The following is a 57,479-nucleotide window of genomic DNA, read 5'->3' on the forward strand; positions in this document are numbered from 1 at the left end:
TAATAAATGTTACGGGTTGTGGAACCATCCTGCATCCGGAGCGTAAGGGGCAGACTGATGGTCGCATAGATCCGGCAATAGCAATTATGGATGGTGTTGGATTATTATTATTTGTGATTCCAGGGATTATTGCCTTTGCAGTTGATTTTCATAACGGAACAATCTACTTACCAGGCACTCAGGGCAGTTTACAAAATGATGATGGGACTCGGGTTGTAAAGTTTGACGGTGAGCTGGATATTGAAGAGCTAGCGTCGATTCTAGAAAGAGAGACCGGCCGTGACTTTGATCTGCAAAAAGATTTAACCATAGTGATGGAGCCTGAAACTGTTGAAGAAGCGCAAATGCGAGTGGTGCTTATTAATAAGTCGATGCACTTGAATCTGGCTCAGCAGTAATTTAAAGCAGTAAGAGTAAGAAAGAAAAGGCTACCTTGGTAGCCTTTTTTGTTGTCTATAACTGGTTATCAATTTTTACTGATTAATTTCTAGGGTGACGTGGCTTTCCACCGCCTCTGCGCTGTGTCGGATGACGACGTTTTTGCTGAATGGGCAGTGAAGGCTTTAAGGTGGCCAGATATTCGGGCTTAATTTCCAGTTTGGGTAAAGGATGGCCGACATATTCTTCGATAGCTGTCAGGTTCATGGCAAAATCTTCACCAGCAAAGCTAATCGCATCACCTTCAGCACCGGCACGAGCGGTTCGACCTATGCGGTGAACATAGTCTTCGGCATCATCGGGCAAGTGGTAATTAAAGACATGGGTAATGCCATCAATATGTAAGCCACGCGCAGCAACGTCAGTGCAGACCAGCACGCTAACATTTTCATTCTTTAACTCGTCCAATAGTCGGAGACGTTTCTTCTGATGAACATCACCCGTCAATAATTCTGCCTTAATATCGTTACCGGCCAGACAGGCCCAGACATGCTCGGCTGCTCGCTTAGTATTGGTAAAAACAATGGCTTTTTCAGGCTGCAGGCGGCTCATCAGGCCCACTAACAAGGGCAAAGCTTCTTCGCGGCTAGGGTAGAACAGGGCTTCGCGAATCTTTTTAGCCGTGACCTGTTGCGCCTGGATTTGCACATGCTGAGGATTGTTCATATGCTCATATGCCAATTCCTGAACACGGTGTGATAAGGTCGCGGAAAATAGCATGTTGAGACGATCAGTGGCCGGAGGCATGCGATTAAATAAGTAGCGAATATCCTTGATAAAGCCAAGATCAAACATACGATCGGCTTCATCCAGAACAACACTATCAATAGCTTCCAGGCCAAATGCCTTGGTTTTATAGTAATCAATCAGACGACCAGTGGTGCCAATCAGGATATCAACTCCATCGATCAGTTGCTGGCGTTGTTTTTCATGATCCTCGCCCCCATATACTACTCGAATCTTGAGATCGGTATATTTACCAAGCTGGACAGCATCTTTGGCAATCTGCACCGCCAATTCGCGAGTAGGTGCCATAATCAGTGAGCGCGGCTCGTTTTTTCGGCGGCCTTCGATCTCGGGCAAAGTTAAAATATCGTTCATGATGCCTAATAAGAAGGCAATGGTTTTACCGGTACCAGTTTGTGCCTGACCGGCAACATTTTGACCTTTGAGCAACAAAGGAAGAGTTTTTGCCTGAATCGGCGTGCAATATTCAAAGCCAAGGTCAGCAACGGCCTTGAGCAATTTGGGATCTAATCCTAGATCGGAAAATCTAATGGTCGATAGATGCGATGTATCCATAAGGTAATTTTTACCATTAGCGCTTGCATTAACAGGCGCGATTGTTTGAAATAGTGCCATTGTGCGTATGTACAGAGCCAAGCGCAAGTAAATAGCAGGAGAAATTTGATGAGTGACAAAATTGTATATCTGACTGATGCAACCTTTGAAGCAGAAGTTTTGAATTCTGATCAGCCAGTATTGGTCGATTACTGGGCAGAATGGTGTGGTCCATGCAAAATGATTGCGCCTATCCTTGATGAAGTTGCTGAGATGTATGAAGGCAAAGTTAAAGTTGCCAAGCTAAACATCGACGAAAACAGCGAAACCCCACCAAAATACGGTATCCGGGGTATCCCAACCCTGATGTTATTCAAGGGTGGCAATATCGAAGCAACCAAAGTGGGTGCTTTATCAAAATCTCAGTTAATGGCATTTATCGACAGCAACGTTTAATGCCAGATTGATACTTAAAGAGGCTCCGGCCTCTTTTTTGTGATTAATAAGGCGGTGGCCTAAAACACTAGACACCCCGCAGAACTAATGCTACATTGAGCAAGCTAATAAAAAAGCGTCTCTAAGCCCCTGGGGCAAACTCCGTATCTTTTCCAAATAAATTATTTCACAGGAACTCGTTTCAAGACGTTTCTATGTTTCAATCAACAACTCGACACTATGAATCTAACTGAATTAAAGCAAAAGTCAGCTCAAGAGCTGTCTGAAATGGCGAAAGCCGTTGGTCTCGACCACATGGCGCGTATGCGCAAACAGGACATCATCTTCGGTCTATTAAAGAATCACGCGAAAAGCGGAGAAGATATTTTTGGTGGTGGAGTACTCGAAATCCTTCCCGACGGTTTTGGTTTCCTTCGCTCAGCAGAAGGCTCATACCTCGCTGGTCCAGATGATATCTATGTTTCCCCAAGTCAGATAAGACGCTTTAACCTGCGAACGGGCGATACTATTTTCGGCAAAATCCGCCCACCGAAAGACGGTGAACGCTATTTTGCCCTCCTGAAAGTCGCAGAAATCAACTACGACAGCCCTGAAAACTCTCGCAACAAACTTCTCTTTGAAAACCTTACCCCACTTCACCCAGACGAACGTATGCGTATGGAGCGTGGTAATGGTTCGACCGAAGACATCACCGCTCGAGTGATTGATTTGGCGGCTCCAATCGGTAAAGGTCAGCGTGCTCTTATCGTGTCGCCACCTAAAGCCGGTAAAACCATGATGTTGCAGAATATCGCGCAGTCGATTACCAGCAACCACCCAGAATGCATGCTGATCGTTCTACTGATCGATGAACGACCAGAAGAAGTAACCGAAATGCAGCGTTCGGTAAAAGGTGAAGTCGTTGCTTCAACCTTTGATGAGCCAGCAGCCCGTCACGTCCAGGTAGCCGAAATGGTTATCGAAAAAGCCAAACGTCTGGTCGAGCATAAAAAAGACGTCATTATTCTGCTGGATTCGATTACCCGTTTAGCGCGTGCCTACAACACCGTAGTGCCATCATCCGGTAAAGTATTAACCGGTGGTGTTGACGCCAACGCATTACAGCGTCCAAAAAGATTCTTCGGTGCTGCACGAAATATCGAAGAAGGCGGCAGCTTAACCATTATCGCTACTGCACTAGTCGATACCGGCTCCAAAATGGACGAAGTGATCTACGAAGAGTTCAAAGGTACCGGTAACATGGAATTGCACCTGTCGCGCAAAATTGCCGAGAAGCGTGTCTTCCCAGCCATCGACTTCAACCGCTCAGGTTCGCGTAAAGAAGATCTGCTGACCAGCCCAGAAGAGCTGCAAAAAATGTGGATCCTACGTAAGATTCTCCATCCAATGGATGAGATAGATGCGATTGAATTTTTGATCGATAAGATGGCGATGACGAAGACAAATGACGAATTCTTCGACGCCATGAAAAGATAAGCCATAAAAGGTCTTTTTAGGTTTTTGCTTTGTTAGTCTCTTGCTCGCTCGGTTACGTCCCTCGCTGTGCGTGACTTTAGGAATGCCCTTGGGTAAGAGACTGCCTCGCAAAACTCCTAAAAATCAGCTTTTCTGACTCAATCTTTAGCGAAGGTGAAAAGGAGGACAAACTTATGAAAATAATAATCGTCATCTGTGTTTCCCTATTGCTGGCAGGTTGTCAAATCACGCCCGATAAAATTCATACTGGCACTTTCCAAATAGTCATAAAGTCAGTCGATGAGCCAGATTCAGAGGAGTATTTCTTGTACTTTCAAGCTCCTTATATCGACGGACATTCAATACCACAAAAACTTAAGAATGATTTAAATACTTCGTTGCGTTGGAAATGGCTAAATTCAGACTCCCCACCTAATACCTGTTTCGTAGCCAAAACGTATAATTCAAATACTAGCTCGTATGATTATGATATTGGTTTAGCGATGTTAGAGCTAACCAAAACTCAAATCAGTGGTTCGCTGTATAGTTTTCCTGATGCAGGAATGAACATAAACTTAGTAATTGATGAAAACAATCTAGTCACAGGTACCACAGAATGGTGGGGTGGTGTTTGGATAGTAGTGGAAGTCGATGAAAACGGAAACAGAATCGACGGACAAGAAGACATTCCAGACGAAAGTTCTGGAGTCAGGCATCGAGGAAAAAAACAAGGTATTACCTCAATTAATCAATGTTTTGAGCATATGATGCAAGTACTTCCAGAATTGAATAAATAACAAAATCAAACTCTCCTTAGGTATTTTTACCCAGTCTGCTAAAATACCCCCACTACTTATCAACTCAAAATCCTCATGCAATACAAAGATCTGCGTGATTTTATCGCTAAGCTGGAGTCGATGGGCGAGCTTAAGCGTGTTTCTGTGGAAGTTGATCCTTATCTTGAAATGACGGAAATCTGTGACCGTACCTTGCGGGCGGGTGGTCCGGCGATCTTGTTTGAGAATGTGAAAGGTCATTCGATTCCGGTGCTGGGTAATTTGTTTGGTACCACACGCCGCGTTGCTTTGGCGATGGGCAAGGAAGACTTGACCGGTTTGCGTGAGTTGGGTGAGTTGCTGGCTTTTTTAAAGGAGCCTAAACCACCGGAAGGATTCAAAGATGCGTGGCAGCAGTTGCCTGTCTTTAAGCAGGTTTTGAACATGGCGCCTAAGGTGGTCAAGAAAGCACCATGTCAGAAAGTGGTGCTTGAAGGGGATGAGGTCGATTTAAGCAAGATTCCAGTACAGACCTGTTGGCCAGAAGATGCCGCACCTTTGATGACCTGGGGTTTGACCATTACTAAAGGCCCGCATAAGAAACGTCAGAATTTGGGGATTTATCGTCAGCAGGTTATCGCTAAGAATAAACTCATCATGCGTTGGTTGGCGCATCGAGGCGGAGCCCTGGATTTCCGTGAGTGGTGTCAGCAGAATCCTGGTCAGCCTTTCCCTGTGTCGGTAGCCTTTGGTGCCGATCCCGCTACTATTCTCGGAGCTGTGACGCCGGTTCCGGATACCTTAAGCGAATACGGATTTGCAGGCCTATTGCGAGGCGAGAAAACCGAAGTCGTCAAATCGATAGGTAATGATTTGCAGGTTCCGGCCAGCGCGGAATTTGTGCTGGAAGGTTATATCGATCCAGAAGAAATGGCTGATGAAGGCCCTTACGGCGATCACACCGGCTATTACAATGAGGTGGACAGTTTCCCGGTGTTTACGGTTGAGCGTATCACCATGCGCGAAGAACCCATCTATCATTCGACCTATACTGGCCGCCCACCGGATGAGCCTGCTATTTTAGGCGAAGCTTTAAACGAAGTCTTTGTACCGATCCTACAGAAACAGTTTCCGGAGATTGTCGATTTTTATTTGCCGCCGGAAGGCTGTTCCTATCGTTTGGCTATCGTGTCGATGAAGAAGCAGTATCCAGGGCATGCTAAACGAATCATGATGGGCGTCTGGTCTTTCCTGAGACAATTCATGTACACCAAGTTTGTGATTGTGGTGGACGACGATGTAAATACACGTGATTGGAAAGACGTGATCTGGGCGATAACCACGCGGGTTGATCCGACTCGTGATTGCACCATGATCGATAACACGCCGATTGATTATCTTGATTTTGCTTCGCCGGTATCGGGTCTTGGCTCAAAAATGGGTATTGATGCCACTAACAAGATGCCCGGTGAAACTGAGCGTGAGTGGGGTAAGCCGATTGTCATGGATCAGGCGGTTAAGGATAGAGTAGATACCCTGTGGGATGAATTGGGTCTAGACATCGACGACAAAGACAACCCATAACTGGAAAGAATATGTCAGAAAAGAATACCGAAAATTTAGAAGCCATTTTTGTTGATTGTGAAGTTACCCTGGTGCGCCGAATTGGCCGCGATGTGTACTGGGTGCAATTGACTCCAACGAAAGGCAGCTTACCCTCTTTCACTGCGGGTCAATATTTGATGCTGGAGCTGGATGATGGATCTTTGTGCCCATTTTCGATCGCCAGTTCACCCTTGCAGGATATACTGGAACTGCACATCCGTCGCCTGCCTGGTCATGACGCTGCCGATAAAATCGTTAGCCAATTGAAACATCGAAACCTGGTCAGAGTGCAGATGCCATACGGAGAGTGCGTGCTGACTGACTCAGATAGACCAGCGGTATTCATTGCCGGCGGAACAGGTTTTGCCCCGTTTCATTCCATTATCAAGACAGCATTGAAAAACGGTGATCAGCGTGAATTGACTTTGTATTGGGGCGCGCAAACTTCTGCGGATCTCTACCTATTAGAAGAGCCTCAAGCCTGGGCTAATGAGTTTGATCGCTTCAGTTTTATTCCTGTTCTATCGGGACTTGATGAGCAATGGCAGGGCCGTAAGGGTTTTGTCCATCATGCCTTCATGCTCGATCATGATGATATAACCAACATGGATATTTACGTGGGCGGTTCTGAACCTATGGTGATGTCTGTCTATCAGGATTTGTTGGATAGGAATGTAGCTAAAGAATCTATTCATTCCGACATTCTGAATATTAAGCGCGAGATGGGTCTACTGGACTAGACCCCATTCTACTGGACCATTTACACTCTTTTGAATATAAGCGACGTGTTGATGCCTCCAAAGGCAAAGTTATTACTCATAATAAATTCGTTATCCATACTCCTGTCCAGCTCAGTAATGTAATCAAGCTCGGCGCATTCAGGGTCAATTTCAGAGAGATTAACCGTTGGTGCGTACCAGTTATTGCGCATCATCTCGATGGATAACCAGGCTTCAATGGCACCGCAAGCTCCAAGGGTGTGGCCAAAATAGCTTTTCAATGAACTGATAGGAACTGAGCGATTGAAAACGGCGCGTGTCGCGTGAGACTCTGCTACATCTCCTCTGTCGGTTGCTGTGCCATGCGCACTGACATAACCAATGGCATCGGCAGTTAAACCTGCGTCCTGTAAAGCAAGTTGCATCGCCTGAGACATGGTTTCTTGCTGAGGTTGGGTGACATGAGCGCCATCGGAGTTACAGCCAAAACCAACCACCTCTGCGAGAATTTCAGCGCCTCGGGATATCGCATGATCATAGTCTTCAAGGATCAAGGTTCCAGCACCCTCTCCTATTACAAGACCATCCCTATTTTTATCAAAGGGTCGTGGTGTTAGCTCGGGATGTTGATTATTAATGGACGTAGCGAATAGAGAATCAAAAACGGCACCTTGAGTAATGCATAGCTCTTCAGCACCTCCAGCAATCATAATTTTCTGTCGGCCAAACTTAATGGCCTCATAGGCATAACCAATACCCTGGCTGCCTGAAGTACAGGCGCTGCTGGTTGGAATGATGCGACCTTTGCAACCAAAAAATACACCCATATTGACGGGAGCGGTGTGACTCATCATTTCAACGTAAGAAGTTGAGGTAAAGCCGGTCATTGGCCCACCTTTGATCAAATCGCCAAACACCGGGATGGTGCGAGTACTTCCAGAAGAAGAGCCGTAAGCGATTCCGGTAGCGCCATTAGTCAAGAAGTCGCTTTCTAGCAGGCCAGCTTCGGCCAGAGCCTGTTGGGTTGCGCAAGTCGCCAACAGAGAAACGCGCCCCATGCTGCGGATCCGTTTGCGTGGTAATTTTGGAAAGGTGTAATCGACCGGTGCCGCCAGGCTGGTGCGTAGACCCTCACAGGCCTCCCATTGAGGCATCACTTGAACCGCATTTTTTCCTTGAGCCAGCTTACCTTGTATGGCCTGCCACTGCTCGCCAAAAGCAGTGATGCCGGACATGCCGGTAATAACAACGCGTGACATCAGGCCATTCCTCCATTAACGGAAATCACCTGACGAGTAAGATAGCCCGCAGTATCAGAAAAGAGGTAGGACACCAGTCCCGCTATTTCTTCAGGTTTGCCCATTCGCCTGGCAGGAATCATTTTCATTGCTTCGCCTGCAAGTTCATCATCGACCATATCGGTTTCGATAAGTCCGGGCGCGACACAGTTTACGGTAATTTTTCGTCTTGCCAATTCTACGGCAAGAGCTTTGGTAGCACCGATCAGCCCCGCTTTAGAGGCACTGTAGTTAACCTGGCCACGGTTACCGAGAACACCTGAGACGGATGACATCACAACAATTCTACCGCCCTGCTTTTCACGAACCATCGGCATCACAAGCGGTTTCACAACATTGTAGAAGCCATCCAGGTTGGTATGAATGACATCGTCCCAATCGGAATCAGAAAGAGCAGGAAAGGCATTGTCACGAGTGATCCCAGCATTACAGACTACGCCATAATAGGCACCATTTTGCTCAATATCTGACGTTAAGGCTTGCTGTGTTTGTTCGCGATCGGCAATATCAAACTGAAGCAATTGCGCCTGACCGCCTGCCTGCTGAATCTCTTCGATGGTTTCATTTGCCTGCTGTATACCAGAACGACAATGCACAGTTACTGAAAACCCACTTTTAGCCAGTTGCAGGGCAATACTTTTGCCAATTCCTCGACTAGAACCTGTGACTAATACTCTTCTACTCATAGCAAAGATCTCTTAATTTAGCAGTTGTGTCTGATCGCTGGTTTCAAATACATTCAGTTTAGCGGCGCAAACACACTGGTTGTTCTGCACAATAGAGCAATCAAATGAACCTAAGCCGGAATCATCCATATACAACTCTTTGATTTGAACAGTGTATGTTTGGTTGTTATTAAATTGTTGCTGAAAAAGCTCGAGTTTTCGGGTTCCTAATAAAAAGCCAAGATTTACCGGCTGATTGACCAGAAATGCCCTGATACCCGCCAAAGCTGCTATTGCCTGAGCCATATACTCAACACCTACCCAGCTTTCTATGCCTGGAATGTCCGTTTGAAAAAAACGACTTTCAGCTGAAACTGAAAATTCAGCTACCAGCGAGGATTCATCGAAATCGACAATCTTATCAATCAAAACCATGGGTGCCGAATGAGGGACAAACTCAGACACAGGTTTCGATAAAATAATGGGTTTTTGTGCTTCTATCGATTGCATATTACTTCCTCATGAGCGGCCGATTATAACACTGACGTTGTTGCCGCCAAAGGCGAAAGAGTTACTCATCGCAATGGATAAGTCGCTGCAATGATGTTCAGAGCTTGCCAGTGTTAAGGGCGGAATTTGCTGATCATAGTGGCCATCATATGCATGTTTAGGTAAGGAATACTTTGGTCCCTGCTGATTCAGAGCCAGCCAGCAGAAGGCAAGTTCTGTGGCACCAGCTGCGCCCAGTGTATGACCGGTGAGCGGTTTGGTTGAACTGACCATGGTGGTGGTGGGAAGCACCTGATGTACGGCTTTTCCCTCCATCAAATCGTTAAGTTCAGTGCCTGTGCCATGAAGATTGAGATAATCAACGTCATCTGAACTAATGCCTGCGTCAGATAGTGCCATCTGCATGGAGGATACAGCACCAGCACCTTCAGGATGGGGTGCTGAAATGTGGTGAGCATCAGAGGACTCGCCAACGCCAAGCAATGCAACTTCAGACTTCTCTCGAGACATAATAAAAAGTGCAGCCCCTTCTCCGATATTGATTCCCTTTCGATTAGCACTAAAAGGCAGGCATAAATCGGAAGATATGGCTTCCAGTGAGTCAAAGCCATTCAGAGTCATATCGCACAAAGAATCTGAACCGCCGACAATCACTGCATCGCAAAGATCATTTTCGATTAAGCTGCGTGCCGAAGCAAAAACTTTCCCGCTGGATGAACAGGCAGTAGAGATGCAATAAGCCGGCCCCTGCAGTTGAAGGTAGTCCTTGATAAAGTCTGCTGGAGAAGACATCTCAATCTGGGAATAGTCAAAATCGTCAGGAAAATGGCCAGATAGGGAGTATTTTTGCAAGGCTTGCTCCCCTTCGGCAATACCAGAGGTGCTGGTTCCGATAATCACCCCAATGCGATGGTTAGGGTATTGCTCAAGCATTTCTTTGAGCTGAGTGGATAGTTGTTGCAGGCAATGATGAACCAGTCGGTTATTGCGGGTGTTATGCTTTAAATAAGGTTCCGGTATGGTTGGTAACTCAAGCGCAACCTGCCCGACCAGGAAAGTGCGGCCAGTAGCCGGTGATAGATATGACTGCATGCCCGATGTGTCCGCTTGGATCAATTTAGAAAAGACTGACTGATGATCAGCTCCCAGGGCATTGATACAGGCCATATGATTAAGATAAACCATCTGCTTATTCTGGGTCATGCTGCGTCTCTTCAATGGATATGGGGTCAATCAGTAAACTATAGCCACGCTCTAAATGCTGAAAATGAATCTGGCCTTGGTAGAACTCTGGGTCAGTATATTCAATCCGGATGACTTCCTTCTGATCACGCATAATCAACCGTTGTGTGGCATCAGGCTGCACCAGTTCTGCCCCTGAAAGAGCTTGGTTAATGGATGAGGCAGGCCACAGACTTAGCTGCATATCGGCCAGCAAATACTCCGGTTTTAATCCATCATCAGTGGGTAATCCGGAAGCGGTAATCTGGCCTGCGGTCAATTGTATGGAAAAAAGACGGGTTCCAGTGGCGCTTAATCCGACCATAACCAATTGCTGGGCGCTGACTTCGGTTTGAAACAGAAGGTCATGTAACTCATTGTTATAATTGACCTGAGCACTTTGTAACAACTGAAAGTCATTAGTAAAAGGGTGGCTGGTGATTAATTGAAAATCAACGCCCTGAGCAATCGTTACAGTTTGACGATCGCTAACATAGGTGGAGCTACAGCCCCAAAACAAGAGGCTTAGAAAAAGGATTAGGAGGCTGCGCATAGTTGTCCTAAGGTATTAAGTCGACGCTCAGTCTGTTGAACGAATGGGTTTGTGGTGTCCCAGGCATAGCCGGCCAGAACGGAGCACACCATTGCTCTGATATTCTCCGGTGCAGACTCATAATGGATAATGTTCTGTAACTGTCCGTCATACCAGGATTGAACAAAAGCCTTAAAAGTATCTACCCCTTGCTGTAATGGTGTCGCAAATTCAGATTCCCAGCAAACATCTTGACCTCTGAATTGCTTAAACAGGGCATCAGCCGCTAATTTCGCTGATTTGAAGGCTATGGTTACGCCTGAAGAAAATATAGGATCAAGAAACTCACCGGCATTACCAAGCAAAGCAAAGCGCTCACCATACAATTGCTTAACGTTGGAGGAATAAGCGGTAATGTGCTGAACGGGAGAAGCCTTTTTGGCACCCTTCAACAAGTCCTGAAAACGAACAGTCTGTTGAATGGCAGTATCCAGTGTCTGCTCATGATTGGATTGATCGTGGCCAAGAGCCTCGAAAAACTCGGGTCTGGCAACACAGCCTAATGAGGAGGTGCCGTCTGCGAAAGGAATCAGCCAATACCAGACGTCCTGATGCTGAGGATGGGTTTCTATCAGTATTTTATTACGATCATAGTTATGACAGCTGATGTTGTCTTTTATATGGCAGAACACAGAACTTCTTACAGGGAAATCACTTGGCTGGATTAAGTTTAACAGTCTAGGCAGAACTTTAGCGAAACCACTGGCATCCAGAACAAACTCTGCAGATATCTGTTCAACTTCTCCTTGTTCGTTTTCAACGCTTAACTCGCATTTGTCATCAAATATGGCTTCAGTTACGGAGTGGCCAAAGCGGAACTCCGCCCCCTGCTCTTGCACCAGCTGAACAAGCAGATGATCGAACTGCGCACGCTTAACCTGAAAAGTATCACAGGGTCCTTCGCTAAATTTCTGTTCAAAATCAAAATAGCAGTAGTGCTGATCGGCGAAAAAAGCCGCACCATTCTTAAATTGAAATCCAAGCTCGGGAGCGGCCTGCTTAATCGCATCAAGAAGATTAGCCTGTTGCAGATAAACCATGGATTGCGGTAACAGGCTTTCACCGATTGAAAACCGGGGAAAGTGTTGCTTTTCAACGACCAGAACATTGAGCTGGCCCTGGGTAAGCAAAGAAGCAGCCAGAGCACCGGCAGGTCCGGCCCCAATAATGACAACATCATAGTGCGACTGCGGTTTATCCATTATCTAGTCCTTTAATACGATAGAGGCGATTGCCCACAATGGGGGAAAGAAGAAATACGGTCAAGATACCGGTTAACATGGTGAGACCAAAGGCATGGATTGCCGGAGTCTCACTGAGTGACAGTAGACCGAATGAAAGGAAGGTTGTAGTCGCTGATAAGGTCACTGCAAGGTGAATATAAATAGAGCGTGATTGTGCTTCAGCATAGAACAGGCCGTAATCAATACCTATGCCAACGACTAGAAATAACGCCAGTGTACTGAACAGATTAAAACTGCCAGCAATTAGGGTGGTCACGATAATCGCGACTGAGGCAGCAATAATGGGCGCGAAAATAACGTGGTAAGCAATTTTAATTGTGTACTTGGCCAGCAGCAGAGCAAATATTGCCAGGCAGGCCAGTAGTAGCATTAGAGTGGCAAGTTCTCGGTAATTGGAGAACAGCTCTGAAACTTTATCGACCTTATTGATAAAGTAAAGATCATCGTGAGTTTGTGCTAATTGTTCCAGGGCAGCCAAATCTTGAATGTTAGAGATGCTGATAATGGCTGCAGAATCGCCTTCAATCTTGCCTAACCACAGATACGATAGCCTTTGTCCTATAGGAGAATCTAGCCAGTCTGATAGGGAAAGATAGTCACTTTCTGAAGCCTTATAAGTATCAAACAATGTCTGATAACTGGATGGGTCTAACAGACCGGTATCAAATAGCGATGACAGTTTAGATTGAGAAAGTTGCTGGCCAATCAGCTGATAATCGCTTTGCTGTTGAGCGCGGCTGGGTACCCATTGAGCCAGGTGGCTATATTGATCGATTACCTTTCGTGATACTAGCTCATCTAGATCATCATTGTATTGGCTTAAGGTTTGTAACAGCTGTTCATCAGATTCAGCACGAACCAGAAAAAACTGGTTGGTTGCCGGTGCTGAGATAATTCGGGTTAGTTCCGCTTCCTGATCGGTAAGCTGCTGAGGGGCTGCCTGTAGCTGCCTGATATTGTCATTAGCCCGGTCGGTATCGAGTAACAGGTAACCCGCAAAAACAGGTAATCCCAATAAAATGATAAAAAGTGCAGGATGAGCGAGTTTGCGACTGAAAGACTGATGACCTGTTAAAAGAGCGATAAATGGGCCTGGCGTGGAAACCTTGTATTGGAAAACATCGAACAATAAGGACACCGTTAAAAAAGCGCCAATCAACCCTGCAATACAGAAAATAGCCATTTGCTGCAGACCAGGGAATGGAGCCATAAACAGCGCAATATAGCCAATGATGCTTGAAACAAGCCCCATCAGAATAGCTATAAAAATATGTGACAAGGGACGCCGGTGGTGAACGGCGCTTGAAAAATAGTGAAACGCATAATCAACTGCTACCCCTACCAGACTCGCGCCAAAAACCATCGTCAGGATATGAATTGAGCCAAAAACAATATGAACAGTTGTAAAGCCGATAAAGATTCCAGTGGCTAATGAGGTCATTGTCATTAGAAGCGGAGCTGTGCTTCTAAACGCAACAATCAATAGAGCGATAACACCAAGTAAGGAACCTAAGCCGATTGTTGATATTTCTGATTTGGCAGAGGCTGCAGCATATTGGGCATAAAAAAGTGCACCGGTAGTTAAAAGCTCAACCTGGGGATTTTGTTCAGAGAATTGATCAAGTAAGCCGGCAATCTCTTCTTGTGTCCTGGTATCAAAGGGTGACTCTTTGAGACGCGCAGACAGAATCAGAACCTGCTGCCCCGAGTCGATAACTTTTAAAAAATCGCCAACGACCTGTGTGTTGCTATGTCTAGAAGAACTATTGGCAACAGCCTGCTGTAAGTAACGGTAGGATAATAGCAAAGGATCCTGTGCAATCAGTGGTAATAATTGACCCGATAGCGGCGAGTAGATCATTTGTAGACTATGTTCAACAAAGGGCTCAGCACCCTCTGTTAACATCAGGCCTCTGTCTTTGCTGTTTAATAAATGAAAACGATGCTTGAAGATGAGTTCAGCAATGATCTCCTGCTCAGCCTCTGAGATTTGTGTGTTAAATCGTTCTATCAGTTGCGTCTGCTGCAACTGATTAACCAGAGAAGCGGCCACCGGCTCGAGCTCATTGGACGAATTGCTTTTTAGTCCAATTATGATCTGCTTGAAATTGTTATCGGAAAACTGAGCAAAGGCTTTTTCTGCAAAAGGATCAACTTCAGTTTCTGGTAACAGTTTCAGGATATTGGTTTCGACCTGTATGCCATCATGAAGCTGTTTATAAAACAGACCTGCTGAAAGAAGGATAATTAATGCCCAAATGAGGGCTTTAACTTTAGTGGATGACATATGAACGGAGCTGATTGATCAGATCAGGATCGGTTGATGGTGAAAGCACCAGTTGAGTTGAATCGCCACTAGCCTCGGTAAATGAGAGCGTTTCTATGTGATTCTGACCGCTGATATTTATATTGGTAATGATGGGTTTCATGTCATTGGAACTGGCTTCGAGCTCAATGCTCCAGCGTGTTTCTGTGCAGTCTAAAGCTACAGAAAAGTGGTTATCTAATTTTTCAAAATCACCAGCGAGAATAGCCAGAAAAGTCGAACTGATCAGCTGACTCATTTTTTGATTATTGTTGGCAGGCGACATGACCGGTTGATCATTTTTATTGAATTGTCTGAGAGTCTGCTGACCGATTAACAAGGTGCTTTTTATTGGCTGCTGAGTCTGCCAGATGACCTGGTTATCGTCGCTAATTAATAGATAGCCTTTAGAGATCAGAGGTTTTTTTAGGATGGTAACTTGCTTAGTTTGAACAAATTCATTCAGCATGGCTTGTTCACCAAGTTCGGAGGCAATGGATTCAAGTGAGCACTTGAAAGGTTGCTCCGCTTTTACCGGAGAGCTGGTCACAAACAAAAGGCCATACAATATGCTGGCTAAAAGAAAGTTAAAGAGAGGCATAAAAGAGCTCAATTTTTTGGCTAAGAATTTTTGGTGATACCAGCTGCATTTCAAAGTCATCCACGGTTACTGCTACCTGGATTGAGTAACCTTTTGACAGGCGCTTACCTGTTTCGTGGTCTTCAATACGATAATCAATGGCCAGTCTGTTCTCGCACTCTTTAAGCGTTGCGATACACCGAAGTTTTTGACCATATTTGGCAGGATGAATGTATTTAAGACGAATATCGATGATGGGCCAGTAATATCCAGAGGCTTTCATCTGCGGATAGTCATAATCAATGGTACGGAGCAGCTGGCAACGGGCTTCTTCAAAGTACTTAACATAGTTGCCATGCCAGACGATGTGCATGGGGTCGAGGTCAAAAAAAGGTACCTCAACCACATACTCTGCACTGATCGGATGCTGTTTAAGCTGTTTGTTATCCATCTCAGTAGGTGCTCCAATGCTGGTTCTGAATTAAAGCCACAAACTGGCGTAACTCTTGTTCAAGTGGACGGTCTTCACTAACCAGTTCGAAACGATCAAACACTTCTTTCAGGGTCTTCGAAACACTTTCGGAAAGAGAGGACTCCTGCAGCTGATTCTGTCGAATACGCAACTGTACTGCCTGACTTGCTGCCATTAGAGATGCTGCAGCAACCTGCTCGGTTAACTCCAGAATTCGTAAACAATCTCTGGCTGCGATGGTGCCCATACTGACTTTATCCTGATTATGGCACTCGGTTGAGCGAGAAAAAACACTGGCTGGCATGGTGAGTTTAAGCGCTTCAGCAGTCCAGGCACTGATGCCGATTTGTACTGCCTTAAAGCCATGATTCAGTGGCTTTCTGTCTTCAGTGGCAGCCGATAAATTATTCGGTAGTCCATGATTGAACTTGTTATCCATTAACAGAGCCATTTGTCGATCCATTAGATCAGCAAGGTTGGCCACTCCTGTTTTCATAGTATCCATGACCATCGCGATATGACCACCATAGAAATGACCGCCATGTAAAACATGCTGACCTTCGCCATCAATAATAGGATTGTCATTAGCGCTATTTAATTCAGTTTCAATAACCTGCTTAAACCATGGCATGGCATCGTTCAATGCACCAATAATGTGGGGGGCGCAACGGATGGAGTAACGATCCTGTAGACGCTCGGAATTCCGCGGGTGTTTGTGGTGGTTCAGATCGTCACGAATCCAGGCTGCCACCTGATTTTGCCCGGGGTGAGGCTTTACCGAAAATAAAATATCGTCAAAGTGCGCGCTGTTTCCCTGTAATGCAATGGAGCACAAAGAAGTAATGCGCGAGCATAACTGAATTAAGTATTCGGCACGGCTGTAGGCCAAACAGGCCAAAGCTGTCATCACCGCGGTGCCATTCATGACTGCCAGCCCCTCTTTGGGCTGTAAACGGATGGGTTCTATGCCAAGAGCCTGAAAGACTTCCTGTGTAGGCTTAATTGCACCATCCAACATAACCTCGCGCTCACCAATCAGGGCTGCAGCCACATAAGATAGCGGCGTTAGGTCGCCACTGGCCCCTACGGATCCCTCTTCTGGGATGCGCGGTAGAATATCGTGTTCTAACAGTCGATTTAATTGCTCTAACAGTTGCCAGCTGACACCTGAATATCCCTGGCACAGAGAGGCCAGGCGGGTGGCCAGGATGGCGCGGGTTTGTTGAGCATTAAAGATATTGCCAAGTCCACAGCCATGAAACCTGGTCAGGTGCAAAGGGAGTTCCGGAACATTGGCTAACGGCACCTGTGTAGTAACTGAGTCACCATATCCTGTCGTAACACCATAAATAACACCATCTTCCCGCAACAGGGTCTTAATAAAGTCAGCACCCTGCTCTATACGCGCCTTAAACTGAGGATCGCTGTTTAGCGAGGCTGTTGCATTGCGTTGAGCAAGCTGATTAATATCCTCGATTGTGAGTGGTTGCTGACCAAAAGTAATGTTCTGTTTATTGGTTGTCACGGTTATTCTTCTCTTGAGTGTTTATGGCATTACGCTGAATAGAGTTCACATCATCTTTTTGCCAGAAATTATAAAAATTAAACCATTGATAAGGGGCTTTGAGGCAATAATGCTCCAGCCTTTGTGCGTAATCTGTAATGATGGATTGTAACTGCTCGTTTTTATTAGTTCTAGCAAGTTTCAGGCTGTCCGCGAAAGGTTCCAGGTATAGGTGATACTGGCCGGATTGTTTAAGACAGAATAAAAGATAGGTTGGGCATTCGAGTAAACTGGCGAGGATAAAGGGTCCCTGAGAAAAGGGGGCTGGTTGACCAAGAAACGGAGCATAATTCACTCGCCCATATTGTGTTACCGAGGTTCTGTCGCCAACGATAATGACAATTTCACCAGCCTCTACTTTTTGTTTAAGCTCAATGGCCGTGTCTGCCCCCATAGTATCAACCTGAATCAGGTTTACCGAGGCTTTAGGGTTAAATTTTTCCAGAGCTTTCTGGAACTTCAGAGCATGCTTGGTAAACACTAACGCATTAATCTTCAGGGAAGAGTCGGATTCACCGATGGCTCGACACAGCTCAAGATTACCAAGGTGGGAACCTATGAATACAGCACCTTGTTGTTTCTTGCTGTTACGCAGATTGGCAAAAACATCGGCATGATGAAACACAATATCAGACAAGTGCACATCACCTAGCCAGCCTCTAATTTTATCGACCGCCGCCAGGCCAAATTGATAAAAGTGTTTATAGACATGATACCAGCGAACTTTCTTTTTCGATCCCGTGTACTGATTGATTTGCCGAAGATACTGATAGGAAGCCTTGCGAGCCTTATTGCCGGTTAAGACAAAGTAGGCAATAACCGGGATCAATGCGATGCGAAATAACCACTGGCCAAAAATTCGATACAGCCAGACCAGTATCTGTATCCCAAGAGTTGAGCCGCGTTCTTCAGTTGCTGACCAGTGACTATCGGGTCTGGATTTTTTTTTGAAGCGACGTGCAATCAGGCGCGGAGCCCGCGGTAGCATGCCAAAAAAGAGCTTGGTATGCATTTTAGTAATTAACCAGTTGTCCTTAAGCATCCTGAAGTGAGAAGAGCCGTCTTCGGGGTAAGTAACTTTGGTTGGAAAGTTGATGATTTCAACTGACTGCCAATACAGCTTGACCAGGATCTCGGTGTCAAAATCCATGCGCTTGCCAATCGAGGTTGATTGGATTAAGGCGACTGTAATCGCCAATGGATACAGGCGGTAGCCACACATCGAATCCTTGATGCTAAAAGACAGGGTTTCAACCCAAACCCAGAAGTGAGTGATATACCGAGGGATTAGACGACCAAGAGGAACGGATTCATCATAATCCGGGATGCCGCAGATGACTGCATTTAAGTTGTTCTGGCTTAGGCTAATAAAATTAGGAATATCCGTCAGGTCATGCTGACCATCAGCGTCAACCTGTATGGCGTGGGTAAAACCTTGCTTATGGGCTTCAATAAACCCAGCCATGACTGCCCCACCCTTTCCGGAATTTTGTTCAAGATTAATGACCTGTAGAAAGGGATAGCTGTGTGGCAGTTGATTAAGGTATTGGCTGGTTGATGCATCGCTCCCATCATTCACCATAATCACAGGCAGAGATAATTCTGCGATAGATTGCAGTACCCGGTCGATATGCTGAGTGTGATTATAGTTTGGGATAACGATGCAGTAAGAAGATTTCATCAGGAATTTGTCTAAGCTGAATTTTGGCAATCATCAAGATGTATTTTTCCTGATGAAAATTGATGATCATGATTAAAAAAGCGGAAAGAAAGTTGCTGCTTATTCAGATCATGAGTCAATTCAAGCGAAACAGGCGTATTTGGCGTAATCACGTGCTGAAATTTCAGCGCTGAAATCTTATCGATAACTGCCCTTTTTTCTGGATTATCGTTAGTTGCCAGCAGCTTATTAAAAAAATGAAGAGACCATCCAATCTGTACTACGCCGGGCACAATCGGAAACTGATCAAAATGACCTTCAAAGGCATCAAGTTCAGGTTTGATATCTAATTCTAGCAATACACTGTGGTCACCAGCATTCTGGGACAAAATTTCAGGGTAATCCATATTAAAAAAGCCCCATCAGTTGATCCAGGGTTAGCTTACCTTGTGAGTTATAGGGTAGCTGTTCAAGGTAACGCCATTTTCTTGGTATGGCAACGGCTTCATACCGTTCAGCAAGCTCCGATCTAAGGCATTGATTAATGTGATGTTTGCCACGACTATTAAGAAGCTGGCAACCAGTTTCACTTAAAACAATAACCGCTCCCAAATAGGTTCTATGATGCTGTAGGACAACGACTTTTGCTGCATTGACTAGAGAGGACTCTATGAGCGTTGTTTCTATCGCATCGAGGGAGACACGTTTTTCTTCTATTTTAACGACCCGATCCAATCTGCCGAGTATTCGAAATTGGCCACCAGGTAGCAGCTGGATATCGTCATCCAGTCGATAGGGAGTGCTTAAGTATGGAGATGAAAGCGTGGTTATTCCTTCTGCATCCTGCTGCATGGACATACTAGGAAATAAAGTCCAGCAGGCCTGGTTTTTACTCTGAGTGCGGTAACCTATGCCTCCGGTTTCTGTGCTACCAAAGACTTCAACCGGAAAGATACCCAGTTGTTCATAAGATGCCTGAGCTGCTGCTTCACTCAATAAACTACCGGAACTAAAGCATTGCTTTAACTCAATAGCATCAAGCTCATGATCCTGTCTTGATAAAAATGCAGGACTTGAAATCAGGCAGATCTGAGAAAGAGGTTGAGATAGGGATCTCAGCTGCTCCTGGTACAGCACAATTTCGGCATAAAATGGATATCGGTACAAAAGTGGCCAGAGTAACCTGAAAATGAGTCCATAAATATGGTGGTGAGAAACGGTTGATAAGAAAGTGCAATTGGAAACACTAGAGCCAAATATTGAATTGATGCAGCTGACTTCAGTTAATAATTGTTGAATTGATTTACTGATAGCCTTCGGTTGACTGGTAGAGCCGGAAGTAAAAAAAGTCAGGTTGTTGTCCAGTTGTAACGGTATGGTTACTGCTAGCTCAATGTCAGCTGGCTCTAATTCAGATGTGAGAAAGTGAGCCCCTGCCAATAAAGGCTCTAATGTTGCATCACCAATAACTGCATCAAATTGGTCGCTGATTTGGCTTAACCAGTCAGCTTTAGAGTTAGCGGTGAGAACCACATCTTTCTGTAAAAGAAATAAAGCAATCAGATTAACCGCAAAGTTATAGCTATGGTCGATAAAAAGAAGATAGCGTTGATGAGGATGCTGTTGAATATTATGGACGGCTCTGGCCAAATCCTCCCGGAAGCGGGTGGCTGGATATTGCTGTTGCTTATCATACGCAACACAATGATCGTCATTGGTCTGTATTAGCTGATTGAGTTTGTCCAAAGCTTCCATGGATTCACCTCAGGCCTGCTTAAGCACGAGGCGACGATAGCCCCACTCTCCAATAAACAATAACCCCATGAGCAGGTAGGAAATTAGCCCGTTATAAAGAGCCCATATTTCAACCGATGTGAAAAAAACCGTATACAGAGAAACTAAGATATTTATTATAAAAAATAAACACCATATCTTAGTGACCTTAGTGGTATAAGGAATCGCTTCGGGAGGGAGTTCACTGGTTTGCAGGCGAGCAAATCGCTCGATGATTGTTGGTGGAGCGTACAGGCTATAACCGAAAACAGCCAAGAAACTGCCTGTAATGATTACAGGATACAATTTTAAACCTAGAGCCGAGTTCAATATAAAGCTTAAACCGGCCACTAAAAGCCCTACCACTAATACAATAAGCCAAAGCCCCTTCATGGTTTCAATCAGTTTGCTACGAGCTATAAAGCCCCGTAGCAAAACCAGTGCGGCCAGGATAATTGCAATTGTTTTAGGTTGTAGATGCTGTAAACCAAAATAAACCGCAATGGGATACAGCAATACCACAAAGGCAATAAGAAACTTAAAGAGGTGTTGGAGCATCAGTTATGGACTAGATCATAAACTGCATCAACAACATGTTGCATGGTACGAACTGCCTTGAAAGTATCAGGATTAACGGATTTACCAGTCATTTCCTGAAGTTTAATTACCAGATCAACAGTATCAATACTATCTAAGTCAAGGTCAGTATATAAGTTTGCATCAAGGGTAATATCATCACCATCAACTTCAAAATCGTCTACTAAAATGGTAACCAGTTCTTGATAGATGTGATCCTTGGTATCAAATTTAGCCATCAGTTAGCACCTCTTTGTTGTTCAATAAACGAAGCAAGAGTACCTACTGAATAAAAATGCTTTTTCGACTCTTCAGAGTCAGAATCCAGTTTAATATTGAATTGCTTTTTTATTGCGAGCCCCAATTCAAGCGCATCGATAGAGTCAAGACCTAACCCATCGCCAAACAATGGCTCATCAGTTTCTATGTCATCAATGCTAATATCTTCAAGATCAAGAGAGTCAATAATGATCTCTTTAATCTCGGTTTCTAAGGATTTCATTTTGTGCCACTTCCTCTTTAAAAACGGTCTTAATATGCTCCGTTAATCGTCGTGCTGCGATTGATTCATTTTTTTCTTGGTTAATGAACGGAGTAATGTCAATTTCCTCTACAACCCTCATCGTAAAGTATGCTTTACGGTCAGGGATTTGATACCACTTTTCTTGTTTAGTTAGTGTGGTAGGGTCACAGTCAATAATTACCGGTAACAGATTAGTCTGACAACGTATTGCAATATTGGCTGCGCCACGCTGTAGTTTAATAGGTTTATTCGGAACAGTCCGGGTACCCTCAGGAAATATCACGAGATTATAACCTTCCTGTAGGCTTTTTTTACAGTTTTGAATGAGTTTATTTACATCTTGGTCATTGTTGATGAAATCAGCGACACGCACTACCCGTTTAAGGAAAAAGTTATTCCAGAGCCCCTGCTTTACTACGCAATCAGCATTTGGAATTAAGGAAATCAGTGCGACAACGTCAATTAGGGTCGGGTGATTGGCAATAACAATTTTACCCTCGATACCTTCCAGCTGTGCTTTGGCGGCAGTTAAGTCGAACTTGAAGATTCCGAGCGCCTGCATAAAGCGAATAAAAATATACCAGGAGCGATGAATGAGATAGCGGGCCTTACGTTTTCGAACTAAGGGGTCCCGGTTGAAAAGTGCGATGACTGGAAACACAAACAAGGATAATAATAGTCCGCCAATACCAAAGGTAGTGAAAGATAGGCCGGTGGCAAAAACCCGCCAAATGTAATTGATTTTATTAAACATTCTTAATGAATTTCCAGCGTGTATCATCCGTAGTTATGGCTACTGTAGAGGCCTTATTATATAAAAAGTCATAAAATGCCAGAGCCATTGGTAACTCAGGTACCTGCAAATTTGATTGTGGCTCAAACGACAGGCTAATACCAGATGGAGCGGTATTGGGGCTGGTTAGCAATAACGAAAGACTGTAACTGGGGTAAAGTTTATTCTGAAGTTCGGATAAAGGGTGGCTAACCTCAAGATCAAAGCATGTTAACAAGACCTGCTTCTCCGGAAATCTTTGCAATAAATTATAGCTTTCAAGCAATGCATAACCAAAAGTGTCTGAGCCAGCGGCAATGCTGGTTCCTGCCTGCTTATTTCTTGTGAAGATTGAGAAAAGACCCAATGAGGCATTATGGACCGATAAGCTGAAATCCTTTGGTGACACTTCATGCTCTTGATACATGCTATCAACAATACTGACGGTTCTGTTGAGCTCACCATGTTGGGAAGCAAACACACTCAGGCAATCTGCCGGACTGGAGGCTGCTTGCTCTATACAATTTAGAGAAGTATGCATAGCCAATTTACTCAGTCCGCTTAAGCGGCGGCGCTTGATAGGAGGTATTTGTTTAAGAGTAATCGGGTCGAAATCAGCATGTTCTGTTAACGATGGCAGGTTACATGACTCTTTGTATCCAGGAGCAATCCAACAATATGAAGATAGAACTCCCAGTTTTATAGTTTTATTATGCATATATAGTCTATCTTGTTATTAAAAGTCGTTAACTGGCGAGAGTCTAGCCGATTTAGGGGGCTTCTTCAAACCAAAGCCCCGTGATATATGGCAAGTAGCTAATAAAAAAGCCACCCGTGGGTGGCTTAAAAGCAGCGTTAAAAATTACTGATACTTAGCTACGATCGGATTGACTTCATTTCCGGTAACTAAAGTTTTAATAGTGTCTTGTAAGGCTTGAGATTTTTCGGGCGACAAGCTTTTTTTACTGAACATGAAAGAGACATTATCACTTGGAATTTTGATATTGGACTCTTTGACCTGTGACTCGAGGCCTTTGCGTTTAATGATATAACGACCTTCTACCGGGTCCGTTAGAACACCGTCAATGGTACTGTAGATCACATTATAGAAACTTTGCTCTCCAGAGTTGCCGTCAATAAACAAAGGGCCATACTGAGGATGATTCATTAGGTTATAAACATCTTCACCGTAGTAGTAATCGTTAGTGATACCCACTTTATTGCCGCCACTCAGGAATCCTGCAAGCTCACCGCCCTGATAATCATTGGTTGAGCGGACAAACAAAGAGAAGGATTCACTACGGTATGGCACTGAGAAATCAGCGTATACTTTACGCTCTGGGGTTTCAGTCGCACCGCCAAGAACATCAATCTCGCCGTTCTCAAGGGCAGTCAACAATTCTGTCCAGCTTTTCTGTACATACTGAATATTGCATTGAGTTGCATCGGCAGCTTTTTTGAAAATTTCGATATCAATGCCCTGCATCTCGCCATTATGCAAAAATTGGTAAGGTGGGCGTGGCTCCCAGCCATATTTGATCACACAATCATAGTTTTTTGCGGTGCTCGTTTCTGAAGATGCAGGGTTGGTATCCCCTCCTCCACAAGCCACAAGTAAAAATGTACTGACAAACAAAAAGGTGCTTAGACGATTCATAAAGCCTCCCCAAGCTTTTTAATTATAATCACGACTTCATCTTGCTACTAAATGTGAACTGGATCAAGTATTTGTTGTATAAAAAGCCGACAAACAGGGTGAAAAGTGAGCTATAGTTGCTTGAAAAGCCGACAATTGGTGCAAAAAACAAACCAAAAGTGACTTAAAGGTGTAAATTTTTCAGAATGGGTGCTTACAACGTCCTGATATAAAAAAAGCGACCAATTTGGTCGCTTTTGAACATAAATGTAAATCTATGAAATTATCGGAAATTAACTAATAGCATTCTTGATTTTATTCATGGCATTTTTCTCCAGCTGACGAATACGCTCTGCTGAAACACCATATTTATCTGCCAAATCATGCAAAGTGGCTTTTTGGTCATTTAGCCAACGCTGTTGCAGGATATCCTGGCTTCTTTCATCCAGAGTTTTCAGAGCAGATAGTAGTCGAGTTTCACGTTGGTCTTGCCAATCTTCCTGCTCAATCGCTACCGCCGGATCAGAGTTTGGTGACTCCAGGTAATGAACCGGAGCATATACTGCATCGTCATCGTCGCTGGCATGTGGTGCATCAAAGGAAGCGTCATGGGCATTCAAGCGCCCTTCCATTCGTCTGACTTCCTCTTCGCTTACCCCTAAATCCTGTGCTACGGCATTGATTTCATCATTATTAAGCCAGTTTAGGGTTTTCTTTTTAGAGCGAAGATTGAAGAACAATTTACGTTGTGCTTTGGTTGTCGCAACTTTGACAATACGCCAGTTACGCAATACATATTCGTGAATTTCGGCTTTAATCCAGTGGACTGCAAAGGATACCAGACGCACCCCGACGCTAGGGTCAAAGCGCTTAACGGCTTTCATCAGGCCAATATTACCTTCTTGGATTAAATCGGCCTGTGGCAAACCATAACCACTGTAACTTCTAGCAATATGAACGACGAAACGTAAGTGAGCCATTACTAACTGGCGAGCAGCTTCAAGGTCATTATGATCATGAAACTGATGGGCTAATTTTTGTTCTTCTTCAACGGAAAGGACAGGAATAGCACTGACGGTACTGATATAACCATCAATACTGCCTGTTGGAACGGCTAACGCCATGTTCATTGGAATATTGCTCATGCATTCCCTCCGAGTGATAAAGATTGACCAATATTAGCACTGTTTAACTGAGAGTGCTAATATTTTGGCACTCTGAACCTAAGAGTGCTAATTCAATAAAAAGTTCAATACAAAATTAATGGGCTAGGCGAGGATTTATAAGGCCTGGCGGGTCATTTGTATCCTTGAAAGAAGTAACCTACACCTATCGTATTCATAAATAAAGTGAAACTTCTTAAAGTCTTGGACTAGCTTTGTAACAGGACATTAACAGACTGAAAGAGGGGTTCCTGCCAGACCAGAAAACAGTGAGTTAGCAGGAACCAGGGCTAAAAAGGGATGAGTTTATTTAGCAGAAGCTTCAACTTCGATGATGATATGAACATCGTCACCTACCGCCGGTACTCCATAAATCATACCGAATTCCGAGCGTTTGATAGAACCTGTCGCTGAAAAACCAACATGGGGCTCTTCACTCATTGGGTGAATCCCAGCTTGGTTAAGAGTTAAATCAAGAGTGATTGGTTTGGTAGTACCCAAAATCGTTAAGTCACCATGTAACTTACCCGAATTCTCACCGGTTTTTTCGAGTTTGGTGCTCTTAAAAGTCATGGCTGGAAATTGCTCAACATCGAAAAAGTCGGCGCTGCGCATATGGTCATTCCACTTTTTATTCTCCAAATCAATGCTTTTGGTATTGATGGATACTTCAGTCTGAGCGGTTGACCAATCTTCAGGATCAAAGCTTAGAGTACCTTCAAAAGCACGAAACTTACCGTACGAGTTAGAGTAGCCTAAGTGGTTGACTTTAAATATAATTTGGCTATGAACCGTGTCAAATTCATAGTCGGCTGGCTTGGCATCGGCTGTAGCGGTTAACGCCAATGCGCTTACCACAAACGCTAAAAATGTCTTCATAATGAGTTTCCTTTTCCAGTTAATAGTAAACGGTGTCTATTCAAACAAGCTTGGAGACTATTATCAAATAGCATAAAAGTATTTTGAGTATTACTTCAGGGTATAGTTACTGCATGTAACGATGATAGCTAGTGTAAGACAAATCTGTGATAAAAAAGTGAAAGCCGCAAGTAGGCAAACGTTATATTAAGAGACAGTTCAAACTTAAGTGGGCTGAATATCCTTGAGGTGCTTGCTAACAGAGAACCAGGCACCGAAAAGGCCAAGCGCAGAGCCAATAGCTAACAATGACAGAGTTTGTGTTGGAGCCAATCCAATCAACGAAAAGCCGCTGTTATAGAGTTCAGCGAGAGTAGAGGAGGGTTGTAACAGTAGGAACAATACAATATTGACCATCAAAGCAGCGAGCAGGGCAGCAATCAAACCGTACCAGAAGCCACTATAAAGAAAAGGGCGTCTGATAAAGGCATCAGTCGCACCAACCAGTTTGATTACCTGGATTTCCTCACGACGGTTAAGAATAGCTAATCTAATGGTGTTGCCCACAATCAATAAGACGCCAAAAGCAAGCAAAATGCTTACAAAAGTGCCTATTTTCTGTGAAATTTCAAGAATGGCCTGATAGCGCTGAATCCACGCCATGTCCAGCTGAGCAATATCGACCATGGGATTTTGTTCAAGCTCCTGAGCCAGTTGCTCAAGCGAGGCTGCATCGGCATGGGTTTCATAGGGCGTCAGAATGATACTGTCCGGCAACGGATTTTCATTGAGGTAGTCCAGTGCATCGCCAAATCCTGATTGCTGTTTAAACTCTTCAATGGCCTCTTCCTTCGGAACTAGTACCACTTCTTTAAACTCAGGACGGAAACTCAATTCCTGAATCAGGTCGGCTCTTTGTTGCTGATTGACATTATCCTTCAGAAACAGGGCCATTTGCACGCCACCGCTCCAGTTGCTGCTGATTGCCTTGGCATTGGAGCTGAAAACATAGAAGGCACTCGGGAGGGCTAATGCTATTGCTAATACAAGAATAGTAAGAAGACTATTTGCCGGATGCCGAAAAACATCCAGAAGGGTAGTCATCGCATTTTTCTTATGCAGTGTAATGGCCATCCTGAAACGATCGATAAAACTGATCTTATAGGTGGTATTCTGGCGACTACTCTTACTCATCGAAAGCAGCCTCCGCCAGTTCGTTACGAATGGTGCGGCCTTCTTTTAACGTAATGACCGGGTGTCGCATGCGGGCAATCAGGGCCAGATCGTGCGAAGCAATCAGTACTGAAACGCCTACCTGATTAAACTCGGCAAATAGATTCATAATATCGGCCGACAGTTCCGGATCCAGATTACCGGTAGGCTCATCCGCCAGTAACAACGGGGGCTTGTTGACCACTGCACGAGCAATGCCGACACGTTGCTGTTCACCGCCAGACAGTTGAATGGGTAATTGCTTTTCTTTGCTGAGCAGTCCGACCTTATCTAGCGCTGCTCTGACGCGCTTGGGAATATCCCGATCAGAAACTCCTGCGATAATTAAGGGCAAGGCGACATTATCAAAGACGGTTCGGTCAAATAGCAGACGATGATCCTGAAAAATCATGCCAATCTTACGGCGATGATAAGGAATATGACGATCTTTAACCTTACTGATATTCTGGCCATCGAGAATAACCTGACCGCGAGTAGGGCGCTCCATCAGAGCAATTAACTTCAACAGGGTACTTTTCCCCGCGCCACTATGACCGGTCAAAAATGCCATTTCACCAGCAGGCAGTTCAAAGCTGACTCCTTTGAGAGCTTCGTGACCACCTTCATAGCGTTTAAAAACCTGGTGAAATTCAATCATAGATTATGAGAAGTTAGTTATTGTTCTGCGTTGTCGTTAGTAGCGAAAAGAGCCTGAATAAAGTCCTGACCATTGAACTCACGCAAATCATCAATGCTTTCGCCTACCCCAATAAAGCGTATCGGCGTTTTCATTTTATCCGCCAATGCAAAAATGATACCACCTTTTGCCGTTCCATCCAGCTTGGTGATGGTAATTCCGCTAAGTGGTACTGCTTTATTAAAGTGTTCGGCCTGGTTCAATGCATTCTGACCAGTACCGGCATCAACCACCAACATAGTTTCGTGTGGCGCCGTAGGATCGAGCTTTTGCATGACCCGCTTAACTTTCGCCAGTTCATCCATCAGATTGGACTTGGTATGCAGACGTCCTGCGGTATCGGCAATCAGGACATCGATATTACGAGCCTGGGCGGCCTGTAAGGCATCAAAAATAACAGAAGCACTGTCCGCCCCAGTATGCTGGGCGGTAACATGAATATTATTGCGCTCACCCCACACCTGCAATTGCTCCACAGCCGCAGCACGGAAGGTATCACCAGCAGCCAACATCACCGACTTGCCTTCGCTTTGGAACTTTTTGGCCAGCTTGCCGATAGTGGTGGTTTTGCCAACGCCATTGACGCCAACCATCAAGATGACAAAAGGCTTATGGTTCAATTCCAGCGGTTCGCTGCATGGTTCGATTATTTCTGACAGTAACTGTCGAAGACGCTCCATCAATGCCTGCGGGTCTTTAAGTTCTTTACGCTCGGCTTTTTCGGTTAAGTCATCGATAATTTTACGGGTGGCACTGACACCAACGTCAGCCATCAATAATTGAGTTTCAATGTCTTCAAGTAGGTCGTCATCAATTTCTTTGCTGCCCAGTACCAGATTGGCAAGGCTGTCAGCCAGCTGCCCACGAGTACGGCTAAGACCTGCTTTGAGGCGGGCAAAGAAGCCTTTTTTCTCTGTAGGCTCCAAATCAGACTGTAACTCATCATTCTGTTCAGAAATGCTTGGAGTTAGAGTGGGTGCCTGAGACTCAAAAGAGTCTTGTTCAATATGCTGGTCCTGCTCTTTCTCGTGGTAAGCTTCCTCAATGTCTTGTTCGACCTGCTCCTCTATCTGCTCTTCAAGTTGATGTTCAGCTTCTTCGAGAGCCTCTTCTTCAGGAGAGTGCTCGCTATCAGAGTGTGATGATGATTCAGTAGAGTCTTTTTTGCCAAACCAGCCAAATAGGCCGCGTTTTGATTTATCTTTAGATTTTGAGTCGCTCATGGCAGTGACGTTATCAATGACTTGTTAAACTTTATAAAGGCGTTATCCTATCACTTTCAAGGCAGGTGCGTAAGAGATTTGCAGTCCACTGACAGCACAAGCTTAAGCACCAGTGAAGAAGAGGCCACTTATGGCTAATCGAAATAAGATCGTTGAACAAAGCAAAAAGAAATCCTCCTCTCCCCACGCTAAAAAAGTGGGCCAGTTTCGTGTCATTGGTGGTAAGTGGAAGGGCCGGAAACTACGCTTTATTGAAGTCGAAGGGCTCAGACCAAGTCTCGATAGAATTCGCGAAACACTGTTTAACTGGCTACAAAATGACATCCATGGTGCCAACTGTCTTGACCTGTTTGCGGGATCTGGCGCCATTGGCATTGAAGCTCTTTCACGAGGCGCCACTAACGTTCAGTTTGTCGAACTTAATCGCAAAGCTTTCCATCAACTGGAAGAAAATCTCGGGCTGGTTAATGCGGACAATGCCTATGTGATGCATGGCGATGCTTTCGACTTCATTGAAAATAACGTTCAGAAATTCGATATCATTTTCCTGGACCCACCATTTCATAAAGGGATAGCGCAAAAAATCATCGAGCAATTGGCAACGGCTGATTGGCTCAAGCCTGAAACAAAGATTTATATTGAGGTAGAGCAGGGGCTAGAGCTACAACTTCCTGAGAACTGGACAGAAGTAAAAGATAAGAAAGCAGGGCAGCTGCAGTACAAGTTATTTGAGAAGAGGTAAGTTAAGGAGTTCCTTAACTTACCTAGAAAGATAAAGTTTATTTCAAATATAAATCAATCACTTCCTGGCTCCACAAGCGCTCTTTATCATCCGCATTTTGAAGCTCATTGGAAGCTACCATTAAGAAGTTACGTGCTTCATCAGTACCTAAATCTCCAATCGACTTTAAGGCCATAGCTTTATCTTGCCAGATATCTGCTGTGGCATAGATTTCTTTTAGTCTTTCTAAGGAAGACTCGGCTTTTAAAGTACCAAGACCAGAGATCGCAGCTAGTCGAATATATTCTTCATCACTGTTAGTAAGCTCTAGTAGTGCATCCAAAGCAAGAGGATTGTTTGAGAATCCAAGTTGGTAAACATCCTGATATGCAGTATTTTCATCATCGGAGTTCTTAATACGGTTAATCAGGTTCTGAACTTCTTGATCAGTCATCGCCTGATGAAACAGATGATTATTCAGCTTGGCTACAAATTCTTTGACGGCTAGATCTAAAGGTTGATTGAAGGTTGGCTCAATAATTTCATCAAAACTCCAAACGGGTGTTTTACCGCGTTTAATAAACAACGCTATACGTTCAGGGCCAGTTTCACTCATAATATCAGCGCTTAGCATAGTAAACGTGATGAAAGGAGTATAGGCGTTAGTGCGATGATTTCTTACAACAAATTTGTTGATATTAATACTTTGTCCCTGTGTAGCGAGCAATGCATTAATATTACGAGCCTCAAGCTCAGCTTGAGTATGCTGTTCAAGAAACGCTATAGGCTCGACTGGAGTTTTATTGTCTAGTAATTCTGCTTTAAGGACACCGTAACTGAAAGTTTTCTCAAGCTCAGGACGATTATCGATCAGATGAAGCGACTGTTGAGATTCAGCAGGATTAGCATAGCTGATTGTTGATGGCTCAGGTTTGTCAATGTTGTATGCAGAAGGTGCGCAAGCTTGTATCCCCAATAATACCGCTGCAAGCAGTAACGTTTTATTAATATTCATAATATCCTCAATTCATTATTATAAAGTGATGGCTTATTGATAAGCACATATAATTAGTTTTTGCTTTTAAAAAAGCTGAGAAATATTAGTAGAACGGGTTAAGTATTGCAATAATCAACATCAATAGTATTTGAGTGAATAATTAGCCACTTTTATATAACACTTTAATCAGGTGATAACCAAAACGGGTTTTGACTGGGCCAATTAAAGGCTTGTTCTCACTGCCTTTGGCAAATACTGCATTATCAAAGGGCTTAACCATCTGGCCGCGACGAAATTCGCCTAAATCGCCGCCTTGTTTTTTTGACGGACACATGGAATGGCGTTTGGCCAGCTGATAGAAATCAGCGCCCTTTTCAATTTTAGCCTTGAGCGCCAGGGCTTCCTTTTCGGTCTTGACCAATATATGTAAGGCAGATGCTTTAGCCATGAGGATTCCTTAAATTCATACGATTAAGCTTAACTTGGGATAGCTTGTTTAACATAAACATCAAAGCGATTGGCTTTGCTTTCAATGCTCATGGAAGGTTTTTGTTGATTAAGATAGGGCGCATAAGTGGGTCGTTTAACCACCACACGATATTTGGCATGCTCTAGAGCTAATGGCAATAATTCATCGGCATCCAGATCTTCGCCCACCAATAGTTTAACCAATCGCATTTCTTTTTTGACGGCTGCGCTTTTGTTGCGTGGCGGAAACATGGGGTCGAGATAAATGATATCAGGTTGCTGATCAGTAGACAGCTTTGGAATCAGTTCATTAGCCTGGCCCTGGAATAACTGAAAATCACGCGCAAAGAGCTCCTGAGTATCGAGGTGACTGGCGGCTCGTGCAATGGCGTCCTGCAGCAGGGCCGCAACGTAGGGCGAACGCTCAATCAGTCGCAGACGACATCCAAGATTACGCAGCTCGGAGGCATCACGCCCTAGACCACCTGTTGCATCGAGGATTGAGGGCTGCCAATTATGCTTTAGGCCACAAGCTTTGGCGATCTGCTGCTTGCGACCGCCGCCATGGGAACGACGCCAGGCAATTGCTCCCTGGGTAAAGTCCAGAGAAAAGCCGGTTGCATGTCCATCCAGCTTGGCGTAAAAATGTAACACTTGATTGGCATCCTTTGGCTCAAAACAGAAATAGCCATCGAACGGCTCCAACTCACCAGCATCAGTAATCACTGGCAAATCGGCCAGTAATGGTGGTGGCGATAAAGAGTCAGTTTGAAAAAAAGCTAAAGCATGCTTCACAATGAATTATTCACAGATGATGACAGAACCCGCACAGAATACCATTATTGAGCAACATATAAACCTGGAAGATGTTGCTGATCTGAATGATACCAACCCGCTGGAATTATTGGCGCAAGCCAGTGGCTTGTCAAAACAGAAAGTCAAAGAGGCCATGAAAAAAGGAGCTGTCTGGTTATCTCGAGGCAAACAGGCAAGGCCCTTACGGCGCAAGAATGCCCGGCTAACTCTGGGTGATCAGTTGCATCTCTACTATAACGAACAGGTGCTAGGCGAGAAGGTAGCAGAACCTGAGTTGATAGCGGACGAGGGCGATTACTCGGTCTGGAATAAGCCTTATGGGGTTTGGTCGCAAGGTTCGAAGTGGGGCGATCACTGCTCGATTGGTCGCCTGGTGGAAGAACACTTTGACTATAATAGACAAACCTATGTGGTGCATCGGCTTGATAGGGCGGCCAGAGGTTTAATCATTGTCGCACACAATAAAGAAGCGGCTGCAGCTTTGTCTGCTATGTTTGCCAAGCGCGCGGCAGAGAAACATTATCTTGCCTGGGTCAAAGGAAAGTTTTCCCATCAATCGATCACCGTTGAAAAGCCTATCGATAAAAAGCCTGCGAAAAGCATTGTGACTTTAAAAAAGTATGATGCGGAGTCAGAGAGAAGTCTGTTGTCAGTACAAATTCTGACTGGCAGAAAACATCAGATTCGGATACATCTGGCATCATTAGGCTTCTCCATTATTGGCGACCGATTATATGGAGCAGCCGATGACAATAGCCCCGATCTGCAGTTACAGGCTTACCAGCTGATTTTTACCTGCCCTTTAACCGGTGACTTGAAGCAGTATCAGCTCGAATAAACTGAATGAATATGGGAAAAGACCTGCAGCTACTGAAAGAGATTAAAGCCTGCACTATCTGTCAGGATTTGCCGCTGGGTCCCAATCCCATATTACAATTTAGTGCCAAGGCCAAAATATTGGTCGCTGGTCAGGCTCCGGGTCAGATTACCCACCATAAAGATCGCCCGTTTGATGATGCCAGTGGCGATAGGCTGCGGCAATGGTTGGGCGTAAACCGTGACACATTCTATGACCCAGACAAACTGGCGGTAGTGCCGATGGGTTTCTGCTATCCCGGCAAAGGCAAGTCAGGGGATCTGGCACCGAAAGCCATTTGCGCGCAAACCTGGCGCAAAAAAATTCTAAACGTGTTGCCGAACATAGAGCTGACATTGGTTATCGGAAAATATGCTATGGATTGGCATTTGCCGGAGAGAAAGGAAAAGAATCTCACCGAAACGGTAGGTAACTGGCAACACTATATCGAGCAGGATAATCCTGTCCTGCCATTACCTCATCCGAGTCCACGCAATAATATCTGGTTGAAAAAGAATCCGTGGTTTGAGGAAGAGTTGCTGAAAGAGTTACAGTCCAAGATAGCTATGGTATTGGAGAAGTAATATTAATAATTTGAGTAAGAAAAATGAATGAACTAATTAATGAGTTGCAGGGCTATTTTAGGTTGCTAAGACGTTTAAGTAATAACACTTATCACTATACTGCTCGCTATATTGATATCAATGGAGGGGTAGAAGAAAGTTTGTTGAATTTTTATGACTCTATAGGGTTAAAGAAGAGAAATATATCTAGTGAGGCGATTAAAAGTGTTGAAGATTTAGCGAAATGTGTAAAAGAAATGACGGAAAGTTTAGATAGGAAATTTTCTGAATACAAAGATGTTATAGAGTGGGATATCCATGAGTACGTAGACATGCTACTAGAAAGAGAAATTGAGAAAGGTGCTGCAATGGTTTTTCACTTAATGGATAAAAATGAAAAGCGATCCATTAACTTGGTCATAACAATCGATAAAAGATTAGTATTGATTAATGCATCGCCTAGTTAGTTATATACGAAATGATCCTAACCACTACTATTTATTGATTTATTAAGAACTTTTTTAAAAACATCTATGCCCTTTTCTCGAGCTAACTCTACATTCCTTTCGGGGATCGCATCGGGATCATCGACAAACTCCAACGCCTTTTCAATACTGGCTTCACGTAGCAGGTGCAGCATCGGATAAGGTGACCGGTTGGTAAAGTTAGCAGGGTCATGTTTGAGTTGGCCTTCGAAACAGTATTCCGGGTGGAAACTGGCCAGTTGAAACACGCCCTCCAATTCTTGCATATGTAAAAGCTCGTTAGCCATATCGAGTAAATCCAGATAGTCCTCAAAATCAGCAAAACCCTTGGGCAAAATCAGTAAAGTGGTTTCAATCGAAGTATCCTGTTCCAGTTCTGAAACCGCTTTCAGTAAATCTTCCAGCGCCTGCTCAATGGTTTCCGCATCAGACACCCAGTAACGAATAGATTGACGGACAAACTCGCGTTTGGCAAAAGGACAGAAGTTAAAACCAATGACGGTGTGTTCAAGCCAATAACGGGTGGCTTTAATAACGTCGGTGTTTGATAAGTCGGACATAATGGATAGGGTTTTATAGAGTTGGCTAATGATAGCAGAGATGATCGGAATTGTTACATTCGAGTAAATATTTGGAAAAGTCACTGGATACCGCGGTCGAGCCGCGGTATGACAAAATAAAAGCTGGAGATTAAATGTGGAAAAATAAAACATTAATCAAAGTAAACCTTCAAATCTTCCGGAATCGGCATCGGTTTAAAAGGTGAAACATTGGCGCCACCAGTGTTTCCGACAGGGTATTTACCGATCAATGAGCCAGCCGAACCAATCATTCGAATGATCTGACCGAATATCTCTCGAAGGTCGATGCGTTTGATACCGATGCGGAACATCCACCAATGGCTTTTAACATGGCGCCCATAAAATGGCTGGCTCAGAATGTGGGCTCGTTCGAAATGCCAGAAAGCATCATCAAACTTTCCTTTATAAAACAATAACTTGCCTTGATTAAGCTCGTTGGCAAAAGCGATTTTGAGTTTTTGTGACATGGTTACAACTCCTTGCAAGACCATACCAATTGTTGTGTTTGAGGAATTGACAGACTAGTTGGTCTGTAGTTAAATAGCAAGCCTTCCATACACGATCTTTAACAAGACTATGCTAAATGCATGCTCTTGAATCATTCAGTCAGGATCGACTATGCCAGAAAATAATACCGTTAAATTTGGTCGTTTCGTTATCAGCCACCCATGGCTGGTAATCCTTGCTTCAATACTATTAGTTGTAGCAACAACCTATGGCGCACGATTTTTGGAGATTAAGACCGACTATCGCGTCTTTTTCGCCGAAGATAATCCCCAGTTAATTGCCTTTGAAAATATCCAGAATACCTACGATAAGGCCGATAATGCGATGTTTGTGATCACGCCAAAAGAAGGCAGTGTATTTGATCGCGAAACCTTGAAAAGCATTCATTGGCTGACAGAACAGGCCTGGCAGATACCGTACACCACACGTGTAGATTCGATTACCAATTACCAGCACACCTGGGTAACCCCGGAAGACGAAGATTATATGCTGGTCGGTGCCTTGCTCTGTATTCCCGATAAATCCTCCAATTTTGATAGTGAATGTGAGCATGAGTCGGTCTCTGAGCAGATGATTGACGATTTAAGCGATGCTGAAATTAAGCGATTGCAAGATATCGTGCTGCATGAGCCACAACTCGTGAATCGTGTGATTAACCCTGATTCCAGTGTTACAGCTGTCAATGTGACCGTGCAGCTTCCGCAGGATCCGGATTTAGAAGGGCTGGAAGGCAAGGCCTGGAAAGAAAAGAAAACAGAAATTCTGACGGCGGTGACTAAGGTTTCTGAGCACGTCGGAAAACTGCAATCTGAACTGATAGAGCGCAACCCGAATCTTGAAGTGCGTTTAACCGGTGTGGTGATGATGAACAATACCTTCGCCGAGACGGGTAAGAACGACATGATGACCTTAACCCCCATCATGTTGTTTTTGGTTATTCCTCTAGCACTCTACTTTATGATTCGCAGCACCAGCGGTACGGTAGCCAGCGTCATTATCATTATTTTCTCGATTATGGGTGCACTGGGTGGCGCAGGCTGGTTAGGCATTGCCATGACCGCACCGATGTTCTCTGTACCGACGGTGGTGGCAACAATGGCCGTTGCCGACTCGGTACATTTGCTGGTCACCTTCCTGCAAGGCATGCGACACGGCATGAGCAAGCAGGATGCGATGGTAGAAAGTATCCGTATCAATATGATGCCAATCTTCCTGACCAGTATTACCACGGTGATTGGCTTCCTGACCATGAACTTCAGTGAAGTGCCTCCGCTTCGCGATATGGGTAATACGGTAGCGGTGGGCGTGACCTTAGCCTTTATTTTCTCGGTTACCTTTTTGCCAGCGATGATGATGCTTCTGCCGGTTAAGGTCAGCGACAAGAAGAGCAAAGGCCATCATTGGATGGATAGCTTCGCGGACTTTGTAGTCAATAAACGTAAAGTGTTATTGCCCGTTATGGCAGTGATCAGCATTGCCATAATTGCAGCCATACCAAAGAATGAACTGAACGATGAATTCGTTAAGTACTTTGATGAAAGCATCGACTTCCGTGTCGACTCAGACTATACGGCGGAAAATCTGACCGGTCTGTATACAGCCTTTTACAGCATCGATACCAAAACCGGCAGTGGTATTCATGAGCCAGAGTTTATGGCCATGCTGAAGGACTTTGTGGAATATGCAGAGCAGCAACCTGAAGTGTTGCATGTCCAAAGTTACACCGATGTCATGAAGCGGTTGAATAAAAGTATGAATGGTGATCGCGAGGAATGTTATGCCTTACCGAAACCATCGTTAGATAAAGGCTGTAATGCTGTGCTGCTCGAAGATGGTGAAGTCGCGGATCTTGATACATTGATACGAGAACTCACGGCGCAATACACGCTGATTTATGAAACTTCATTACCACGCGGTATGGATATCAACAATCAGGTCAACAGCGACAAGTCGGGAACTCGAATTCAGATTGCTCTGGAAAATCTATCCAGTGTTCAGGTGCTGAATTTGGAAGACCGTTTCAGTCAGTGGTTTGAAAAGAATGCCCCGGCAATGGAAATTTCCGGTTCGAGTCCTGCCATCATGTTTGCCCATATTGGACAAAATAACATTTATTCAATGTTGAAAGGCACGGCCTGGGCCCTAGTCTTAATCTCGTTGTTATTAATATTTGCGTTACGTTCCTTGAAGCTTGGAATGTTAAGTTTAATTCCCAATATTGTGCCGATGGCTGTAGCATTTGGTATCTGGGGTTTGTTCCAGGGACAGATTGGGATGGGACTGTCAGTTGTGACAGGCATGACTTTAGGTATTGTGGTAGATGATACGGTACACTTCCTGAGCAAGTATCTACGCGCTCGCCGCGAAAAAGGTTTAGATAAAGAAGCCGCTGTGAAATATGCCTTCCATACAGTGGGAATGGCACTGACGGTAACTACTATTGTTCTGGTTCTCGGCTTCCTGGTCCTTGGTATGTCACACTATGTGATGAACAGTCATATGGGGATTCTTACGGCAATAACCTTAGCCGTGGCCCTGATAATCGATTTCTTATTACTACCGCCATTATTGATGTTGGGCGGCAAAAAATTGAAAGATAAAGTAGCGAATTAGGAGATACGCATGAAACGAATACTATCAAGTTTACTATTGGCCGTAGCAGCTGTGAGCATGACGACAACTGCTGTTGCCGAAACCCCTGAAGAGAAGGGCTTGGCGATTGCCAAAGAAGCAAAAGCCAGAAATACCGGCTGGGGCGACAGTCAGGCAGACATGACCATGATTTTGCGTGACAAAGGTGGTAATGAAGCAGAGCGAATCGTCAAAGTTAAAAGCTTGGAAGTAAAAGGCGATGGTGATAAAGGTTTAAGTGTGTTTGAACAACCGCGTGACGTGGAAGGTACTGCTTTCCTAACTTATTCTCATATTGAAGGTAATGATGATCAATGGTTGTTCTTACCAGCTTTGAAACGTGTAAAACGTATTTCATCATCCAATAAGTCAGGTCCCTGGATGGGCAGTGAATTTGCCTATGAAGATTTGTCATCATTCGAAGTAGAGAAATACGATTACAAATTTTTACGTGACGATGAACTGAATGGCGAAAAAATGTTTGTGGTAGAAATGGTACCTACTTATAACAACTCGGGTTACAGTAAAACCATTGCCTGGATCGATCAGGAACATTATCGTGTTCATCGCATCGAGTTCTTTGATCAGAAAAATGATAAGTTAAAAGAACTTAACATGTCAGAATTCAAGCAGTATCTTGATAAGTACTGGCGTGCACATCGTCAGGAAATGGAAAATGTACAAACGGGTAAAAGTACGACAATAATCTGGAAGGACTATGAATTTAATGTGGGCCTAACAGAAGACGACTTTAACAAAAGCAGTCTGAAGCGTGCCCGATAAGCAATAATCTTGTGATGGTAAAAGGTAAATCAATGAGTAAAGCAGCTGTTAGAAACCCTGATGCAACCAGGCAAAATATATTGCAGGTGGCCTTTGAAGAAATTCTATTAAAAGGCTATCAGGGTTTGCGTGTGGATGAGGTTCTTAATAAAACTGGATTTACCAAAGGTGCCTTTTATCATCACTTTAAAAGCAAAAAAGAGCTAGGCCATGCGGTCATTGATGAAGTCCTAAAGCCGTGGATTCATGAGCGCTGGATTGAGCCATTGAAACAGGTTAAGGATCCCATTAATGACCTGATTAAAATGATGAACGATTCACGCGCAGAAATTAATATTAAGGAGCTGCATACCGGCTGCCCGCTGAATAATCTTACTCACGAAATGTCACCGCTAGATGAATCATTCCGCGTGCGCATCGTTGCCATCTGGGAAATCTGGTACGAAGCCTTGGCAGAAACTTTCGAGCGTGGTCAGCAAACAGGACAGATCAGAAAAGACGTTAACCCTCATAATATCGCTCGCTTCTTAATTGCCACCATCGAAGGCATCATCGGCCAGTGTAAATGCTACATGAGTGATCAGGCTTTCGATGAAGCCGGAAAATGTTTACAGGAATATGTGAAGACGTTGAGAGCTTAACCATTCTAATCATTGCAGTTAAGCTCCAGACTGATAAATTCTTGTTCTAATCTTAAATAATTGAAATTACTTAAACCAAAAAGATATCGAAGGCAGATATCGGTAAATCTTATAATTATCTATTTTCCTTGACAATGAAAGTTTACGATAATCTGGCACGCCATATTGCTTTATGTAGTCGATGCTTGCATTTATCATTCGTGAGGCAGATTGTCCATCATTGTAAGGATGGTACTGCTCTATTATTGAGTGTCTTTTATGGGCATGTGTGTCTTCATTAGCAAGATAGCCATTCACTAACTCTAATACTTTTTCAGACTGACTCACGTCATCCCAAACAATATTTTCAGAGGTTGAGTTGAGTGTAATTACCGGCTTATTTAATAAAAGAAACTCATAAATTACTGAAGAAGTGTCGCTAATCATAAGGTCAGCTTTGACTAGTTCATCCGTAATATCAGGGTTAGTGACGAAAGTGATGTTCTGGCGTTGATCAGCTAATAGCTTATAAGACTCAACAATCTCCGCCCCCATCTTTTGAGCCATTTTGTCATGAAATTTGATCCTCACGTCAACGCTGTCCAGATCGGCAATTGACTCAATTGTTTGTTGAAGAGCTACCGCTGAGGTCAGCGATGGTGAGAAAGTTGGTGCGTAGAGGATGGTATAGTGATCATTGCCCTTTTCTAAAGAGTCAGCGTCTTTGGTTTTTATAAATAAAGGGTCTAGCTTGCACCAGCCAGTTTCACTCACTTCAAAGTTTTTGTGCTTTTGTTGCAATTGGTTAAAACGATTGGTGAAGTAGGGACCCTGGGTCAGGTATAAGTCGAAATAATCACGAATCCTAAAATGACCTTTCTTTTCACCAGCCAGCCCGTGAAAAACCTGGACTTTAACACCCCTTAAGAACCACGGGACTGAATTACCCGGAGCAAAGATAACGTCAGGTTGATATTTGTAAAGTTCCTCTAGCGAATGGCAAAGAGTCTGATCATCAAATGGAAATGCTGAGGAAAATTCGGAAGGGAGATACCAAAGATAGTCCTCTCCCCTATGCGATAATTCATCTGCAATAGGTTTAAGGATTCCAAATGCATAGGGAAAATTACAAAAGAGAACGTACTTCAATGAGATACCGGACATACAAATATATTTAATCGCAAGCTTACCAAATGCAAAAGCATGATTGTAGTTAAACTAAGCTAGAAGAAGTCGATAATGAGAAAAGCTATAATTTTAAGTTACGAAGTGAGCGATAAATCGGTTTTAGTCGTTGATACATTTTCTTATAAACCTTTTCGTAAAGTTCCTGATAGCGTTCGACGTTTTCTTCTATGGGTTGGAAGGTTTCGCCTTTGTGGCACATGGCTTTAACCGCGTCTTGGTAATTTTCAAAAAGACCGATACCCACTGCGGCGTTGATGGCTGCGCCAAGGGCGGAGGTTTCATAAGTATGTGGGCGAGTGGCTGGCAGGTTGAAGATGTCAGCAGTTAGCTGCATGGCGACATCGCTTTGTGAGCCGCCGCCGGAAACCATCAGCTCGTCGATTGGATGCTTGGTTCTGAGTTGAATCGATTCTTTGCCATCCCTTAAACCATAAGCAATGCCTTCCAGAATCGCGCGATAGACATGAGCGCGGGTGTGGCCATCATGAAAACCGATAATGGCGCCCCGCGCTTCGGGTCCCGGAACTTTAACGCCGGGTGACCAGTAGGGCTGCAGCATCAGGCCATCGGAACCTGGAGGAATTATCGCTATGGCTTCATCGAGTAGTTGCTCAGCTGACACGCCCATTTCAACAGATAAATCCTGCTCACGGTGACCAAACTGTTCTTTAAACCAGCTGACCATCCAGTAGCCGCGATAAATTTGATACTCAATGGTGTAGGCATCGGTCACGGTAGAAGGATAGGGTGGAATAAAGCGCAGCGGTTCGATGTAGCGCTGGCTGGTGACGTTAATGGTGGCGGTGGTGCCGTAACTAAGGCAGGCCTGATGATCCTCGATGCAGCCGCTACCTAATACTTCTGAGGCTTTGTCGGCTCCGGAGGCAATCACCGGCAGGCCTTGTGGCAAACCGGTAGCTTCGCTGGCGCTTTGGTTGATGTGACCAATCAGCTCACCAGGCTTTACTAATTCCGGCAACATCTTGAGTTCAATCGGTGCTATCTGCCACTTCCAGCTATTGGGCTTTTCCCAGCGATGGTTCTTGTAATCAAAGGGAATGTAGCCGACCTGCGAAGCGGTTGAGTCTTTGAACTCACCGGTTAATTTGTAATTTAAATAACCGGACATCATCAGGTACTTATCGGTTTTGCGCCAGATATCGGGTTGATGATGGGCAATCCAGGCCGCCTGGCAGCGAGTCTGGAAATTCCTGATGGTATCGCTAACGCCAACCAGCTTGAACAGATAGGGCCAGATGCCTGTTAAAGGCTTAATGGAATCTAACTCACGTTGATCAGTCCAGATAATGGCCGGACGTAAAGGTTCACCGGCGTGATCAAGATTGACCACGGTATTGCGAAGTGTCGTAACTGACACCGCCTGAATGCTGGACAAGTCGACATTGGGTTGTCGTGACAGTTTACGACAGGCGCGACACAGACTATTCCAGAAAACCTGGGGGTCCTGTTCTGACCAACCGGGATGATCGCTGTAATAGTCGAGAGGAATTTGCGCCTTGGCGATAATCTGACCCTGCACATCAAACAGAATGGCGCGCAGACTTTGCGTGCCATTGTCGATTGCGAGCAGGGTCTTATCAGTCATTAATGGCCTATCCCAGAATGTTTCAATAAGGGTTCAACCGAAGGCTCACGTCCGCGGAAGGCTTTAAATAAATCCGCAGGCTCTTCGGAGCCTCCTTTTTCTAAAATGTGGTGCAGAAAATCCTGGCCGACCTGAGGATTGAAAATACCTTCTTCCTCAAAACGTGAAAATGCATCGGCTGACAGCACTTCTGCCCATTTATAACTATAGTAGCCTGCCGCATAGCCGCCTGCAAAGATATGACTGAAGCTGTGCTGGAATCGGTTAAAGGCGGGTGGGTTAACCACGGCAACTCTTTTACGTACTTCATCCAATGCATGCTGGATCGGATTATCCTGAGTCAAATCAAGCTCGGCATGGATCTCAAAATCAAACAGTGAGAATTCCAGCTGGCGTACCATCTGCATTGCTGATTGGAAGTTCTTGGCTGCAAGCAGTTTTTCTAACTTGTCTGCAGGTAGACCTTCACCAGTTTCGTAATGCTTGGCAATTTTGTCGAGCCCTTCTTTGACCCAGCAGAAGTTTTCTAAAAATTGACTCGGTAGCTCAACTGCATCCCATGGCACGCCGTTAATGCCTGAAACAGACGCATATTCAATCTGCGTCAGCATATGGTGCAGACCATGACCAAATTCATGGAACAGGGTAGTGACTTCATCATGAGTAAATAAGGCCGGTTTGCCACCGACAGGGCTGTTGAAATTACAGGTCAGGAAGGCAACCGGATTTTGGATACCATCTTTGGTGCGACGGCGGCCTATGCAATCCGCCATCCATGCGCCACCACGCTTATTCTTACGGGCGTAAAGATCAAAGTAGAAACTGGCGATATGTTGATTATTGGCATTATAGATATCATAGAAGCGAACATCTGGATGCCAGATGTCAACGTCATCGCGTTGTTCAAAGCGGATATTAAACAACTGACCTGTGATATCAAATAACCCTTTAATAACCTGTGGTTCAGGGAACCAGGGGCGCAATTCTTCCTGCGATATAGCGTACTTTTCCATACGCAGTTTTTCGCTGTAGTAAGCAATATCCCAGGCCTCAAGGTGATCAAGGCCGTGCTTGTCTTTGGCATAAGCTTCTAATTCGGCAAGTTCGGCCTGAGCCTGAGGATGAGATTTATCGGCCAGGTCTTTTAAGAACTCGATGACCTGCTGCGGATCGTGCGCCATTTTGGTGGCTAGGGATAACTCGGCGTAATTCTTAAAGTCCAAAAGCTCTGCCAACTCTTGACGCAAGGCAAGAATTTCCGGCATCAATGAAGAGTTGTCGAATTCACCCGCATTAGGACCCTGATCGGAAGCACGAGTCGAAAAGGCAGTATAGACTTCCTTGCGCAGTTCACGGTCATTGGCATGCATCATCACCGGCAAGTAAGAGGGAAAATCGAGCGTAATACGATAGCCTTCCACTTCAGCCATTTTGGCGGTTTGCTGCGCCGCTTCAATGGCAGATTCTGGTAGCCCTTCGAGCGCAGCGGCATCCTTGAAATCCTTGTGCCAGGCCATGGTGGCATCTAAAAGGTTTTGTTCAAACTTGGAAGTTAGCTCTGATAGACGTAGTTGGATTTCACCGTAACGTTTTTGTTTGTCCTTGGGTAGCGCCACGCCGGACAGTTTAAAGTCGCGTAAATCATCTTTCAGGATTTTGCACTGTACCTTGTCGAGTTTTAACTCATCGGCTTTAGCGTTTAGGTTTTCAATAGTCTGATAAAGGCCCTGGTGCTGGCCCATTTCAGTGCCGTATTCGGACAATAAAGGCAAACAGCTGTTATAAGCTTCACGAATTTCTGGAGAGTTAACGGTGGCCTGCATATGACTGATGGGCGACCAGGCGCGATCCAGTCGATCACCAATGTCTTCCATAGGAAGCACAAAGTTTTCCCAAGTAACGGAATCTTTATCCAGCGAATCAATCAGTTCATTAATCTGTTTACGGCTGTCATCAATAATGGTCTTTATAGCCTCCTGCATATGTGAAGGCTGAATTTTTGAAAATGGCGGCAAGCCGCGGAGATCAAGTAAAGGATTAGTCATAATATTAGTCTTTTATTGGAATGTGACGCACAACTTCTATTATTTCTGTCGTAGAAATTGAAGGGGTTCGAGGCAGATATTTAACATCGCAAAATTGCTTCATTTCATCAAACTTACCCTGCCAGTCGTCACCCATCACAAGCAAATCAGCATTATATTGTTGAATATATTCAGATTTCTTTTCTAAAGACTCTTCGAGAAAAACAAAATCAACACAGGTTAGTGCACTTAAAATATGCATACGGTCTTCTTCTGAATAAATGGGGTAACGTCCTTTTTTATTGAAATTCAATTGATCCGAAGAAACTCCAACATAGAGCTCAGTGCCAAGTGCGCGGGCACGTTCTAAAATATTAACGTGACCGACGTGGAAAACATCGAAGGTACCGAAGGTAATGACGCGCATAAGAGTCCTTAAGGTTGGTTGAGTAGATAATCAGCTACACGAGCAGAGCAATGACCATCAACAGTGCCTAATATTTGCTCAATATAGCTCAGTCTTTGCGGTTCGAATAGCGTTGGGTTGGCGAGATTGTCTTCAACGGCACTCTTTAATTGATGGTAGTGGTTTATATTAGTGCCAATTTCATTAAATATTTTGTAGTCTGCTGAAAGTCGCTTTTTAAACCTGAATTTTAAAAGTCCCCAATAACCAATTCTTAATTTTAAGAAGTGAGCAATAATGACTGGCTTATTGAGGGCCATAAATTCAAATAGTGCTGAAGACGTTTCACTGATCATGATATCTGCTGTGGCCATAAAAGGTAGGAGGCTTTGTTCTTCAGGTTTTGCCAGATAGACATTGGGATAATTAGCCCAGTGTTCTAATAGTTCTCTTTGTTTTTTGTATGCTGACTTTATCAAAGAAAGATAGTGAGGCTTAATGAGAATATTGTAATCCGCAAATTGCTCCGGCCAGTCCTTTGGGAAATTTTCAATGGTACTCGGGAAAAATGTTGGAGAATAAAGTATAGTTTTCTTCTCCGGAATCAATCCTTTCTCTGTCAGATCCAGCGGTTCGCAGGTTCCATTAATCAGTGGATCAAGCTTGGTATATCCAGTAACGGTAAATACCTTGTCAGGAAACATTTTTTGTAGAGTTTTTTGTCTAATCTCTGATTCAACGAAGCGATACTCTATTGGGCAATTTGAGCCATTATAGTAAGCAGACTTGGGGCCTAACCCATGCATAATCATTGCAGTTTTTGATGAGCAGCTCAGTTTGGCCGGAATTTGCGAGCTGTTACCAAAGATAATCCAGTCCGCACTTTGTGAGTCGTAAAAATTGATCAGTTGATTATCGCTGATGACATGACAGGCAGCTAACGGTTCAAGTTGATGTTTAATATTAGCCGGTGGCTCTTCACGGAAGACAACGCCAAGCTCCACTCCTCTTTCCTTCAGTTCCTCAAGAACAGGGGTAAAATGAGGCAGATAATAGAGATAGGCAACATCGAATAGTATTTTCACGTAAAAACCTGCGCTTTATATGACATTTAAAACCTTTATAATCGACGCATTATAGCGAAAAAACAGAAACTTATGTCCAACAATATCAAACATTACGACTTCCTAGCGATTGGTGCTGGTAGTGGCGGAATTGCCTCGGCTAATCGGGCGGCCATCCGTGGTGCGAAGGCTGCTGTGATTGAAGCTAAGTCTGTTGGTGGAACCTGCGTCAACGTGGGCTGCGTACCGAAAAAGGTGATGTGGTATGGCGCTCACATCGCAGAAGCCATTAAATACAGCGAAGCCTATGGTTTTAATTTAGAGCAAACGGGATTTGAGTGGTCGCGCCTGGTCAAGAACCGTGAAGCCTATATTGAGCGGATACATGGTGCTTATCATCGTGGATTTGAGTCAAATGGCGTTGATTTTATTGAGGGATATGCCCGATTTGTTGACGATCATACAGTTGAAGTCAATGGTGAAAAAATATCAGCTGATCACATCGTCATTGCGGTCGGTGGTCGCTCGATAATTCCTGATGTGCCAGGAGCCGAGCACGGCATCGACTCAGATGGCTTTTTTGCATTAAACGAGCGCCCCAAGAAAGCCTTAGTGGTGGGTGCAGGCTATATTGCCGTTGAGATTGCTGGCGTACTGCATGCTTTGGGAGCTAATGCTCATTTACTGGTGCGAAAAGACCGTCCATTGCGCTATTTTGACCGAGATATAACTGACGCATTGTTGGACAGACTTAAACAGGACGGTCCGGTATTGCACACCCATACAGAGGTCAGCAAAATTGAAAAGGACGATAAAGGGTTATTACAGGTTCATACCAACAAAGGCTGTATCGAAAATGTCGATTGCCTGATTTGGGCGATTGGCCGTGAGCCGGCAACAGATGACTTGGGGCTGGAGGCTGCTGGAGTAAAGGCTGATGAAGAAGGGTTCATTTTTACTGATAAATACCAGCAGACTAATGTTGAGGGAATTTACGCAGTGGGCGATATTACTGGCGAAGCACAACTCACCCCAGTAGCCATTAAAGCTGCGCGCTTATTGGCAGAACGATTATTCAATCCGGCCATGTCAAATGCTCATATGGATTACAGTCAGATCCCAACTATCGTTTTCTCGCATCCGCCAATTGGCAGTCTTGGTTTAACCGAAGATGAGGCGATTGAAAGGTTTGGCGCAGATGACATCAAGGTTTACAAATCTCAGTTTGCTGCCATGTATAACGCGGTTACCCCTCATCGAGCCATAAGTACCTTCAAACTGGTATGCCAGGGGAAAAATGAAATGGTTGTTGGTATTCATGGCATAGGCGAAGGAATGGATGAGATCTTGCAGGGCTTCGCTGTGGCCATGAAGATGGGTGCAACCAAGGCAGACTTTGATGCTACTGTTGCGATCCATCCGACATCCGCTGAAGAGTTTGTGACTCTACGATAAAAAAAATGCGCTCAATGAGCGCATTTCTTGTCCAACTTCAAACTACATACGAGTGACTTTGAAGCCTTTTTGCTCTAGATAATAGTTTACGCTCTTTTCACCACCATAGTGGGCCGCACCGACCACGGCGAAGACGGACTTGCCTTGTTCAAGCAGTTCGGCGATGCCATCAGCCATGCCCTGATTGCGTTCATACAGAAATAGATCCATGAAGGCATTATAGTCTTCATCGGAGATGCCCTGATCTTTAGCCGACATTTCTGATTCTGCCAGGAATGCTTCTACGTCACCGGTTTTCCAGGCATTGACCAGCTTTTCGGTAGCACCTTCTTCACGGGTAACGGTCGACAGTAGCATCAGGTCCTGAAGATGAGCTGGCATACCATCGAGCATTGCAAGTTGTGAGTCAAAGCTTTCAAGCTCAACGATTGCTTTGTTGCCTTTGGCTTCATTTAAGAAATGCATGTCAATGCCGAGTTGTTCCTTATAACCTGATTGCTGCATAGCTAACGCTTCTAAGGTCATGGCTGCAAACCAGGGCTCAAAGGAGCTGAACATCTGGCAAGGAGAACGCGTGCGTGTGCAGTACTCGTCGTACTTTTCTGCTGTGGTATCAGAGAGGTGCTCTTTCAATGGCTTGTCTGGATCGATGGCCATTTGCTGAACGGTTTGTGCAATTTCCATCTGATTCAGGTTGGTCATGTCGATTTCCACTACCAGAGTGTCACTTTCAGAAAATGCGTTGCGAATGTGCTCAGGTAATGGGTACATGCTGGAGTCGCCCATATGGATTGAGCCGAATAAATAGGAGGTCACGCCATTGTGTTCAATTTTCCAGATAGCGGGATCATAATTGGGTTCGGTAACTGCTTTAGTTTCTGGCTTGGTTTCAGGTTCAAGCTGACGGCTCTCTGGAGGATTAGGGTTAACCTGTTCCAGCGGTTGTTGTTCATCAGTGGCTACCGCAGGCTGAGATTCATCTGTATCAAAATACTTCTTTGCAAAGTAGCCGACGCCGATGCCTGCCAACAATAGCAGCAGGCCGATAAAAATAATACGGGCTGTTTTGTTCATGGATCACTCCTTGTTCTTTATTGTAGCTTTAATAGCAGAAACAAACGCATCACAGGATGCCTGACCGCCATGCCTAAAAAATAGTGACGGTTCGATCAACTCCATTTCGTTCAGGTACGGTGTTCCTGCCAGGTCGTGTAAAAAATCAATACGAGCGTACAGTAAACTATCTTCAGATGCCGGTAAATAGTGGTCACAGACATAAGCAATCGCTTTATTGGCAAGCTCGATTTCTGCATCGCTCAAGTGATAAGGAAAGTCACTGGCGCCATAATCATCCTGAACTCTGAAGTCGCCCTGGACTGGAACTTTTCGTGTGCCGTGACTGAATTGGTTATTAAAGAAGATGCCGGATGTTTCGCCAAAACTTTCAACTGTCGATAAGTAAGGTTGCAATACCAGATCTTCTGTTGCTATCAGACGATCAATATGTGCTTGGGCACTCTCTAAACCTTGCTCATTGGCATCAAAACGACAACATTCCCGGGCATTGGCACCAATCAGTGGTTTGATAAAGCCTTTTTGCCACCCTTTGGTCTGCATGATCGATTTAATATCGTAGGCTTGACCGCGTTCGAGCCAGACGGATGGCGCTATCTGAATACCATTCTGTTCCAATTCGCGGAGGTAACTTTTATGGCTGTTCCAGTGAATGATGGACTCAGGATTGTATAGGCGGGTCTGCTGGCTGACCGTTTTTATCCAGTCAGTGAATTCGTCGAATCGTTCCTGGTAATCCCAAGTGGTGCGAATGAGACACAGGTCATAATTAGACCAGTCAGTATTACTGTCCCAAGGTACCACATCAAATTCTATGGCGGCTTTAGTCAGCGCCTTAAAAAAAGGCTGGTCATCCTGCTCCCAGTCGGGAAGGTTATGCCTAGTCGCGATGGCTATCTTCATTGAGTAAGTTAAGACAAGTTATAAGGCCGGTTATTATGGAGTACAAACTAAAGAGGCACAATTAACGACGTGCAAAAGTGACTTTTCCTTCGCGTAATAAATCAGTAATTGCGGTAGCTGACATTGGTCGACAGAACAGCATGCCCTGCCCCATATCACAACCGAGAGATTGTAAAATTGACATTTGTTGAATGGTTTCGACACCTTCGCCAACCGTGTGCATATCAAGGCTTTGGGCAAGCGAGATTATACTGCGAATAATATTCACATTGGTCATCCGATCCTGCTTTTGGCTGCTCAGCTGAGAAACGAAATACATATCAATTTTAAGGTTATCTACCGGTAGCTGGCTTAAATAGGCTAAGGAGGAATAGCCTTTACCAAAATCATCAATCGATAACTTAATGCCCAGCTCTTTAAATTGATTGAGTACTTTGACGGTATTCACCACATCAGTCATCGCTGCACTTTCGGTAATCTCAACCTCCAGTGCGCTGCCCGGTATATCGTAGGTGCGCATGGTGTCGGAAAACTGATTGAGCAGATTAAAATTACGTAAATCCTTAATTGAGAGATTAAGAGCAACGGTGGTGTCTATGCCCATATTGCGCCAGGCAACAATCTGTTTACAGGCCAGATCGGTGACTTGTTGGCTAAGTTCATGGACCAAGGTGCTTTCTTCAGCAATTGGGATAAAGACGCTGGGAGAAATATCGCCGTGGTCAGGGTCATACCAGCGACAAAGTGCTTCTACGCTTCTGATGAGACCCGTTTTGATGTCCACTCGAGGCTGGTAATAAAGCTTTAAGTGCTCGTTTGCTATGGCGGTTTTGAGCTTTTTCTCAACCGACCGACGACGATTTTCCCGTTCACTATGTTTAAGCTCATACAACTGATATTGATTGCGTTCTTTTTTAGCGGAATACATGGCAATATCTGCAAAACGGAACAGATCTTCAGCTTTTTTACTGTGATCGGGGAAGATGCTGATGCCAATACTGGCTCCCGTCTGAACCGTATGACTATCGGCCTGAAACGGTGTCCGGAATTGTTGCAGGATACGGTCTGCAATATGGCGTGCCTCTTTTTCTGAAGTCTCGGGCAGGACGATAGTAAATTCGTCGCCCCCTACCCGCGCCAGAGTATCTGAACTGCGTAGGCACTTATGAATGGTTTTGGCAACGGTCTGCAATAAGGCGTCCCCTACCGAGTGACCCAAGGTGTCGTTAATTTCCTTGAAGCGGTCGAGATCGATATACATCAGCGCCAGTTTGGAATCGTTCTTTACAGAATCCGCCAGGCCTTTGAGTAACCGTTTACGCAGCAAATAGCGATTAGGAAGCTGGGTCAGTGGGTCATAGTTTGCCAGATTATGGATCTTCCGTTCGGCCTGTTTGCGTTCGGTAATCACATGAAAGTTAACGGTAACGCCCTGAATGTCAGGATCATTCAAATGATTGACCAAGCGGCTTTCAATCCATAGCACATGACCATCTTTATGATTAATGCGGCGCTCAACGACTGATAGTGCGCCTGGGTTTTCGGCCACATAGCGTAAATTGGCGGCCGCTTCTTCCCTATCCTCTTCATAAATGAAGGTGTCCAAGGTTTTTCCCACCAAGTCTTGTTCTGTATAGCCGGTAACACGTGTGACTGATGGAGAAATATAGGTCACATTCATATTCTGGTCATACATCAGAATACAGTCGTAACTGTTCTCAACCAGGGTGCGGTAGTATTTATCCTTGCGTCGTAGCGCATACTCAGTTTCAAAATCTTTCTGAATTTGATGGATGGAGCCAATTTCAATAATGGCATTACCTTTATCGTCACGTGCATAGATGGTGCTATGGATTTGAATCCAGATCCATTCACCATCTTTTCTTTTAACCCGAAAATCGGCGGGCACAACCTCTTTATCTCCACTTTCAGCGAGCTTTTGTTCCTGAGCTTTAACGATGTCCATGTCATCTGGGTGAACGGTTGAATAGACACCGTCTGGCATTGCCTCGAATTCTTCCTGGCTGTAGCCTAGCAGCTCGCTGAAGTATTCCAGGCCTTCAACAAACAATTGAGTTCGATAATCAAGGACATAGATAAAAATAGGGGCCTTATCAAGAACTGTGTTCTTGTAGATCGAAAGCAGGCTGGGCGTTGTTTCCTGATCATTCAGATTGAGTTCTGGCGCAGGTTGAAGCGAAACCAGAACATTCAAGTGAGATTTGTCTTTAGGGAGCCGTGTAATAGAGGCGATAAAATACCGCTCTTTGCGGATATCAGGCAGTGAAACTACTGCGCGTAGCTTTTCAGCACTCAGCAATTCCGCTGGTAGCCATTCTTTGAGCTCTATCCCTTGAAGTGTCGATGCTGGTATGGACTTATCGATACAGATGGCTTTAATGACATACTTGTCATTACAAACCAATACTGCTGAATAGTCATTTTCGACAAGGCTTTGTAGGGTAGATTCAGGTAATGGAGGTTTGCTAAACATCAAAACTAAATCCGCCTGTTCGGTATACTCCCTGTTGGTTGAATAAGCATAACCATCAACGGTGATAAGTGCAAATATGACTTACTGAAATAACAGTCATTATAGGACAAAAGGAAATATAGGCAGTTAGGGTATATTAGGTTTGAGATTAGGGTGAGACAGGCTAAAATAGCGGCAGAACGTAACAGGATACAACCTAATGACGATTAGAAAATTTAATCAGCACCAGCCGCAACTAGGCGATAAGGTCTATGTAGACGAGACAGCACTGGTAGTGGGCAATGTACAGATTGGTGAAGACAGCTCAATCTGGCCAATGGCGGTTTTAAGAGGCGATGTGCATTCCATCCATATTGGCGCACGAACCAGTATTCAAGATGGTACAGTATGCCACGTTACACATGCTGGCCCTTATGATCCCGAAGGTCATGATCTGTATGTCGGCGACAATGTGACCATTGGTCATAAAGCAATTCTTCATGGTTGCCGTATCGAAAGTAACTGTCTGATAGGTATGGGAACAGTTGTTATGGACGGAGCCTTGATTAAAGAAAACGTCATCGTTGGCGCCAATAGTCTGGTACCTCCAGGGCGTGTCCTTGAAAGTGGTTATCTCTGGGTAGGTTCACCAGCCCGCAAAATTCGAAAACTGAGTGAAGAAGAAACCGCCTTCTTCAAATATTCAGCAGATAATTATGTAAAGTTGAAGAATCAGTATTTAAATCAGGAAGATTAAAAAAACCGGCTTTTGCCGGTTTTTTTATAGGAGTGTTTTACTAGAAACTATAACTGACACTGACTGTTGTCGTAGTGTCGCGCTTTTCAGCACCAACTGGTACTTCAGAGTTGTAGTTAATGTTATAAGCCAATTTGAGAGATAGACTTTCAGAAATATTGGTTCTCAGTGCCGTTTCTGATGTATAGGTATCAACGTCCTGTCCCCAGATTGCCGAAACTAACTGAGTGAAAACCGCAGTTTCAGAGATGTTGTATTGGTAATCAAGGTCGCCACGAACAACGTTTTCTTTTTCGTCTTCTCCCGCTTCGATGGCATTAATACGGTAACCTAAACCAAGGCCAAGCGAAAAGTGGCCAGTATCATCTTTAAACAATTCATGACCATAACCAACATAGGCACCCGCCTGATAATCGTAAGCACCGAAATAGTCATCCATGTAATCGACAACGCTATAAACGAATGATCTTTCTGAAAGGTCATAACGGTTGTTCCATACGAAGGTATAGCGCTCCGCTTCACGAATATCGTCATTTCGGTTGGTCACGCCGGTGATGTGAACACCTGTTGACCATTCATCAGTAAGACGTGTGATGTATTTGAAGGCACCGTTTAAGCTTTCAGTCTCAGTGTTACCAGTCGTGCTGATATAACCAAGGTCGATTGCACCGATATAACCTTCTTCAGGTGCGTCGGATAAAAGGCCACTTTGCGCAAATAAGGCAGGGGAAGAAAAGCAAACGGCTAATGCCATCAGGGATTTTTTAAAGTTCATGTCACTCTCGCTTTTTATATCAATCTACAAGCCAATAAAGCTGGGCATTTTAACAAATCACTGACTAATAAAAATACAGGAAATGTTATAAAACGTTACATTCGGGACTTTAACCAGTGAAAAATTGATGGGTGTTGCAATTTTATCTGATCAAGAAAAAGAGATCGGTAGCGTTTGGCTGATTTGTCAGGTGATGAGGGAAGATCTGTGTCAGGCAACGATTGCTGAAAGACTTGGAACTGTTTGCGTTGAAAAGGAAAGCCGTCAGAAGCAATCACCAATGGCCATTGATGAACAACTGTTTGCCATAGCCATTGGCAGACGTCCTGCTCATGCACCAGATTCAACCATTTAGGGTTTTCTCTTTGGCCCGAGTCGAGCAGGCTATCAATCAGGCGTTGGCGCTGGGATGAATAGAGCCCAGAGGGTCTGACGATAGAGGTATTGGCATGCAGTTGCTTTATATTTTGCTCTGCTTCAAGCAGAGTCTGTCCCGAAAAGGAATCTGGCACAGGCCGGGTGTCTTCATAGATCACAGACTCAGTATTGCCACCATAGACTGAGGTTGATGAAACAAAAACACAATGAAAATCCGTTTGTTGCTGATGCAAAAGAGCAATTAGATTAGAAACGGCGGTGATGTATGTTTGGCGATAAGCCGATTCAGTACGCTGGCCAGGAGCAAGAATGATAAATGCTTTGCTTATTTTTGGGAGTTTTGGCAAAGCCTGCTGATCATTCAAGAGATCATAACAAATATGATGCTCGGACCAACCTTTGGGGTTTCTGGATAGAGTGATAGTGGGCTGATCAAGCGATTTAAGGTATTGATAGAAACGCTGGCCAAGCTTTCCAGTTCCAACAATCAGGTTTTTGCCTTGATTAGTCAATGGATTCCACCAACATCGCCAAGCTCTTTTCGACCAACAAATCTTTACCAGCCAGTTTGTTAAGAGTTTTCAGCCCCTTGCCTGTTAACAGCAGCACAAAGGGACAGCCAAAGTTTTGTGCGCACTGATAATCCGAGCTGGAATCGCCCACAAAAACTATTTCCTGTGGGTTCGCAGAGAATTTAGCAGCGATGTGTTCGAGCATCCGCGTTTCAGGTTTACGACATGAACAACCATCGTCTGGGTGGTGTGGGCAGTATTCAATATGATCGATATGTCCATCATACTCTTTGAGTAACGCATCCATCTTGTCATGCATGGCATGTAAAATTGGCTCATCATAGAAGCCGCGTGCAATGCCCGACTGATTGGTGGCAATCGCAACTTTGAATCGTTGATTCAGTTTGGCGATGGCCGGCAAGCTGCCTGCGATAGGAATCCACTCTTCGGGTGACTTAATGTACTCATCTGAATCGTGATTAATGACACCATCACGATCCAGAACGATAACTTTAATTTTATCCCAATCTATTTTTGACATGGCTAGTTTTGTAGCAGGGAAATATCAGCTACCGAACCGAACAAGTCCTGCAGTTTTTTCAACATGGCCAGGCGGTTGGCTTTGATTGCTGCATCGTCAGCATTAACCATGACCTTGTCGAAGAAAGCATCCACGTCATCGCGTAAACTGGCAAGGTGTTGCAGCTTGTCCTGATAATTGATCATGTCAGCTAATTTAGCTTCTGCATCGGCAATCGTTTTAGCCAGAGCCTGCTCTTCGGCTTCCAGCAATAAACCTGAATCAATTGACCCCGGTACTTCAATATCTGCTTTAGCAAGGATATTTTTCACGCGCTTATTGGCCGCTGACAGACTGTCTGCCTCCGGTAAGGTCTGGAAGAACTGAACCGCCTTGATGCGGGCATCGAAATCAAGTGGTTGAGTCGGACGCAATGCCATAACCGCTGAAATAGTATTGCTACTGACGCCTTGATCAAGATACCAGGCACGGAAACGCTCAAGAATGAAGTCCAGTAATTCTGCTTCCACATTGGCGTTACTGAGTGTGTCGCCAAAAGACGCCTTCGATTGTGCAATCAGGTCAGTCAGGTCGAGATTAAGTTGATTCTCAACGATGGTACGAATCAGACCAATCGCTGCGCGACGTAAGGCAAAAGGATCTTTTGCACCAGACGGCGCCTGGCCAATACCAAAAATGCCAACCAGAGAATCGACGCGATCAGCAATCGCCAAACATTGACCTACTGGATTCTTGGCCAGTTGGTCACCTGAGAATTTCGGCAGGTACTGCTCGGTCATGGCGATAGCAACATTCTCGTTCTCGCCATCATGACGGGCATAGTAGGTGCCCATAATACCTTGCAGGTTATCGAACTCGCCGACCATGTTGGTGGCCAGATCGCATTTCGATAATAAGCCCGCGCGATGAGCCTGCTGCGCATCGGCACCAATCATTGGTGCGATTTTCGAAGCCAGTTCAGCGACACGCTGGGCTTTATCCTGCACTGAGCCAAGCTGTTTCTGGAACACCACATTCTTGAGATGAGCCTGATGACTTTCCAGACTGACTTTTTTATCGGTCTCGAAGAAGAACATCGCATCGGCTAAACGTGGGCGAATTACTTTTTCGTTGCCTTCGATTACGCTTTGCGGACGCTTACTTTCGATATTGCTCACGGTAATAAAGTTAGGCATCAATTTGCCGTCTTTATCCAGTACGTGGAAGTACTTCTGATGTTCTGCCATAGAAGAAATCAGACATTCCGCTGGAACGGATAGGAATTCATCATCGAACTTACCTGTAAGAGCTACTGGCCACTCGACCAGGCCGGTCACTTCATCCAGCAACTCAGGAGTGATCTGAGCCTCGCCACCAAGCTTTTTCGCTTCGGCTTTGACCTGCTCTTCGATCAGTTGTTGACGTTCTTCGAAATCGACAATGACGTGTTCGGCTTTCAGTTTGTTCACGTAATCGTCAGCATCATGAAGTGAAACGCTGCCTTCGGACATAAAGCGGTGGCCGCGGCTGACGTTGCCTGTTTTAGTATCTAAAATTGTAGCTTCGAGTACCGATGAGCCGTGCAATAACACAGTCCAGTGCACCGGACGGATAAACTGAGCAGAACTGTTCCCCCAACGCATTGGCTTTGAAATTGGTAGCTTTTTTAATGCTGAATTCAGCATCTCTTCGATCAATTCAGATAGCGGCTGACCTTTTTGCGCGATGGTGTAACCCAGGCGCTCGCCCTTATCGGTTTCGATGCGATCCAGCTGATCCACTTCAACGCCACAGGATTTGGCAAATCCGACAGCGGCTGGCTTGGCAGAGCCATCATCGTTGAAGGCAGCGGCAACCGCAGGGCCAAGGCGTTCTACGTTCTTATCAGGCTGGCTATCCGCTAAATTGCGGATAATAAGCGCTAAACGACGCGGTGTCGCATAGTTCTCAATGCTATCAAAGGTAAAATCGTTGCTTTGCAGGTTTGCAGCCAAGTTGTCGCGCAGAGCTTCGCTTAGTGTTTTTAATGCCTTGGGTGGTAACTCTTCGGTACCTAGCTCAAACAATAAATCGTATTGTGACATGATTACTTCTCCTCCGATTTATTGGTTTGCTGGTTACTGTTGTTAAGCATTGGGAATCCCAGTGCTTCGCGAGCGGCATAATAGCTCTCGGCGACAGAGCGGGCCATAGTACGAACCCGTAGAATGAAGCGCTGGCGCTCAGTTACCGAAATCGCGTGGCGCGCGTCCAGAAGGTTAAAGGCATGTGAAGCCTTCAACACCATTTCATAGGCGGGTAATGGCAAGTTATGTTCCATCAGGCGCATACACTCGCTTTCGCAATAATCGAAGAACTCAAAAAGCTTTTCGACATTGGCGTGTTCAAAGTTATAAGTCGACTGCTCGACTTCGTTCTGATGGAACACATCGCGGTAATAGACCGTTCCTAATGGGCCATCGGTCCAAACCAGGTCATAAATGCTGTCTACGCCTTGCAGGTACATGGCAATACGCTCAAGACCATAAGTGATTTCGCCCATTACCGGCTTACATTCAAGGCCACCGACCTGTTGGAAGTAGGTAAACTGTGTCACTTCCATGCCATTGAGCCAGACTTCCCAGCCCAGACCCCAGGCACCTAGCGTTGGCGATTCCCAGTTATCTTCTACAAAACGAATATCGTGTTCCAAGGGATCAAGACCAAGAGCCTTGAGCGAGCCGAGGTACATTTCCTGAATATCCAACGGAGATGGCTTTATCACCACCTGATATTGATAGTAATGTTGCAGGCGATTCGGGTTTTCACCATAACGACCATCGGTTGGACGACGGCAAGGCTGAACATACGCTGCACTCCATGGCTCTGGGCCAATGGCGCGCAGGAAAGTTGCAGGATGGAAGGTGCCGGCGCCGACTTCGAGATCCAGCGGCTGCTGAATGACGCAGCCCTGCTCGGCCCAATAATTTTGTAAGGTCAGGATTAATCCCTGAAAGGTCTTAGTGTCTGCCACAATCTGTGCCCTTAATGGATGCTTATCTG

General features: G+C 44.7%; 58 protein-coding genes (1 of these 58 only partly in view). 15 read left to right on the forward strand and 43 right to left on the reverse strand.

The features are described 5' to 3' along the window. Nucleotides 1–398: the 3' portion of a hypothetical protein gene (locus B158_RS0102065; protein WP_018623668.1), read on the forward strand. Its footprint begins 40 nt before the window's first position; the window shows 398 of its 438 coding nt (coding positions 41–438); the start codon falls outside the window, past its left edge; the stop codon is at nucleotides 396–398. Between the two features lie 82 nt (nucleotides 399–480). Here B158_RS0102065 and rhlB read toward each other — a convergent pair whose 3' ends face one another. Continuing rightward, complete coding sequence (gene rhlB, locus B158_RS12835) at nucleotides 481–1,740, reverse strand: ATP-dependent RNA helicase RhlB (protein WP_033413940.1); 1,260 nt, start codon at nucleotides 1,738–1,740, stop codon at nucleotides 481–483. 108 nt (nucleotides 1,741–1,848) lie between these two features. Here rhlB and trxA point away from each other — a divergent pair, with 108 nt between their 5' ends. The 5 genes from trxA (at nucleotide 1,849) to B158_RS0102095 (ending at nucleotide 6,751) form a co-directional block, all read left to right on the forward strand. Further along, complete coding sequence (gene trxA / locus B158_RS0102075; protein WP_018623670.1) at nucleotides 1,849–2,175, forward strand: thioredoxin TrxA; 327 nt, start codon at nucleotides 1,849–1,851, stop codon at nucleotides 2,173–2,175. A gap of 219 nt (nucleotides 2,176–2,394) precedes the next feature. Further along, nucleotides 2,395–3,651 (forward strand): transcription termination factor Rho, encoded by a 1,257-nt coding sequence (gene rho / locus B158_RS0102080; protein ID WP_018623671.1) that lies wholly within the window; start codon nucleotides 2,395–2,397, stop codon nucleotides 3,649–3,651. Nucleotides 3,652–3,824: 173 nt separating this feature from the next. After that, entirely contained in the window at nucleotides 3,825–4,427 is a 603-nt protein-coding gene (locus tag B158_RS0102085) for a hypothetical protein (RefSeq protein WP_018623672.1), read from the forward strand. Nucleotides 4,428–4,502: 75 nt separating this feature from the next. Then, on the forward strand, nucleotides 4,503–5,990 hold the full coding sequence (gene ubiD, locus B158_RS0102090) for a 4-hydroxy-3-polyprenylbenzoate decarboxylase (RefSeq protein WP_018623673.1): 1,488 nt from the start codon (nucleotides 4,503–4,505) through the stop codon (nucleotides 5,988–5,990). Nucleotides 5,991–6,001: 11 nt separating this feature from the next. Next, complete coding sequence (locus B158_RS0102095; RefSeq protein ID WP_018623674.1) at nucleotides 6,002–6,751, forward strand: NAD(P)H-flavin reductase; 750 nt, start codon at nucleotides 6,002–6,004, stop codon at nucleotides 6,749–6,751. Nucleotides 6,752–6,771: 20 nt separating this feature from the next. Here B158_RS0102095 and B158_RS0102100 read toward each other — a convergent pair whose 3' ends face one another. From B158_RS0102100 to ftsY, 24 genes are all read right to left on the reverse strand, one after another. Continuing rightward, a complete protein-coding gene (locus B158_RS0102100) occupies nucleotides 6,772–7,989 on the reverse strand; it encodes a beta-ketoacyl-ACP synthase (protein WP_018623675.1) in 1,218 nt (405 codons plus the stop codon). Next, nucleotides 7,989–8,714, reverse strand: a complete 726-nt coding sequence (gene fabG, locus B158_RS0102105) for a 3-oxoacyl-ACP reductase FabG (protein WP_018623676.1) — start codon at nucleotides 8,712–8,714, stop codon at nucleotides 7,989–7,991. The genes B158_RS0102100 and fabG overlap by 1 nt, the downstream gene beginning before the upstream one ends. A 12-nt stretch (nucleotides 8,715–8,726) precedes the next feature. Further along, the gene (locus tag B158_RS0102110; protein WP_018623677.1) at nucleotides 8,727–9,203 is read right to left on the reverse strand and encodes an ApeP family dehydratase; all 477 of its coding nucleotides are present in this window, start codon (nucleotides 9,201–9,203) and stop codon (nucleotides 8,727–8,729) included. Between the two features lie 9 nt (nucleotides 9,204–9,212). After that, on the reverse strand, nucleotides 9,213–10,406 hold the full coding sequence (locus B158_RS0102115) for a beta-ketoacyl-[acyl-carrier-protein] synthase family protein (protein ID WP_018623678.1): 1,194 nt from the start codon (nucleotides 10,404–10,406) through the stop codon (nucleotides 9,213–9,215). Then, complete coding sequence (locus B158_RS0102120) at nucleotides 10,393–10,977, reverse strand: DUF3261 domain-containing protein (RefSeq protein ID WP_018623679.1); 585 nt, start codon at nucleotides 10,975–10,977, stop codon at nucleotides 10,393–10,395. Before B158_RS0102120 ends, B158_RS0102115 begins: the two co-directional genes overlap by 14 nt. After that, entirely contained in the window at nucleotides 10,962–12,218 is a 1,257-nt protein-coding gene (locus B158_RS0102125) for an NAD(P)/FAD-dependent oxidoreductase (RefSeq protein ID WP_018623680.1), read from the reverse strand. Before B158_RS0102125 ends, B158_RS0102120 begins: the two co-directional genes overlap by 16 nt. Beyond that, nucleotides 12,211–14,547, reverse strand: a complete 2,337-nt coding sequence (locus tag B158_RS0102130) for an MMPL family transporter (protein ID WP_018623681.1) — start codon at nucleotides 14,545–14,547, stop codon at nucleotides 12,211–12,213. Before B158_RS0102130 ends, B158_RS0102125 begins: the two co-directional genes overlap by 8 nt. Further along, nucleotides 14,534–15,166: an outer membrane lipoprotein carrier protein LolA gene (locus B158_RS0102135; protein WP_018623682.1), complete on the reverse strand. Its 633-nt coding sequence runs from the start codon at nucleotides 15,164–15,166 to the stop codon at nucleotides 14,534–14,536. Before B158_RS0102135 ends, B158_RS0102130 begins: the two co-directional genes overlap by 14 nt. After that, the gene (locus B158_RS0102140) at nucleotides 15,153–15,596 is read right to left on the reverse strand and encodes an acyl-CoA thioesterase (protein ID WP_018623683.1); all 444 of its coding nucleotides are present in this window, start codon (nucleotides 15,594–15,596) and stop codon (nucleotides 15,153–15,155) included. Before B158_RS0102140 ends, B158_RS0102135 begins: the two co-directional genes overlap by 14 nt. Nucleotide 15,597: 1 nt before the next feature. Beyond that, complete coding sequence (locus B158_RS0102145) at nucleotides 15,598–17,142, reverse strand: HAL/PAL/TAL family ammonia-lyase (RefSeq protein ID WP_018623684.1); 1,545 nt, start codon at nucleotides 17,140–17,142, stop codon at nucleotides 15,598–15,600. Further along, entirely contained in the window at nucleotides 17,129–18,862 is a 1,734-nt protein-coding gene (locus tag B158_RS0102150) for a glycosyltransferase family 2 protein (protein WP_033413942.1), read from the reverse strand. The genes B158_RS0102145 and B158_RS0102150 overlap by 14 nt, the downstream gene beginning before the upstream one ends. 11 nt (nucleotides 18,863–18,873) lie before the next feature. After that, a complete protein-coding gene (locus B158_RS0102155; RefSeq protein WP_018623686.1) occupies nucleotides 18,874–19,248 on the reverse strand; it encodes an ApeI family dehydratase in 375 nt (124 codons plus the stop codon). A 1-nt stretch (nucleotide 19,249) separates the two neighbouring features. After that, complete coding sequence (locus B158_RS0102160; RefSeq protein WP_018623687.1) at nucleotides 19,250–20,596, reverse strand: AMP-binding protein; 1,347 nt, start codon at nucleotides 20,594–20,596, stop codon at nucleotides 19,250–19,252. A 9-nt stretch (nucleotides 20,597–20,605) separates the two neighbouring features. Further along, a complete protein-coding gene (locus tag B158_RS0102165; RefSeq protein ID WP_018623688.1) occupies nucleotides 20,606–21,172 on the reverse strand; it encodes a COG4648 family protein in 567 nt (188 codons plus the stop codon). Then, a complete protein-coding gene (locus B158_RS0102170; RefSeq protein WP_018623689.1) occupies nucleotides 21,172–21,429 on the reverse strand; it encodes an acyl carrier protein in 258 nt (85 codons plus the stop codon). The genes B158_RS0102165 and B158_RS0102170 overlap by 1 nt, the downstream gene beginning before the upstream one ends. After that, on the reverse strand, nucleotides 21,429–21,692 hold the full coding sequence (locus B158_RS0102175; RefSeq protein ID WP_018623690.1) for a phosphopantetheine-binding protein: 264 nt from the start codon (nucleotides 21,690–21,692) through the stop codon (nucleotides 21,429–21,431). The genes B158_RS0102170 and B158_RS0102175 overlap by 1 nt, the downstream gene beginning before the upstream one ends. After that, on the reverse strand, nucleotides 21,667–22,467 hold the full coding sequence (locus tag B158_RS0102180; RefSeq protein ID WP_018623691.1) for a lysophospholipid acyltransferase family protein: 801 nt from the start codon (nucleotides 22,465–22,467) through the stop codon (nucleotides 21,667–21,669). The genes B158_RS0102175 and B158_RS0102180 overlap by 26 nt, the downstream gene beginning before the upstream one ends. Then, nucleotides 22,460–23,203: a beta-ketoacyl synthase chain length factor gene (locus tag B158_RS0102185; RefSeq protein WP_018623692.1), complete on the reverse strand. Its 744-nt coding sequence runs from the start codon at nucleotides 23,201–23,203 to the stop codon at nucleotides 22,460–22,462. The genes B158_RS0102180 and B158_RS0102185 overlap by 8 nt, the downstream gene beginning before the upstream one ends. Before the next feature lie 144 nt (nucleotides 23,204–23,347). Continuing rightward, the gene (locus B158_RS0102190; protein WP_018623693.1) at nucleotides 23,348–24,142 is read right to left on the reverse strand and encodes a substrate-binding periplasmic protein; all 795 of its coding nucleotides are present in this window, start codon (nucleotides 24,140–24,142) and stop codon (nucleotides 23,348–23,350) included. A gap of 272 nt (nucleotides 24,143–24,414) precedes the next feature. Further along, nucleotides 24,415–25,266, reverse strand: a complete 852-nt coding sequence (rpoH, locus tag B158_RS0102195) for an RNA polymerase sigma factor RpoH (RefSeq protein ID WP_018623694.1) — start codon at nucleotides 25,264–25,266, stop codon at nucleotides 24,415–24,417. 324 nt (nucleotides 25,267–25,590) lie between these two features. Then, on the reverse strand, nucleotides 25,591–26,163 hold the full coding sequence (locus B158_RS0102200; RefSeq protein WP_018623695.1) for a YceI family protein: 573 nt from the start codon (nucleotides 26,161–26,163) through the stop codon (nucleotides 25,591–25,593). Between the two features lie 204 nt (nucleotides 26,164–26,367). After that, nucleotides 26,368–27,336, reverse strand: coding sequence for a permease-like cell division protein FtsX (gene ftsX, locus B158_RS0102205; RefSeq protein WP_018623696.1), 969 nt, complete (start codon nucleotides 27,334–27,336; stop codon nucleotides 26,368–26,370). Next, complete coding sequence (ftsE, locus tag B158_RS0102210) at nucleotides 27,329–28,012, reverse strand: cell division ATP-binding protein FtsE (protein ID WP_018623697.1); 684 nt, start codon at nucleotides 28,010–28,012, stop codon at nucleotides 27,329–27,331. Before ftsE ends, ftsX begins: the two co-directional genes overlap by 8 nt. Nucleotides 28,013–28,029: 17 nt before the next feature. Continuing rightward, entirely contained in the window at nucleotides 28,030–29,274 is a 1,245-nt protein-coding gene (gene ftsY / locus B158_RS0102215) for a signal recognition particle-docking protein FtsY (RefSeq protein WP_018623698.1), read from the reverse strand. A 130-nt stretch (nucleotides 29,275–29,404) separates the two neighbouring features. Here ftsY and rsmD point away from each other — a divergent pair, with 130 nt between their 5' ends. After that, nucleotides 29,405–30,016 (forward strand): 16S rRNA (guanine(966)-N(2))-methyltransferase RsmD, encoded by a 612-nt coding sequence (rsmD, locus tag B158_RS0102220; protein ID WP_018623699.1) that lies wholly within the window; start codon nucleotides 29,405–29,407, stop codon nucleotides 30,014–30,016. A gap of 37 nt (nucleotides 30,017–30,053) precedes the next feature. Here rsmD and B158_RS12840 read toward each other — a convergent pair whose 3' ends face one another. The 3 genes from B158_RS12840 to B158_RS0102235 form a co-directional block, all read right to left on the reverse strand. Next, on the reverse strand, nucleotides 30,054–31,010 hold the full coding sequence (locus B158_RS12840) for a HEAT repeat domain-containing protein (protein ID WP_018623700.1): 957 nt from the start codon (nucleotides 31,008–31,010) through the stop codon (nucleotides 30,054–30,056). A 142-nt stretch (nucleotides 31,011–31,152) separates the two neighbouring features. Beyond that, nucleotides 31,153–31,440 carry a peptidylprolyl isomerase gene (locus B158_RS0102230; protein ID WP_018623701.1) on the reverse strand — a complete coding sequence of 96 codons (288 nt, stop codon included), beginning with the start codon at nucleotides 31,438–31,440 and terminating at the stop codon, nucleotides 31,153–31,155. A 29-nt stretch (nucleotides 31,441–31,469) separates the two neighbouring features. Further along, nucleotides 31,470–32,255 carry a class I SAM-dependent methyltransferase gene (locus B158_RS0102235; protein WP_018623702.1) on the reverse strand — a complete coding sequence of 262 codons (786 nt, stop codon included), beginning with the start codon at nucleotides 32,253–32,255 and terminating at the stop codon, nucleotides 31,470–31,472. A 1-nt stretch (nucleotide 32,256) separates the two neighbouring features. On the opposite strand from B158_RS0102235, the gene B158_RS0102240 reads away from it, so the two are divergent. From B158_RS0102240 to B158_RS0102250, 3 genes are read left to right on the forward strand one after another with little or no spacing between them, the layout of a single operon-like run. Beyond that, entirely contained in the window at nucleotides 32,257–33,114 is an 858-nt protein-coding gene (locus tag B158_RS0102240) for an RluA family pseudouridine synthase (RefSeq protein WP_018623703.1), read from the forward strand. Nucleotides 33,115–33,125: 11 nt separating this feature from the next. Continuing rightward, on the forward strand, nucleotides 33,126–33,716 hold the full coding sequence (locus tag B158_RS0102245) for a uracil-DNA glycosylase family protein (protein ID WP_018623704.1): 591 nt from the start codon (nucleotides 33,126–33,128) through the stop codon (nucleotides 33,714–33,716). A 23-nt stretch (nucleotides 33,717–33,739) separates the two neighbouring features. Next, nucleotides 33,740–34,162 (forward strand): hypothetical protein, encoded by a 423-nt coding sequence (locus tag B158_RS0102250; protein ID WP_018623705.1) that lies wholly within the window; start codon nucleotides 33,740–33,742, stop codon nucleotides 34,160–34,162. A 17-nt stretch (nucleotides 34,163–34,179) separates the two neighbouring features. Here the strand turns inward: B158_RS0102250 and B158_RS0102255 are convergent, their stop codons facing one another. Together B158_RS0102255 and B158_RS0102260 are read right to left on the reverse strand one after the other, a co-directional pair. Continuing rightward, nucleotides 34,180–34,740, reverse strand: coding sequence for a DUF1415 domain-containing protein (locus B158_RS0102255; protein ID WP_018623706.1), 561 nt, complete (start codon nucleotides 34,738–34,740; stop codon nucleotides 34,180–34,182). Nucleotides 34,741–34,892: 152 nt separating this feature from the next. Then, nucleotides 34,893–35,228: a DUF3703 domain-containing protein gene (locus B158_RS0102260; RefSeq protein ID WP_018623707.1), complete on the reverse strand. Its 336-nt coding sequence runs from the start codon at nucleotides 35,226–35,228 to the stop codon at nucleotides 34,893–34,895. A gap of 151 nt (nucleotides 35,229–35,379) precedes the next feature. On the opposite strand from B158_RS0102260, the gene B158_RS0102265 reads away from it, so the two are divergent. From B158_RS0102265 to B158_RS13620, 3 genes are read left to right on the forward strand one after another with little or no spacing between them, the layout of a single operon-like run. After that, entirely contained in the window at nucleotides 35,380–37,881 is a 2,502-nt protein-coding gene (locus tag B158_RS0102265; RefSeq protein WP_018623708.1) for an efflux RND transporter permease subunit, read from the forward strand. A gap of 9 nt (nucleotides 37,882–37,890) precedes the next feature. Then, nucleotides 37,891–38,682, forward strand: coding sequence for an outer membrane lipoprotein-sorting protein (locus tag B158_RS0102270; protein WP_018623709.1), 792 nt, complete (start codon nucleotides 37,891–37,893; stop codon nucleotides 38,680–38,682). Nucleotides 38,683–38,714: 32 nt separating this feature from the next. Then, complete coding sequence (locus tag B158_RS13620) at nucleotides 38,715–39,323, forward strand: TetR/AcrR family transcriptional regulator (RefSeq protein ID WP_156823034.1); 609 nt, start codon at nucleotides 38,715–38,717, stop codon at nucleotides 39,321–39,323. A 66-nt stretch (nucleotides 39,324–39,389) separates the two neighbouring features. On the opposite strand, the gene B158_RS0102280 is transcribed toward B158_RS13620, so the two are convergent. The 5 genes from B158_RS0102280 to B158_RS0102300 all read right to left on the reverse strand — a co-directional run bounded on the left by B158_RS0102280 (nucleotide 39,390) and on the right by B158_RS0102300 (nucleotide 45,611). After that, nucleotides 39,390–40,466, reverse strand: a complete 1,077-nt coding sequence (locus B158_RS0102280) for a CDP-glycerol glycerophosphotransferase family protein (RefSeq protein WP_018623711.1) — start codon at nucleotides 40,464–40,466, stop codon at nucleotides 39,390–39,392. An 85-nt stretch (nucleotides 40,467–40,551) separates the two neighbouring features. Further along, a complete protein-coding gene (locus B158_RS0102285; RefSeq protein WP_018623712.1) occupies nucleotides 40,552–42,096 on the reverse strand; it encodes an FGGY-family carbohydrate kinase in 1,545 nt (514 codons plus the stop codon). Then, nucleotides 42,096–44,141, reverse strand: a complete 2,046-nt coding sequence (gene prlC, locus B158_RS0102290) for an oligopeptidase A (protein WP_018623713.1) — start codon at nucleotides 44,139–44,141, stop codon at nucleotides 42,096–42,098. Before prlC ends, B158_RS0102285 begins: the two co-directional genes overlap by 1 nt. A 4-nt stretch (nucleotides 44,142–44,145) precedes the next feature. Further along, entirely contained in the window at nucleotides 44,146–44,547 is a 402-nt protein-coding gene (locus B158_RS0102295) for an adenylyltransferase/cytidyltransferase family protein (protein ID WP_018623714.1), read from the reverse strand. 8 nt (nucleotides 44,548–44,555) lie between these two features. Continuing rightward, nucleotides 44,556–45,611 (reverse strand): CDP-glycerol glycerophosphotransferase family protein, encoded by a 1,056-nt coding sequence (locus B158_RS0102300; RefSeq protein ID WP_026309197.1) that lies wholly within the window; start codon nucleotides 45,609–45,611, stop codon nucleotides 44,556–44,558. A gap of 72 nt (nucleotides 45,612–45,683) precedes the next feature. Here B158_RS0102300 and gorA point away from each other — a divergent pair, with 72 nt between their 5' ends. Further along, on the forward strand, nucleotides 45,684–47,045 hold the full coding sequence (gorA, locus tag B158_RS0102305) for a glutathione-disulfide reductase (RefSeq protein WP_018623716.1): 1,362 nt from the start codon (nucleotides 45,684–45,686) through the stop codon (nucleotides 47,043–47,045). A gap of 42 nt (nucleotides 47,046–47,087) precedes the next feature. Here gorA and B158_RS0102310 read toward each other — a convergent pair whose 3' ends face one another. The 3 genes from B158_RS0102310 to B158_RS0102320 all read right to left on the reverse strand — a co-directional run bounded on the left by B158_RS0102310 (nucleotide 47,088) and on the right by B158_RS0102320 (nucleotide 51,516). Further along, the gene (locus B158_RS0102310; RefSeq protein ID WP_018623717.1) at nucleotides 47,088–48,119 is read right to left on the reverse strand and encodes a TraB/GumN family protein; all 1,032 of its coding nucleotides are present in this window, start codon (nucleotides 48,117–48,119) and stop codon (nucleotides 47,088–47,090) included. A 3-nt stretch (nucleotides 48,120–48,122) separates the two neighbouring features. Further along, nucleotides 48,123–49,022 (reverse strand): ATP-grasp domain-containing protein, encoded by a 900-nt coding sequence (locus tag B158_RS0102315; RefSeq protein WP_018623718.1) that lies wholly within the window; start codon nucleotides 49,020–49,022, stop codon nucleotides 48,123–48,125. Between the two features lie 61 nt (nucleotides 49,023–49,083). After that, a complete protein-coding gene (locus B158_RS0102320; RefSeq protein ID WP_018623719.1) occupies nucleotides 49,084–51,516 on the reverse strand; it encodes a bifunctional diguanylate cyclase/phosphodiesterase in 2,433 nt (810 codons plus the stop codon). A 199-nt stretch (nucleotides 51,517–51,715) separates the two neighbouring features. Here B158_RS0102320 and B158_RS0102325 point away from each other — a divergent pair, with 199 nt between their 5' ends. After that, a complete protein-coding gene (locus B158_RS0102325; RefSeq protein ID WP_018623720.1) occupies nucleotides 51,716–52,252 on the forward strand; it encodes a gamma carbonic anhydrase family protein in 537 nt (178 codons plus the stop codon). A 40-nt stretch (nucleotides 52,253–52,292) separates the two neighbouring features. Here the strand turns inward: B158_RS0102325 and B158_RS0102330 are convergent, their stop codons facing one another. From B158_RS0102330 to glyQ, 5 genes are all read right to left on the reverse strand, one after another. Beyond that, nucleotides 52,293–53,027 carry a DUF481 domain-containing protein gene (locus B158_RS0102330; RefSeq protein WP_018623721.1) on the reverse strand — a complete coding sequence of 245 codons (735 nt, stop codon included), beginning with the start codon at nucleotides 53,025–53,027 and terminating at the stop codon, nucleotides 52,293–52,295. Nucleotides 53,028–53,122: 95 nt separating this feature from the next. Next, entirely contained in the window at nucleotides 53,123–53,917 is a 795-nt protein-coding gene (locus tag B158_RS0102335; RefSeq protein ID WP_018623722.1) for a sugar nucleotide-binding protein, read from the reverse strand. Further along, the gene (gmhB, locus tag B158_RS12845; protein WP_407635754.1) at nucleotides 53,910–54,434 is read right to left on the reverse strand and encodes a D-glycero-beta-D-manno-heptose 1,7-bisphosphate 7-phosphatase; all 525 of its coding nucleotides are present in this window, start codon (nucleotides 54,432–54,434) and stop codon (nucleotides 53,910–53,912) included. The genes B158_RS0102335 and gmhB overlap by 8 nt, the downstream gene beginning before the upstream one ends. 26 nt (nucleotides 54,435–54,460) lie before the next feature. Continuing rightward, nucleotides 54,461–56,521: a glycine--tRNA ligase subunit beta gene (gene glyS, locus B158_RS0102345; protein WP_018623724.1), complete on the reverse strand. Its 2,061-nt coding sequence runs from the start codon at nucleotides 56,519–56,521 to the stop codon at nucleotides 54,461–54,463. A gap of 2 nt (nucleotides 56,522–56,523) precedes the next feature. Beyond that, a complete protein-coding gene (gene glyQ / locus B158_RS0102350) occupies nucleotides 56,524–57,450 on the reverse strand; it encodes a glycine--tRNA ligase subunit alpha (protein WP_018623725.1) in 927 nt (308 codons plus the stop codon). Nucleotides 57,451–57,479 lie beyond the last annotated feature (29 nt).

Origin of the sequence: Kangiella aquimarina DSM 16071 (assembly GCF_000374105.1) — a bacterium.
Classification (GTDB): domain Bacteria; phylum Pseudomonadota; class Gammaproteobacteria; order Enterobacterales; family Kangiellaceae; genus Kangiella; species Kangiella aquimarina.

Bases quoted from the DNA above. Each gene is read 5' to 3' on its own strand.
- B158_RS0102230 (WP_018623701.1), bottom strand. From the start codon at position 31,440: ATGGCTAAAGCATCTGCCTTACATATATTGGTCAAGACCGAAAAGGAA.
- ubiD (WP_018623673.1), top strand. From the start codon at position 4,503: ATGCAATACAAAGATCTGCGTGATTTTATCGCTAAGCTGGAGTCGATG.
- B158_RS12840 (WP_018623700.1), bottom strand. From the start codon at position 31,010: ATGAATATTAATAAAACGTTACTGCTTGCAGCGGTATTATTGGGGATA.
- B158_RS0102200 (WP_018623695.1), bottom strand. From the start codon at position 26,163: ATGAAGACATTTTTAGCGTTTGTGGTAAGCGCATTGGCGTTAACCGCT.
- ftsY (WP_018623698.1), bottom strand. From the start codon at position 29,274: ATGAGCGACTCAAAATCTAAAGATAAATCAAAACGCGGCCTATTTGGC.
- B158_RS0102190 (WP_018623693.1), bottom strand. From the start codon at position 24,142: ATGAATCGTCTAAGCACCTTTTTGTTTGTCAGTACATTTTTACTTGTG.
- B158_RS0102250 (WP_018623705.1), top strand. From the start codon at position 33,740: ATGAATGAACTAATTAATGAGTTGCAGGGCTATTTTAGGTTGCTAAGA.
- B158_RS0102325 (WP_018623720.1), top strand. From the start codon at position 51,716: ATGACGATTAGAAAATTTAATCAGCACCAGCCGCAACTAGGCGATAAG.
- B158_RS0102320 (WP_018623719.1), bottom strand. From the start codon at position 51,516: ATGTTTAGCAAACCTCCATTACCTGAATCTACCCTACAAAGCCTTGTC.
- gorA (WP_018623716.1), top strand. From the start codon at position 45,684: ATGTCCAACAATATCAAACATTACGACTTCCTAGCGATTGGTGCTGGT.
- prlC (WP_018623713.1), bottom strand. From the start codon at position 44,141: ATGACTAATCCTTTACTTGATCTCCGCGGCTTGCCGCCATTTTCAAAA.
- rhlB (WP_033413940.1), bottom strand. From the start codon at position 1,740: ATGGATACATCGCATCTATCGACCATTAGATTTTCCGATCTAGGATTA.
- trxA (WP_018623670.1), top strand. From the start codon at position 1,849: ATGAGTGACAAAATTGTATATCTGACTGATGCAACCTTTGAAGCAGAA.
- B158_RS0102100 (WP_018623675.1), bottom strand. From the start codon at position 7,989: ATGTCACGCGTTGTTATTACCGGCATGTCCGGCATCACTGCTTTTGGC.
- B158_RS0102115 (WP_018623678.1), bottom strand. From the start codon at position 10,406: ATGACCCAGAATAAGCAGATGGTTTATCTTAATCATATGGCCTGTATC.
- B158_RS0102185 (WP_018623692.1), bottom strand. From the start codon at position 23,203: ATGCATAATAAAACTATAAAACTGGGAGTTCTATCTTCATATTGTTGG.
- ftsE (WP_018623697.1), bottom strand. From the start codon at position 28,012: ATGATTGAATTTCACCAGGTTTTTAAACGCTATGAAGGTGGTCACGAA.
- B158_RS0102175 (WP_018623690.1), bottom strand. From the start codon at position 21,692: ATGAAATCCTTAGAAACCGAGATTAAAGAGATCATTATTGACTCTCTT.
- B158_RS0102120 (WP_018623679.1), bottom strand. From the start codon at position 10,977: ATGCGCAGCCTCCTAATCCTTTTTCTAAGCCTCTTGTTTTGGGGCTGT.
- B158_RS0102165 (WP_018623688.1), bottom strand. From the start codon at position 21,172: ATGCTCCAACACCTCTTTAAGTTTCTTATTGCCTTTGTGGTATTGCTG.
- rsmD (WP_018623699.1), top strand. From the start codon at position 29,405: ATGGCTAATCGAAATAAGATCGTTGAACAAAGCAAAAAGAAATCCTCC.
- B158_RS0102140 (WP_018623683.1), bottom strand. From the start codon at position 15,596: ATGGATAACAAACAGCTTAAACAGCATCCGATCAGTGCAGAGTATGTG.
- B158_RS0102155 (WP_018623686.1), bottom strand. From the start codon at position 19,248: ATGGATTACCCTGAAATTTTGTCCCAGAATGCTGGTGACCACAGTGTA.
- B158_RS0102085 (WP_018623672.1), top strand. From the start codon at position 3,825: ATGAAAATAATAATCGTCATCTGTGTTTCCCTATTGCTGGCAGGTTGT.
- B158_RS0102265 (WP_018623708.1), top strand. From the start codon at position 35,380: ATGCCAGAAAATAATACCGTTAAATTTGGTCGTTTCGTTATCAGCCAC.
- B158_RS0102285 (WP_018623712.1), bottom strand. From the start codon at position 42,096: ATGACTGATAAGACCCTGCTCGCAATCGACAATGGCACGCAAAGTCTG.
- B158_RS0102280 (WP_018623711.1), bottom strand. From the start codon at position 40,466: ATGTCCGGTATCTCATTGAAGTACGTTCTCTTTTGTAATTTTCCCTAT.
- B158_RS0102315 (WP_018623718.1), bottom strand. From the start codon at position 49,022: ATGAAGATAGCCATCGCGACTAGGCATAACCTTCCCGACTGGGAGCAG.
- B158_RS0102160 (WP_018623687.1), bottom strand. From the start codon at position 20,596: ATGGAAGCTTTGGACAAACTCAATCAGCTAATACAGACCAATGACGAT.
- B158_RS0102130 (WP_018623681.1), bottom strand. From the start codon at position 14,547: ATGTCATCCACTAAAGTTAAAGCCCTCATTTGGGCATTAATTATCCTT.
- rpoH (WP_018623694.1), bottom strand. From the start codon at position 25,266: ATGAGCAATATTCCAATGAACATGGCGTTAGCCGTTCCAACAGGCAGT.
- B158_RS0102270 (WP_018623709.1), top strand. From the start codon at position 37,891: ATGAAACGAATACTATCAAGTTTACTATTGGCCGTAGCAGCTGTGAGC.
- B158_RS0102330 (WP_018623721.1), bottom strand. From the start codon at position 53,027: ATGAACTTTAAAAAATCCCTGATGGCATTAGCCGTTTGCTTTTCTTCC.
- B158_RS0102245 (WP_018623704.1), top strand. From the start codon at position 33,126: ATGGGAAAAGACCTGCAGCTACTGAAAGAGATTAAAGCCTGCACTATC.
- B158_RS0102260 (WP_018623707.1), bottom strand. From the start codon at position 35,228: ATGTCACAAAAACTCAAAATCGCTTTTGCCAACGAGCTTAATCAAGGC.
- B158_RS0102170 (WP_018623689.1), bottom strand. From the start codon at position 21,429: ATGGCTAAATTTGATACCAAGGATCACATCTATCAAGAACTGGTTACC.
- B158_RS13620 (WP_156823034.1), top strand. From the start codon at position 38,715: ATGAGTAAAGCAGCTGTTAGAAACCCTGATGCAACCAGGCAAAATATA.
- B158_RS0102125 (WP_018623680.1), bottom strand. From the start codon at position 12,218: ATGGATAAACCGCAGTCGCACTATGATGTTGTCATTATTGGGGCCGGA.
- rho (WP_018623671.1), top strand. From the start codon at position 2,395: ATGAATCTAACTGAATTAAAGCAAAAGTCAGCTCAAGAGCTGTCTGAA.
- ftsX (WP_018623696.1), bottom strand. From the start codon at position 27,336: ATGAGTAAGAGTAGTCGCCAGAATACCACCTATAAGATCAGTTTTATC.
- B158_RS0102310 (WP_018623717.1), bottom strand. From the start codon at position 48,119: ATGAACAAAACAGCCCGTATTATTTTTATCGGCCTGCTGCTATTGTTG.
- glyS (WP_018623724.1), bottom strand. From the start codon at position 56,521: ATGTCACAATACGATTTATTGTTTGAGCTAGGTACCGAAGAGTTACCA.
- fabG (WP_018623676.1), bottom strand. From the start codon at position 8,714: ATGAGTAGAAGAGTATTAGTCACAGGTTCTAGTCGAGGAATTGGCAAA.
- B158_RS0102150 (WP_033413942.1), bottom strand. From the start codon at position 18,862: ATGAAATCTTCTTACTGCATCGTTATCCCAAACTATAATCACACTCAG.
- B158_RS0102180 (WP_018623691.1), bottom strand. From the start codon at position 22,467: ATGTTTAATAAAATCAATTACATTTGGCGGGTTTTTGCCACCGGCCTA.
- B158_RS0102110 (WP_018623677.1), bottom strand. From the start codon at position 9,203: ATGCAATCGATAGAAGCACAAAAACCCATTATTTTATCGAAACCTGTG.
- B158_RS0102135 (WP_018623682.1), bottom strand. From the start codon at position 15,166: ATGCCTCTCTTTAACTTTCTTTTAGCCAGCATATTGTATGGCCTTTTG.
- B158_RS0102295 (WP_018623714.1), bottom strand. From the start codon at position 44,547: ATGCGCGTCATTACCTTCGGTACCTTCGATGTTTTCCACGTCGGTCAC.
- B158_RS0102255 (WP_018623706.1), bottom strand. From the start codon at position 34,740: ATGTCCGACTTATCAAACACCGACGTTATTAAAGCCACCCGTTATTGG.
- B158_RS0102095 (WP_018623674.1), top strand. From the start codon at position 6,002: ATGTCAGAAAAGAATACCGAAAATTTAGAAGCCATTTTTGTTGATTGT.
- B158_RS0102240 (WP_018623703.1), top strand. From the start codon at position 32,257: ATGAATTATTCACAGATGATGACAGAACCCGCACAGAATACCATTATT.